At 42.4% G+C, this 50136-nt stretch carries 49 protein-coding genes and 1 rRNA gene (1 of these 50 cut by a window edge); 28 read left to right on the forward strand and 22 right to left on the reverse strand.

Going from position 1 to position 50136, the window contains the following annotated elements; translation table 11 throughout:
- From rfbB to tviB, 13 genes are all read right to left on the reverse strand, one after another.
- Nucleotides 1-587 carry the 5' portion of a dTDP-glucose 4,6-dehydratase gene (rfbB, locus tag B9T36_RS17425; RefSeq protein WP_086210706.1) on the reverse strand. It extends 496 nt beyond the left edge of the window, so only the first 587 of its 1083 coding nucleotides appear in the window; its start codon is at nucleotides 585-587; its stop codon lies beyond the left edge, outside the window.
- A gap of 181 nt (nucleotides 588-768) precedes the next feature.
- Nucleotides 769-2634, reverse strand: coding sequence for a polysaccharide biosynthesis protein (locus B9T36_RS17430; RefSeq protein ID WP_086210707.1), 1866 nt, complete (start codon nucleotides 2632-2634; stop codon nucleotides 769-771).
- 57 nt (nucleotides 2635-2691) lie between these two features.
- Nucleotides 2692-3867 (reverse strand): DegT/DnrJ/EryC1/StrS family aminotransferase, encoded by a 1176-nt coding sequence (locus B9T36_RS17435; RefSeq protein ID WP_086210708.1) that lies wholly within the window; start codon nucleotides 3865-3867, stop codon nucleotides 2692-2694.
- 18 nt (nucleotides 3868-3885) lie between these two features.
- Nucleotides 3886-4542, reverse strand: coding sequence for a NeuD/PglB/VioB family sugar acetyltransferase (locus B9T36_RS17440; protein WP_086210709.1), 657 nt, complete (start codon nucleotides 4540-4542; stop codon nucleotides 3886-3888).
- The gene (locus B9T36_RS17445) at nucleotides 4535-5134 is read right to left on the reverse strand and encodes a sugar transferase (RefSeq protein ID WP_086210710.1); all 600 of its coding nucleotides are present in this window, start codon (nucleotides 5132-5134) and stop codon (nucleotides 4535-4537) included. The genes B9T36_RS17440 and B9T36_RS17445 overlap by 8 nt, the downstream gene beginning before the upstream one ends.
- 2 nt (nucleotides 5135-5136) lie before the next feature.
- On the reverse strand, nucleotides 5137-6273 hold the full coding sequence (locus B9T36_RS17450) for a glycosyltransferase family 4 protein (protein WP_086210711.1): 1137 nt from the start codon (nucleotides 6271-6273) through the stop codon (nucleotides 5137-5139).
- Nucleotides 6273-7364 (reverse strand): glycosyltransferase, encoded by a 1092-nt coding sequence (locus B9T36_RS17455; protein ID WP_086210712.1) that lies wholly within the window; start codon nucleotides 7362-7364, stop codon nucleotides 6273-6275. Before B9T36_RS17455 ends, B9T36_RS17450 begins: the two co-directional genes overlap by 1 nt.
- Nucleotides 7361-8482, reverse strand: a complete 1122-nt coding sequence (locus B9T36_RS17460; protein ID WP_228147028.1) for a glycosyltransferase — start codon at nucleotides 8480-8482, stop codon at nucleotides 7361-7363. Before B9T36_RS17460 ends, B9T36_RS17455 begins: the two co-directional genes overlap by 4 nt.
- 15 nt (nucleotides 8483-8497) lie before the next feature.
- Nucleotides 8498-9049, reverse strand: coding sequence for an acyltransferase (locus tag B9T36_RS17465; RefSeq protein WP_086210714.1), 552 nt, complete (start codon nucleotides 9047-9049; stop codon nucleotides 8498-8500).
- A 106-nt stretch (nucleotides 9050-9155) separates the two neighbouring features.
- Nucleotides 9156-9743, reverse strand: a complete 588-nt coding sequence (locus tag B9T36_RS17470) for an acyltransferase (protein ID WP_086210715.1) — start codon at nucleotides 9741-9743, stop codon at nucleotides 9156-9158.
- Nucleotides 9743-10915 (reverse strand): lipopolysaccharide biosynthesis protein, encoded by a 1173-nt coding sequence (locus B9T36_RS17475; RefSeq protein WP_086210716.1) that lies wholly within the window; start codon nucleotides 10913-10915, stop codon nucleotides 9743-9745. The genes B9T36_RS17470 and B9T36_RS17475 overlap by 1 nt, the downstream gene beginning before the upstream one ends.
- Nucleotides 10916-10925: 10 nt before the next feature.
- Nucleotides 10926-11948, reverse strand: coding sequence for an NAD-dependent epimerase/dehydratase family protein (locus B9T36_RS17480; protein WP_086210717.1), 1023 nt, complete (start codon nucleotides 11946-11948; stop codon nucleotides 10926-10928).
- 28 nt (nucleotides 11949-11976) lie between these two features.
- Complete coding sequence (gene tviB, locus B9T36_RS17485; protein ID WP_086210718.1) at nucleotides 11977-13254, reverse strand: Vi polysaccharide biosynthesis UDP-N-acetylglucosamine C-6 dehydrogenase TviB; 1278 nt, start codon at nucleotides 13252-13254, stop codon at nucleotides 11977-11979.
- Between the two features lie 272 nt (nucleotides 13255-13526).
- Between tviB and B9T36_RS17490 the strand changes: the two genes are divergently transcribed.
- The 5 genes from B9T36_RS17490 (at nucleotide 13527) to B9T36_RS17510 (ending at nucleotide 18931) form a co-directional block, all read left to right on the forward strand.
- Nucleotides 13527-14621 carry a polysaccharide biosynthesis/export family protein gene (locus B9T36_RS17490; protein ID WP_086210719.1) on the forward strand — a complete coding sequence of 365 codons (1095 nt, stop codon included), beginning with the start codon at nucleotides 13527-13529 and terminating at the stop codon, nucleotides 14619-14621.
- A gap of 3 nt (nucleotides 14622-14624) precedes the next feature.
- A complete protein-coding gene (locus B9T36_RS17495; RefSeq protein WP_086210720.1) occupies nucleotides 14625-15053 on the forward strand; it encodes a low molecular weight protein-tyrosine-phosphatase in 429 nt (142 codons plus the stop codon).
- A gap of 19 nt (nucleotides 15054-15072) precedes the next feature.
- Nucleotides 15073-17268, forward strand: coding sequence for a polysaccharide biosynthesis tyrosine autokinase (locus B9T36_RS17500; protein ID WP_086210721.1), 2196 nt, complete (start codon nucleotides 15073-15075; stop codon nucleotides 17266-17268).
- A 212-nt stretch (nucleotides 17269-17480) separates the two neighbouring features.
- Nucleotides 17481-18185, forward strand: coding sequence for an FKBP-type peptidyl-prolyl cis-trans isomerase (locus B9T36_RS17505; protein WP_086210722.1), 705 nt, complete (start codon nucleotides 17481-17483; stop codon nucleotides 18183-18185).
- Between the two features lie 53 nt (nucleotides 18186-18238).
- Entirely contained in the window at nucleotides 18239-18931 is a 693-nt protein-coding gene (locus tag B9T36_RS17510; protein WP_086210723.1) for an FKBP-type peptidyl-prolyl cis-trans isomerase, read from the forward strand.
- Between the two features lie 171 nt (nucleotides 18932-19102).
- Here the strand turns inward: B9T36_RS17510 and murJ are convergent, their stop codons facing one another.
- On the reverse strand, nucleotides 19103-20659 hold the full coding sequence (gene murJ / locus B9T36_RS17515) for a murein biosynthesis integral membrane protein MurJ (protein WP_171264502.1): 1557 nt from the start codon (nucleotides 20657-20659) through the stop codon (nucleotides 19103-19105).
- A 77-nt stretch (nucleotides 20660-20736) separates the two neighbouring features.
- Nucleotides 20737-21309: a 1,6-anhydro-N-acetylmuramyl-L-alanine amidase AmpD gene (ampD, locus tag B9T36_RS17520; RefSeq protein ID WP_086210725.1), complete on the reverse strand. Its 573-nt coding sequence runs from the start codon at nucleotides 21307-21309 to the stop codon at nucleotides 20737-20739.
- Between the two features lie 184 nt (nucleotides 21310-21493).
- Between ampD and nadC the strand changes: the two genes are divergently transcribed.
- The gene (gene nadC / locus B9T36_RS17525) at nucleotides 21494-22339 is read left to right on the forward strand and encodes a carboxylating nicotinate-nucleotide diphosphorylase (protein WP_086210726.1); all 846 of its coding nucleotides are present in this window, start codon (nucleotides 21494-21496) and stop codon (nucleotides 22337-22339) included.
- A 72-nt stretch (nucleotides 22340-22411) separates the two neighbouring features.
- Here nadC and rph read toward each other — a convergent pair whose 3' ends face one another.
- The gene (gene rph / locus B9T36_RS17530) at nucleotides 22412-23128 is read right to left on the reverse strand and encodes a ribonuclease PH (RefSeq protein ID WP_086210727.1); all 717 of its coding nucleotides are present in this window, start codon (nucleotides 23126-23128) and stop codon (nucleotides 22412-22414) included.
- A 160-nt stretch (nucleotides 23129-23288) separates the two neighbouring features.
- On the opposite strand from rph, the gene B9T36_RS17535 reads away from it, so the two are divergent.
- Both B9T36_RS17535 and B9T36_RS17540 read left to right on the forward strand, forming a co-directional pair.
- Complete coding sequence (locus B9T36_RS17535) at nucleotides 23289-23966, forward strand: TetR family transcriptional regulator (protein ID WP_086210728.1); 678 nt, start codon at nucleotides 23289-23291, stop codon at nucleotides 23964-23966.
- 109 nt (nucleotides 23967-24075) lie between these two features.
- Nucleotides 24076-25713: a PglL family O-oligosaccharyltransferase gene (locus B9T36_RS17540; RefSeq protein ID WP_086210729.1), complete on the forward strand. Its 1638-nt coding sequence runs from the start codon at nucleotides 24076-24078 to the stop codon at nucleotides 25711-25713.
- 66 nt (nucleotides 25714-25779) lie between these two features.
- Here B9T36_RS17540 and B9T36_RS17545 read toward each other — a convergent pair whose 3' ends face one another.
- On the reverse strand, nucleotides 25780-26397 hold the full coding sequence (locus tag B9T36_RS17545) for a thiol:disulfide interchange protein DsbA/DsbL (protein WP_086210730.1): 618 nt from the start codon (nucleotides 26395-26397) through the stop codon (nucleotides 25780-25782).
- 180 nt (nucleotides 26398-26577) lie between these two features.
- On the opposite strand from B9T36_RS17545, the gene ubiG reads away from it, so the two are divergent.
- From ubiG to B9T36_RS17610, 14 genes are all read left to right on the forward strand, one after another.
- The gene (ubiG, locus tag B9T36_RS17550) at nucleotides 26578-27294 is read left to right on the forward strand and encodes a bifunctional 2-polyprenyl-6-hydroxyphenol methylase/3-demethylubiquinol 3-O-methyltransferase UbiG (protein ID WP_086210750.1); all 717 of its coding nucleotides are present in this window, start codon (nucleotides 26578-26580) and stop codon (nucleotides 27292-27294) included.
- Nucleotides 27291-27986, forward strand: coding sequence for an HAD family hydrolase (locus B9T36_RS17555; RefSeq protein WP_086210731.1), 696 nt, complete (start codon nucleotides 27291-27293; stop codon nucleotides 27984-27986). Before ubiG ends, B9T36_RS17555 begins: the two co-directional genes overlap by 4 nt.
- A 36-nt stretch (nucleotides 27987-28022) precedes the next feature.
- Entirely contained in the window at nucleotides 28023-28769 is a 747-nt protein-coding gene (locus B9T36_RS17560; protein WP_005401600.1) for a YciK family oxidoreductase, read from the forward strand.
- Between the two features lie 153 nt (nucleotides 28770-28922).
- Nucleotides 28923-29342 carry a hypothetical protein gene (locus B9T36_RS17565; RefSeq protein WP_086210751.1) on the forward strand — a complete coding sequence of 140 codons (420 nt, stop codon included), beginning with the start codon at nucleotides 28923-28925 and terminating at the stop codon, nucleotides 29340-29342.
- Nucleotides 29343-29491: 149 nt separating this feature from the next.
- A complete protein-coding gene (locus tag B9T36_RS19125) occupies nucleotides 29492-29647 on the forward strand; it encodes a hypothetical protein (protein ID WP_162900301.1) in 156 nt (51 codons plus the stop codon).
- Nucleotides 29648-29892: 245 nt separating this feature from the next.
- Nucleotides 29893-30276, forward strand: a complete 384-nt coding sequence (locus tag B9T36_RS17570) for an RcnB family protein (protein WP_086210732.1) — start codon at nucleotides 29893-29895, stop codon at nucleotides 30274-30276.
- Between the two features lie 297 nt (nucleotides 30277-30573).
- Entirely contained in the window at nucleotides 30574-30930 is a 357-nt protein-coding gene (locus B9T36_RS17575) for an RcnB family protein (protein WP_004983817.1), read from the forward strand.
- 124 nt (nucleotides 30931-31054) lie between these two features.
- On the forward strand, nucleotides 31055-32407 hold the full coding sequence (gene argA, locus B9T36_RS17580; RefSeq protein ID WP_086210733.1) for an amino-acid N-acetyltransferase: 1353 nt from the start codon (nucleotides 31055-31057) through the stop codon (nucleotides 32405-32407).
- Nucleotides 32408-32738: 331 nt separating this feature from the next.
- A complete protein-coding gene (locus tag B9T36_RS17585) occupies nucleotides 32739-33704 on the forward strand; it encodes a sulfonate ABC transporter substrate-binding protein (protein ID WP_086210734.1) in 966 nt (321 codons plus the stop codon).
- Nucleotides 33705-33714: 10 nt separating this feature from the next.
- Complete coding sequence (locus B9T36_RS17590) at nucleotides 33715-34710, forward strand: aliphatic sulfonate ABC transporter substrate-binding protein (RefSeq protein WP_086210735.1); 996 nt, start codon at nucleotides 33715-33717, stop codon at nucleotides 34708-34710.
- Nucleotides 34711-34736: 26 nt separating this feature from the next.
- On the forward strand, nucleotides 34737-35912 hold the full coding sequence (gene ssuD / locus B9T36_RS17595; protein WP_086210736.1) for an FMNH2-dependent alkanesulfonate monooxygenase: 1176 nt from the start codon (nucleotides 34737-34739) through the stop codon (nucleotides 35910-35912).
- Nucleotides 35912-36727 carry an aliphatic sulfonate ABC transporter permease SsuC gene (gene ssuC / locus B9T36_RS17600; RefSeq protein WP_063454421.1) on the forward strand — a complete coding sequence of 272 codons (816 nt, stop codon included), beginning with the start codon at nucleotides 35912-35914 and terminating at the stop codon, nucleotides 36725-36727. Before ssuD ends, ssuC begins: the two co-directional genes overlap by 1 nt.
- A gap of 10 nt (nucleotides 36728-36737) precedes the next feature.
- Entirely contained in the window at nucleotides 36738-37538 is an 801-nt protein-coding gene (locus B9T36_RS17605) for an ABC transporter ATP-binding protein (protein ID WP_086210737.1), read from the forward strand.
- A 358-nt stretch (nucleotides 37539-37896) separates the two neighbouring features.
- Nucleotides 37897-38535 carry a TetR/AcrR family transcriptional regulator gene (locus tag B9T36_RS17610; protein ID WP_058868590.1) on the forward strand — a complete coding sequence of 213 codons (639 nt, stop codon included), beginning with the start codon at nucleotides 37897-37899 and terminating at the stop codon, nucleotides 38533-38535.
- A 60-nt stretch (nucleotides 38536-38595) separates the two neighbouring features.
- Here the strand turns inward: B9T36_RS17610 and B9T36_RS17615 are convergent, their stop codons facing one another.
- The gene (locus B9T36_RS17615; protein WP_004684171.1) at nucleotides 38596-39156 is read right to left on the reverse strand and encodes a 5'-nucleosidase; all 561 of its coding nucleotides are present in this window, start codon (nucleotides 39154-39156) and stop codon (nucleotides 38596-38598) included.
- A gap of 132 nt (nucleotides 39157-39288) precedes the next feature.
- The gene (locus B9T36_RS17620) at nucleotides 39289-40425 is read right to left on the reverse strand and encodes a TDT family transporter (protein WP_086210738.1); all 1137 of its coding nucleotides are present in this window, start codon (nucleotides 40423-40425) and stop codon (nucleotides 39289-39291) included.
- A 205-nt stretch (nucleotides 40426-40630) separates the two neighbouring features.
- Between B9T36_RS17620 and ribF the strand changes: the two genes are divergently transcribed.
- The 5 genes from ribF (at nucleotide 40631) to B9T36_RS17645 (ending at nucleotide 46244) form a co-directional block, all read left to right on the forward strand.
- Complete coding sequence (ribF, locus tag B9T36_RS17625) at nucleotides 40631-41632, forward strand: bifunctional riboflavin kinase/FAD synthetase (protein WP_086210739.1); 1002 nt, start codon at nucleotides 40631-40633, stop codon at nucleotides 41630-41632.
- 64 nt (nucleotides 41633-41696) lie between these two features.
- On the forward strand, nucleotides 41697-44540 hold the full coding sequence (gene ileS / locus B9T36_RS17630; protein ID WP_086210740.1) for an isoleucine--tRNA ligase: 2844 nt from the start codon (nucleotides 41697-41699) through the stop codon (nucleotides 44538-44540).
- Nucleotides 44533-45072 (forward strand): signal peptidase II, encoded by a 540-nt coding sequence (gene lspA / locus B9T36_RS17635; RefSeq protein WP_086210741.1) that lies wholly within the window; start codon nucleotides 44533-44535, stop codon nucleotides 45070-45072. The genes ileS and lspA overlap by 8 nt, the downstream gene beginning before the upstream one ends.
- Nucleotides 45065-45547: an FKBP-type peptidyl-prolyl cis-trans isomerase gene (locus B9T36_RS17640; RefSeq protein ID WP_086210742.1), complete on the forward strand. Its 483-nt coding sequence runs from the start codon at nucleotides 45065-45067 to the stop codon at nucleotides 45545-45547. The genes lspA and B9T36_RS17640 overlap by 8 nt, the downstream gene beginning before the upstream one ends.
- 154 nt (nucleotides 45548-45701) lie before the next feature.
- A complete protein-coding gene (locus B9T36_RS17645; protein ID WP_086210743.1) occupies nucleotides 45702-46244 on the forward strand; it encodes an NADPH-dependent FMN reductase in 543 nt (180 codons plus the stop codon).
- 235 nt (nucleotides 46245-46479) lie between these two features.
- On the opposite strand, the gene B9T36_RS17650 is transcribed toward B9T36_RS17645, so the two are convergent.
- Entirely contained in the window at nucleotides 46480-46875 is a 396-nt protein-coding gene (locus B9T36_RS17650) for a tautomerase family protein (protein WP_086210744.1), read from the reverse strand.
- A 226-nt stretch (nucleotides 46876-47101) separates the two neighbouring features.
- Here B9T36_RS17650 and B9T36_RS17655 point away from each other — a divergent pair, with 226 nt between their 5' ends.
- Nucleotides 47102-48142, forward strand: a complete 1041-nt coding sequence (locus B9T36_RS17655; protein ID WP_086210745.1) for a TauD/TfdA family dioxygenase — start codon at nucleotides 47102-47104, stop codon at nucleotides 48140-48142.
- A 34-nt stretch (nucleotides 48143-48176) separates the two neighbouring features.
- On the opposite strand, the gene B9T36_RS17660 is transcribed toward B9T36_RS17655, so the two are convergent.
- The gene (locus B9T36_RS17660; protein ID WP_086210746.1) at nucleotides 48177-49331 is read right to left on the reverse strand and encodes a PQQ-dependent sugar dehydrogenase; all 1155 of its coding nucleotides are present in this window, start codon (nucleotides 49329-49331) and stop codon (nucleotides 48177-48179) included.
- Nucleotides 49332-49974: 643 nt separating this feature from the next.
- Nucleotides 49975-50089 (reverse strand): 5S ribosomal RNA (gene rrf / locus B9T36_RS17665).
- Between the last annotated feature and the right edge of the window lie 47 nt (nucleotides 50090-50136).

The following is a 50136-nucleotide window of genomic DNA, read 5'->3' on the forward strand; positions in this document are numbered from 1 at the left end:
GGGAAATGATAAGGACCATAGTTGTTAGAGCAATTGGTTAAAACGACCGGTAATCCATAGGTTCGGTGCCATGCACGAACCAAATGATCTGAACTAGCCTTACTTGCTGAATATGGTGAACTTGGAGCATACGGTGTTGTCTCAAGGAACAAGTCATCTGTACCTTCTAAGTCACCATAAACCTCATCCGTTGAAATGTGGTGGAAACGAAATGCTTGCTTTTTATCTTCGCTTAAACCGTTCCAATAATGACGAGCAGCCTCCAACAACTGGTATGTTCCAATAATATTGGTTTCAACAAATGCAGCAGGGCCTGTAATTGAGCGGTCAACATGCGATTCAGCAGCCAAATGCATCACAGCATCTGGTTGAAAACTTTCAAATAATTGATCTAATGCAATGCGATCACAAATATCAGTTTGGGAAAATTGATAACGCTCATTATTTTCAACCAATGCCAACGATTCTAAATTACCTGCATAGGTGAGTTTATCGACATTGAGTACCTGATGGGGTGTATTTTGAATAATATGGCGAACGACTGCTGAACCAATAAAACCAGCGCCACCTGTTACCAATAATTTCATATTTTCCTGCTCTTAATTTAAATTGATTGATAGCAAAATAATTTTAGGTTATCTATAGATAAATAAGATGTTTCTTTATTCTAAAACTATTTCAGTATTTTATTCAAAATATGTGAATGAATTGTATAAATAGTTTAATTGAACACGTTAGGCTTTATCAAATTAACATCAATAAAATATATCAATTCTTGTGCAAATCTTTGGTTTTGTAACCCTCTACATAGGTTTGTAAGATATTTTTAATTTTTGCCTGATTATCTCCTTGTTCAGATAAATCAGATAACTGCAAAAATACGCTGTTAATTTGATCAAAAAAATAAAAATGCTCATACGATTTTAAAATTCGTTCATGGTCAGTTTTGCTAACATTTTCAGATTCGATGAGTAGCTCTTCATATAGTTTTTCACCTGGACGCAATCCTGTAAACTGAAGTGCAATATCCCCTAAGCCTTTTTCATCTATAGGTTTAAACCCACTTAGACGAATCATCTGTTTAGCCAAATCAACAATTTTAACGGGTTCACCCATATCCAGTAGAAAAACATCTCCGCCTGTTCCCATTGCCCCCGCCTGAATCACCAACTGCGCAGCCTCAGGAATGGTCATAAAATAACGAGTCACCTCAGGATGCGTTACTGTAACAGGTCCACCTTTTTCAATCTGTTTTTTAAACAAAGGAACGACAGAACCTGATGAACCTAATACATTACCAAAACGAACTATACTGATTTGTGTTTGCGGTTTTGTGGCAGCTAAACCTTGGCAATACAATTCGGCCATCCGTTTCGATGCACCCATGACATTGGTTGGACGTACAGCTTTGTCCGTAGAAATCAAGACAAAGGTTTCTACCCCTTGAGCCACAGCGGCATCAACACTACGGGCCGTACCAATTGAAGTATTATAGATCCCTTCAAACGGGTTGGCCTCAACCAAGGGCACATGCTTATAAGCTGCTGCATGGTAAACCGTTTGCACAGCATGCTGTTGCAATATACGTTCCAATTTTATTTGGTGAGTCACAGAACCTAGTATAGGCACTACTTCTACACCTGCGTTTTGTAATTCGCGATCAATGGAATACAGTGCAAATTCAGACATTTCAAATAAAACAAGGCATTTGGGTTGATGCTTCACGATCTGACGGCAAAGTTCTGAACCAATTGATCCACCTGCACCAGTTACCATCACCACTTTATTTTTAATATTTTTTTCTAAAAGCGCTAACTTTGGTGGTACTGGATCACGCCCTAGTAAGTCAATAATGTCGACTTCTCTGATGTCAGAGACTTGAACGCGGCCACCTACCAGTTGGGTGACACCAGGCAGTTCCATAATTTTGACATTAGACAGTTCAAAAGACTCAATAATTGCTTTTTTACGTGCACGACTTACAGATGGCATAGCCAGTAATATTTCTTCGATGTGAAACTTACGAAATGCTCCGAGCGCCTTTTTCGGTGAAAAGATTTTTAGTCCGCTTAAAGACTGCCCTTGTAGCGAAGCTTTATCATCAATAAAACAGACGGGCAAATAGTCATCCGAGCGATATAACGCGGCCGCAATTTGTTGTCCCGCAAGCCCTGCACCATAAATCGCGACACGTTTACGGTTTTGCTTTTTCACAAAAGTACGCAGTGTGGCATAGCGAATCACAGCGCGACTCCACCACATCCAAGAAAACAGCACAAAGCCGTACATGAGCGGAATGCTCATAGGAATAAAGGCTAAACCAAGTTTCTTAACTGCATATAACCCAACAATTTGAATAAATGTCGCAATCGAGATCCGTAGCAAATAGTCTTCATTGAAGGAGCGTACAATCGCGCTATAAATGCCGAGTAAGGCAAAAATTGCAACACCAAAAACACCTACATACAGATACCAGAAATCTAAGCCTTCCATGACTGGAACATTGGGTTTGGCTAGTCGAATAGCATAAACCAGCCACATCATCAAAGGCAAAGCACAGATATCCATGACCACTAAAACAGCTTGTTTTTGACGGCGCGGCAAAGATGCAATGACTCGGATAATGTCTTTCACGATGGGCTCAATGGTTTAGATAAAGGCAAAAAGTTGCATAACAAATTATACGCTGTTTCACATGGAGATTTGTGAGATCACCTGTTGGATACTATCCACCGTTTTTTGCATGTTGCTGTCGGACAAAGTCGGATGTACCAAGAACATTAAACTGCTTTCTCCCAAGCTTTTGGCATTAACCAGTCGTTGCTCAGGACGCCACGGCGTTCCATCGAAGGCTTTTTCTAAATACACTTCTGAACATGAACCACTAAAGCATGGCACACCCAGTGCATTAATTTCCGCCATAATGCGATCGCGCGACCAACCTTCTGGCAATTGTGCTGTATTCACTTGTACATAAGCCTTATATGCCGCATGAACATAATTCGCAGGTGGCATTGGCACAGTAAAATAAGGGTTATTTTCAAAACTTGCTAAAACGCGACGCATATGCGCATTACGCACTTGCGTCCATTCTGGCATTTTTTGGAGTTGTAAGCGTCCGATGACAGCCTGCATTTCCATCATGCGCCAGTTGGTGCCAAAGCTGTCATGTAACCAACGAAAGCCGGGCGGGTGCTGTTTGTTATAAATGCTGTCAAAGTTTTTACCGTGATCTTTATATGACCACATTTTTTTCCATAAATTTTTATCATTGGTGGTGACCATACCGCCTTCACCACCCGTGGTCATGATCTTGTCTTGGCAAAATGACCATGCGCCAATATGCCCAATTGAACCTGCGGATTGACCTTTATAGAATGCACCATGGGCTTGAGCACAATCTTCGATGACCCAAATCCCTTTTTCCTCAGCCAACTGCATGATCGGGTCCATATCACACATCCAACCTGCCAAATGTACACAAATAATGGCTTTGGTTTTCGGAGTAAGCACAGCTTCAATGGTACGGCGTGAAATATTCTGTGAATCCAGCTCAACATCGGCAAAAACAGGATTGGCACCAGCCGTCACAATTGAACTGGCAGATGCAAGAAATGTCCGTGAAGTGACGATCACATCATCGCCTGTGCCAATGCCAAGGGCTTTTAAGGCCAAATCCAGTGCAACTGTGCCATTCGCTACAGCGACGGCATACTGCGTCTGTGCAAATGCTGCAAATTCTTTTTCAAACTCACGGCACTCTTGTCCTGTCCAATAATTGACTTTATTGGATAAAAGGACCTTTGACACCGCATCTGCTTCAGCTGAGGTGAAACTTGGCCACGGTTCAAATGCAGTGTTTAACATGAGTTTTTCCTAAATTTATCATTTACTGGTCAGTATACGGGCAGGATTTCCCACCACTGTTACGCCCGCAGGCACGCTTTTGGTCACCACAGCGCCCATACCCACCACAGCACCACGACCAATCACCAAAGGTTGTGCAGGTGTGCCTTGTTTAATCACGGCACCTGCACCAATATAAACATGGTCTTCTATATGAATATTACCGTTGCATTTTACGCCCGGTGCAAACGTGACGAAATCACCAATCACACAATCATGCTCGACATAACTATATAAGTTGGCATGAAAACATTTGCCAATTTTAATATTGGATGTAATCGTGACAAAAGGACTCAACGCAGCACCTGCGCCAAGTTCTACCGTATCCATCAGCAGCGTATTATCTGCCTGCACTGACCACAATGGAAGACCATCTTGCTCCAGTGTCAGCGCAATTTTTTCACGGACTTGACTGTTGGCAATTGCAATCAGTACCGCTTTGAAAGATACAGGCTCCGCTTTAAATTGTGGGTAGTTCATGGCACGATGACCATTCACTATGGTAATTTCAGTCAAGGCATCATCAATAAACACAATTTCAGCAGGCTCTTGCTGACGTGCTAATTGTTGACGTGCTACAGGCATCAAACTACGTCCACACCCCGAAGCACCATATACGGCATACAGCTTAGTCATGTTTGCTGCCTGTAAATTTATGCATCGTGACATCACCTTCGGCACTAATATCATCTTTCGCGAGCACTTTTTTGACGGTTTTCAGCATGATTTTAAAGTCGAGCCACAAGGACTGATTGTTGACATACCATGTGTCGAGTTCAAACTTCTTTTCCCATGAAATGGCATTACGTCCATTCACCTGCGCATAGCCCGTGATACCGGGACGTACATCATGGCGTTTGGCTTGCTCGCTATTATATAAAGGCAAATATTCCATCAACAACGGGCGTGGTCCCACGATACTCATGTCCCCTTTAATCACATTCCATAGCTCTGGCATTTCATCCAAACTGGTGGCGCGGAGCATTTTACCAAAGGGCGTTAAACGCTCACTATCGGGTAGTGGGTTGCCTGCTGTATCCAGTGCATCTTTCATGCTACGAAACTTAATCATTTCAAACGGTTGCCCATGTAAACCCGGGCGGGTTTGGCGAAAAAGTACGGGAGAACCCAAATTCTTTTTTACTTTATACGCCACCAGCGCATAGACAGGAGATAACAGCACCAAAGCAGTTGAGGCGATCGCGACATCTAAAATTCGTTTCAGCATGCTTAAACTCCCATCTCGGACATCATGTGGGCATTCACTTGATGGACATCATATTTCTCTAAAGCGATTTCACGCGAACGCTGCCCCATCTGTACCATCAGTTGTGGGTCATCAATAAAAGTTTGCATGGCGTGTACCAACTCTTCAACCGATTTCACCTGAACCAAATACCCGTTCTGACCATGGATCACTGTTTCTCGACAACCTGGGGCATCCGTAGTAATAATGGCACGCCCCATCGCCATAGCCTCAAGTACGGTACGAGGTGTACCCTCACGATAAGATGGCAAGACATAGACCGAACTGGCTGCAATCGCAGGTCGTACATCACTGAGTTTACCCCAATAATTGACGACTTTCTCTGCCACCCAAACATCTAGTTCGGCTTGCGCAATCGCAGCAGGATTTTCATCAATCCAACCCACCAAATGAAACTCGACTTCTGGATGCTTTGCTTTGATGATGCGAGCCGCTTCTGCATATTCTCGCACCCCCTTATCCCCCAATAAACGAGCAATCAGCAAAAAAGAAGCTTTTGCTTGGCCATGTTCATTTTTAGGTAAATCCAGTACTGCAAAATCCTGCACATTCACCCCAGAACCATTCACCACCACCGTCGCTTTTTGAGGTGATAGGAGTTGCATGCTTTGAAATAATTTTAAGTCGTCGGGATTTTGAAAAAAGACTTTGTGTGCATGCTTGAGCGCTTGCGCATACAGACCATGCACCATTTTTTGAAAAATACTGCGTTGACCCGATTCCGCATTTTGAAAGGCATACCCCAAACCCGTAATCAATGCAAAACGATGGGGCACTTTTGCCAAGCTTGCAGCTAATGTGCCATAAATTACCGGTTTGATAGTATAAGACAGCACATAATCAGGCTGAATTTGGCGAATCAACTGATACATCGCTTTTAAGGTTTTGAGGTCTTGGATTGGGTTGGTTCCTGTACGTTGCATGGGCAGCGTATGTACCTGATAACCCAATTGCTGCAGTTTATTCAACTCATCAGGATAGTCGTGTAAATCAGGCGCTAAGACATGTATTTCTAAACCCTGAGCATGAATCGCCTCTAACAATTTACCGCGAAAGTTCAGTACAGACGGTAGATAACTACTGATCATCAAAAATTTCATCAACCTTGTCTCCATACCGTCATGTATTGCTGGCTCACGTGCTGAATACTAAAGTTCTGCTCTACCCGCGCCCGTGTTTGTTGCTTTAAACTGCGCTTATCAGCCTGTGACAATTTTACATAGTTTAAAATCGCCGCTTTCAACCCTGCTACATCGCGTGGCGCAACCACCCAACCTTTCTCTTCTACAATATATTTAGCATCCCCAACATCCGTCGTGATGCAGGGTAAACCTGAGGCCATCGCTTCGACCAAAACATTGGGAAAACCTTCCGTAATCGAAGTCATCAAAAAAGCATCCAACGATTGATAAAAAGCCGGCATATCCGAAACCTGATCGAAGAGCTGTACTTTTTGTGGATCTAACTGATGCTCTGCAAAGGCTTGTTTGATTTCAGGGGTGTCTAAATTGGCACCACTCCCCGCAATTTTAAATACAATCGGCTGATCTTTAAGTTCAGCAATCACTTGCAATAAATATGCATACCCTTTAGCTGTATGGTAGCGCCCTGCAAAACCAATTGTGATCGGTTCATGCAATTGCTCATTTACTAGAAACTGATCTAAGGCAACACCATTGGCAATCACCTGCTGATTTGCATTGTTAAAACCAAACGCTTGATGTTGCTCAAGGGATGAATGCGCACAATACACAATACCTTTCGGTTGCTGAGAGAAAAGCTTGCTGAGGTTTAATGCCACTTTGGTACTCAGCGACTCTTCTTTAGGTGATGCCAGTGAATGATGAACCCCCCAAAAAACAGGTGGTTTTTGTTGCATGCCCAACAGACTTAGACTGGTCATCGCATTGGCATGGTACATCCAACCTTGTACCACATTCGGTTGAATCTGTTGCAGTAGTGTTCTGAGTTTAAGCATGACACTAAAACTGTTTATACCCTTCCAATTTAAACTGTAGTGTGAAGAGCACAGCTTCAAGGTTTCGGCATAAACATTGGATACATGCATTAATGAGATAATAATGTGTTCATACTCTGCCTGCGTTTGCGCAACCAAACGGGACAGCATCATTTCAGCGCCACCCACACCTGCGAAGTTGGTAATCACATGTACAACCACAGGTTTGTTCATACTGCCAACCCCATCATCTGAGCATAGCGTTGCAATACCGTATCTTTATGGAACTGCTGACAGTGCTGTTCAAATTCAACCGCAGTATATTGCACACCGTCTGCACAAAGCGCTTGCTGCATAGCCTCTGCTAATGCAGGTGCATCATCGCAAGGCACCAATAAGCCGAATTTGGCATTATCCAAAATTTCCATCGGGCCACTTGGACAATCGGTACTGACCACTTTAATTTTTGAAGCTAGTGCCTGAATCAGCACACCTGGCAAACCTTCCCAATTTGAACTCAGCACAAACAGTTCAGCATATTTAAAATAAGCATAAGGATTGGCATCAAAACCGGGTAAATCCACAACATCGCGTAGACCCAAGTCAGCACGTAAATGTTCCAGTTCTTGACGCAACTCACCTTCACCCAAAATGATCAAACGGGTATTGGGCTGCTGTTGATGTAACCTAGCAAAGGCACGAATCAAATTGGCAAAGTTCTTTGCTTCTGTTAAACGTCCAACCGCCATGATGACTTTAAGATTAGGCTCAAAAAAACGATGCGTTACAGTTGCTTGAAGTTTAGTAAAATAACTGTCATCAATCACGGGGTTGTAAATGGTGACTAAATTAGACTGTTGATAGCCATAGTATTTGCGAAAATCCTCCAACACCCCATTGGATACACAAACCACTCGGTCCGTCATGGGATAGCTATAGTTCACAAGGCTTTTCAAGACAAACTTGGCAAAACCTTGCAACTTCATATTTTTCGAAGGTGTCGACACTTCACGGAAGATTAATTTGGTTTTGACTCTTGCCAGTTTCTTGGCAAAGGCACAAATAATATTGCTATGGGTTTGGGTGGCAACGACTGCAAGGTACTGCCCTGTTTTTAATTGTTGTTTCAGTGGCATCAAAGCATTCACCACTCGCCCACAGTTCAAATCAAGCAGTTGGATTTTAGGGCTGACCTCAGGACGTAATTTTCCCTTTTCACCCTGTATATTACATACAGCCAAATCCACCTGAATACCTTGCTCAGCAAAGCTATTGGCCAGCTGGATGACGGTTCGTTCAGCCCCTCCACCACCCAGTGTTGGTAAAAAGAACATCACTTTATTCAACATCATAAAATCCACTTAAAGCTAAAGCTGAGATTGTTTTTGTGCTTGAAGCTCAATCGCACGCTGCACACGTTGAGTATAGTCCTGAATCCCTGCAAGCTCAGAGTCACTGGCACAAGTGGTTTTAATTTTGGCTTGAAAGTCATCAAAACTGCTCACCACTTTGGCAGGTACTCCAATTGCTACACTATTATCAGGAATATCTTTAGTCACCACTGAACCTGCGCCAATCACCACATTTGAACCAATCGTGACCCCCGGCATAATAATGCTATTGACCCCAATAAAAACATGAGAACCCACATGAATAGGGGCAAAACGTTGATAACGTTTGCCTTGCGCATCATAAACAAGGCAGGTACTACCATCATGCGTAATAAACTTAACGCCTGAGGTGACTGTAACGTGATTCCCTAGATGAATCAGAAAAGGTTCAGAGCCCCAGCTCTTGATATAAATTCGACAATGCTCACCGATAGTCACCCCTTTTTTACGCGCATAAGCAATACTGCCCTTGAACATAAAATAGGCTAAATCAAACACTGTGTTGAAAATTGACCGAATCAATGCCATGTATCAAAAAGACCCAAGATAAATAGATAAATGTGCAACAAAAGTACTGCAACGGGCTATTTTACTCTCAATTGTGCAACACGGATATGCTCTGTCCAACAGAGTTTTATTTTATTTTTTTTGCAGGTGTTCCTACGTAAACCCCCGCCTCGGGAATGCTTTTACTCACCAATGAACAGGCGCCCACGACCACATTATTGGCAATATTGACGCCATCAAGCACGGTTACTCGAGCACCAAACCAAATATTTTCACCAATTTGAATCCCCTGTTTAGTAATTTGGTCTTTGACCAAAACCTCAGGATCATCAAACTTATGGTTACTGGCGATCATAATACTTTGCGTGCCAATCCGGGTATTATCCCCAATGCTTAGACCACCACAGCCATTGAGAAAAGATTTGGAGTTGATACTGACATTCTGTCCAATTTCAACCTTGCCACCAAAACACTTGATATAACAGCTTTCACCAATAAAACTGTGATCACCAATACAAAGCGTGGCGCCCTTTTCCACAATAATCGTGACATCATCCCCAATATAGACATTTTCCCCGATACTCACGACACCGCTAATATCGAGCTTAGTCCGCTTCCCAAAATATTTAAACCGACTTGAAAAAGCCATGTTATACAGCGCCTTACGGCACTGTGCAGAGAGCCAGTTGAGCAACTTCAAAGTTTTAAAAAACATCACAATTTTGCTCTCCACACCACATATAAAATGGAAAAATTATAAAAAATGAGTGCTACAGGAACAGCCAAAAGCATATAAATTTTATCATTCATCATGACATAGAGCCCAGCAAACAAAATGAACTTTAAAATCAATTCCACAATTTGCAGTCTAAACAAAACTTGGCTGTTTCGTTTCGCAATCAGATAAGCTGAACTGGGCGGATTACAAAAGACCGCCCAATAGCCCAATGCCAAAATTTGGAAATAGGTTGAAATACCGACCCACTCATGGCCAAAAGCCCACAAATAAACACTTTCAGGTAATACAAAAAATACTGCAAAAAATGGCAGCGAAATCAGGCTTAAAATCACACTGCTATGCAAAGCCTGACGATTGGTGTGTGCATGTTTAAATTTGCGAATAAAAAATTGGCGAAGGGTTTGCGACATTAGGTTAATTGGGACACGGAGCGTACGTTCAACAATGGCGTAAAAACCCATTGCCTGCACCCCGACAAAATGCGAAACAACATAATAAGGTAAGTTATGTGAAAAACTATTTAAGAGTGCATGCGGTGTATTGCTATAGATAAAATCTTTATAATGTTTAAATGCTTGCCAACTCACGGTATAGAGCTGATTTTTCAAGATATAAAGCATGACCACAAGCAGCATAATCAGTGAGCTTACTGCATAACTGTTGACCAAGCTGATGCTCACCCATAACGGTAAACTTAACTGCACCACCACCACAATCAGGCTTCTAAAAACATTCAACCCTGCACAAAAATATTCGGCATGTACTGAAAACTTATAGTTATAGAGGCTTTGAATCAAAGTATTGGCAAGTATTCCACTACAAATTGCCCCAACCATTGCTCCATCAAAAAAGCAACTCAAAACACCAGCCGAAAGCAATGAAATAATGGTCGCAAAAACCGCACCTTCGAAAATGAGGCTTTTTTGATGCTGTTGTTCTGCTACCAATTGCGCTTGATCTAAACGCAAATTCGCTACCGTCGATAAAACACTAACGATGGCTAAAGCAATGCCATATTCACCAAAGTCTTGAACTGAGTATAAGCGCGTTAAAAAAGGCAGGGCGATAAATGTCATTATCGCACCCACTAATAAACTTGCGGTGATTAAACCAATCGATTGGTATTTGGCGAATAGGCGCGCAATCATGTCAGCCCGTTCAGGTCAAATTGTTGACATACCAACGCATTGCCAACTGAATACCTTCAGCAATCGGGTATTCAGGCGCATATCCTAAAGCTTGTTGAATTTTGGCAATACTGGCTTGTGAATGGCGCACATCTCCTGCACGAAATTCACGATACACTGCAGATTTTGCATAGTTGATCGAATTTTCAAGCAATGCGACTTGAATTGCAGCATATAAATCATTCAAAGTGGTACGATCACCCACAGCCACATTATAGACTTGGTTTTTCGCCTCGTCAGGGGCTGTGGCTGCCAAAATATTGGCTTGTACCGTATTATCAATAAAACAGAAATCTCGACTGGTTTCCCCATCGCCATTGATGAAGACATCATCCCCTGCAATCATCGATGCCGTCCATTTTGGAATCACCGCTGCATAGGCACCATTTGGATCTTGGCGTTGCCCAAAAACATTAAAATAGCGTAATCCAATGGCTTTAAAACTATAGCTACGGGCAAACACATCTGCATATAGCTCATTCACATATTTAGTTACGGCATAGGGTGAAAGCGGATTCCCAATATTTTCTTCAACTTTAGGTAATCCTGGATGATCACCATAGGTTGAACTGCTTGCCGCATAACTAAAACTTGAAACATGCGCATCACGTGCTGCGGTCAGCATATTCAAAAAGCCACTGATATTGGTGTCATTGGTCGTGATCGGATCAACAATCGAACGTGGTACAGAACCCAAAGCAGCTTGATGCAAAACATAGTCCACACCAGTACAAGCTGTTTGACAGTCTGCAAACTGACGAATATCACCCTCAATGAAATTGAAATTTGACCACTGTGCCTCTGAGACACATCCTTTCACTTCATCAAGATTATGTTGATAGCCTGTCGCAAAATTATCTAACCCGACCACGATCTGATCCAGCTTTAATAATGTTTCAAGCAAATTTGAACCAATAAATCCAGCAACGCCCGTGATTAGCCATGTCTTCGGTGCTTGTTGTAACTGCTCGCAGACCGTTTGATATTGGTTCATCGTAAATTTTCCAAAAACATTCAATAAATTATAGACGTAAATCAGACTCTGATTGATCTAATACATATTTTAAATCATACAAGACATGGCTTTCTTTACCTAAAGCACGAATTGCATCAGCGCCCATCACCTTAAATTGCTGGTGGGCAACCGCAAGAATCACCGCATCATACGTTTGCTGATTTAAAGACTGTACTGGGCTAATCGCATATTCACTTTCAGCCTCAATTGGGCTCACCCACGGGTCATATACATCAACATCAATATGATATTCTTCAAGTTCTTTCACAATGTCGATGATACGGGTATTACGAATATCAGGACAGTTTTCCTTAAAACTGAGCCCCAAGACTAAAACTTTTGCGCCTTCAACCTGAATCTTCTTTTTCACCATACTTTTAACAAGTTGGGTGACGACATAAGCACCCATGCCATCGTTCAGACGACGACCTGCCAAGATAATTTCAGGATGATAACCCATCGACTGTGCTTTATGAGTTAAGTAATACGGGTCAACCCCGATACAGTGCCCACCCACTAAACCTGGACGGAATGGTAAAAAGTTCCATTTTGTTCCTGCGGCTGTGAGTACATCTTCTGTATCAATGCCCATTTTATTGAAGATCAAAGCAAGTTCATTAATTAAAGCAATATTTACATCACGTTGTGTGTTTTCAATCACTTTTGCTGCTTCTGCAACTTTGATACTTGGCGCTTTGTGCGTGCCCGCTTCAATAATAAGATTATATACTTCATCGACAAAATCAGCGACTTCGGGTGTAGAACCTGAGGTGATTTTTAGAATATTCGTAACCCGATGGAGCTTATCCCCTGGATTAATCCGTTCGGGGCTATAGCCCGCAAAAAAATCTTGATTGAATGTTAAACCTGATACTTTTTCTAAGACAGGAATACAGGCTTCTTCTGTTGCACCGGGGTAAACGGTCGATTCATAGACAACGATATCACCCGCAGATAATACCTGACCAATACTTTGTGATGCTTTGATTAATGGAGTGAGATCGGGTTGTTTAAATTCATCAATCGGTGTTGGAACGGTCACAATATAAAAGTTACAACTTTTTAGATCTTCTAAATCTGCGCTATAACTCAACTGAGTTGCTTGCATCAACTCATCTGGAGACACTTCCAAGGTATGGTCTTGACCAGACTTTAACTCATCAATTCGCTTCTGATGAATATCGAAACCCAGCACAGAAACTTTTTTACCAAACTCTACAGCCAGAGGTAAACCAACATAACCTAATCCGATGATGGCAATTTTTAGATCAGCGAGTTGTAGCATGGTACAGCCTTGTGCAATTTGAATAGGATAGGAGCAGAGATCTCAACGTTGCACAATATAGCAGAAATTTGATTTCTTTTAATGACTAAATTATGTTACTTAGTCCTCAAAAAATTATTCGATTAATTATAGAAACAGTACGTTTCACCAACATCTTAGGCTATGTTAAAGATATTAATTGGTATAAAATCTAACTGTTTTATATAAATTCTTCGGGTTGTCATAGCCCTGATCCATTATTCAAATTATTTATAAATAGGGTTTATTTTCGAGTGAGTTACTACCGCTATAGCATATTGTTAGCACTCAGTTTAAGCATAACTGGTTGTGCCGTAACATCAGGACTTCAAACTTATGATCTTCCTGAACAAGGCTCCTATAAAACAAATCAAGGTGCTGAACTTAATGTTGTACAGTTAACACAAGAGAATATCTCTAATATAGCGCAAGCACCTGTCAACAATTTTTCAGATATTCGAACTTTGTTTAATAAAAAACAAGGTATTTATCGCTTGAACTATGGTGATGTCCTATCTATCCAACTTTGGGCATATCCAGAAATTACTCCGCCTATTCAAGATGCGACCAGTGTACGAACTGTAGGCTACCCGATTGATCCAAACGGGAATGTCCAACTTCCTTTAATTGGTTCTGTCAAAATTGCTGGAAAAACGCTTGCTGAAGCACATACATTCTTGCGTAGCCAATTTAGCAAGTATCTCAAGAATCCTGACGTGATTGTCCGCGTTCTGTCTTTTGAAGCAAAACGCTACTATGTCAACGGGCAAGTGCTTAAAAGTGGACAATACACCATCAATGATCTTCCAATCAGTCTCTATACTGCCCTAGGTCAAGCGGGCGGGATCGACACCAAGACTGGAGATACGACCAATATTCAACTCATCCGAAATGGTCAAACATATAATCTCAATACCATTCAGTTAGAAAAACAAGGCTTATCACTCCATAACCTACTGATCCAACCTGACGACACCATTTTCGTTAACACCAAACAAGACCAAAAACTATATGTCATGGGTGAGTCGAGTAAAAGCCAAGCAATTAGCTTAAGAGATCAAGGCATGTCTTTAAGTGATGTATTGGGTGAAAGTGAAGGTATTAATCCATATTCTGCAAGTGCAGCACGAATTTATGTAATGCGCACAGACTTAAAGTCCAAACAATCAACCATTTATCATTTAAACTTGAGTAGTCTGGGTAATTTGGCCTTAGCCAATCAATTCGACATGAAAAAGAACGATATTGTCTATATTGATGCAACAGGTTTAACGCGTTGGCAGCGTGTGATGAATCAAATTGTTCCGTTCTCAAGTGCTTTATATAGTTTTGATCAACTTGGAAAATAAGTCATGGGGATACAAAATATTTTAGTGGTTTGTGTTGGAAACATTTGTAGAAGTCCAATGGCGGAATATTTCCTCAAACAGGAAAATCCACAGCTCAATATTGACTCTGCAGGTCTATCCGCCATGGTGGGACATGGTGCCGATGACAAGGCTATTCATTGTATGGATCAATTTAAGATTGATATGCGTCAGCATGTCGCAAAACAGATCAATGCCAGCCTCATTAAAGCTGCCGATTTGATTTTGGTGATGAGTAACAACCAAGCTCAACATATAGAAAAACAGTGGCCTTTTGCTAAAGGTAAAGTCTTTCGCCTAGGTCATTGGCAAAAACAAAATGTTGCTGACCCCTACCAGCATAATCAAGCTTTTTTTGATATAACCTGTAGCAATATTCAACGCTTTGTTGCTGATTGGAAATCACATTTTTAAATTATTACGATATTAAATTATGAATCAAAACTCTAGCACTAGCGAAGATACAATCGACTTAAAAGAGTTATTTTTTTCTCTGATTGCTCAGTGGAAACTCATTGCTCTTTGTATTATTTTCAGTTTAATTTGTGCATTACTTTATTTAAGAGTCACTCAACCCATTTATGCTACAGATGCGATGGTTCTCGTTGAAGACAGCAAAAGTGCTGCCTCAGCAGCACTATTAGGCGAGTTAAGCCAACTCTCAGGAGCGATGGGGCAAAAATCACCAGCCGATGCAGAAATTGAAGTTCTAAGATCTCGCATGGTTTTGGGACAAGTGATTCGAGATCTCAACCTTGATATTGAAATCAAGGCCCCAGAAGACTCCGCATTTAATCGTTTGATTTCAGAGAAAAAGTCAACAGTTGATTACACTCCAACTGAAGTGGTTTATCAAAATAAATCATCCGTAGTTCAAATTAAACAATTGAATGTCCCTGATTTCTATCTAGATGAACCCCTTCAACTAAAATTCAACGAATCAAACACATTTCAACTACTACATAAAGATGAAGTTGTTTTTGAAGGCAAAACCAACGTCAAGAATCAAGTGCCTAGTCCGTATGGCTTGTGGCAAGTGTATATTGTAAAAAATAACAATCTAGCCCCAGAACTTAAAATCACAAAATACGCTCTACCAACAGCAATGAAAAACCTAATGTTGAATTATGGTGTTGCTGAACGTGGAAAAATGACAGGTGTAGTCGGTTTAAGTTACCAAGGCACTGATAAAGCACACATTACCAAAGTTCTGAATCATATTCTGAGTGTCTATCACAAACAAAATATTGAAAGAAAGTCCCTAGAATCAACGCAAACACTTGCTTTCTTAGATAAACAATTACCTTTACTTAAGCAGCAACTCGAAGATTCTGAGATTAAGTTCAATAGATTCCGTGAAAAATACAACACCATTGATGTGACCCAAGAATCTGAACTGTTGCTGAAACAAAATATTGAGCTTGAACGCTTAATGATTGAGCTCAAGCAAAAACAAGCTGAACTTTCTGCAAAATATACCAATGATCACCCTTTAATGGCAGAAATTAATGCTCAGTTGAAAGAGTTGACTGGTAAAAAAGAACAGTTAAATCAAGCTTTGAAACAACTTCCAGAAACCCAGCGCTTATATTTACAGCTTTATCGCGATGTTAAAGTCAATGCAGAACAATACACTGCTCTGCTAAACAACTATCAACAGTTGAAAATTGCAAATGCAGGTGAGATTGGTAATGTACGTATTGTCGATACAGCCGTTAAGCCTTTTGAAAAAGTTAAGCCAAAGACACTTATCGTTCTAATTTTATCGCTCTTTGTCGGTGGTTTCCTTGGTACGCTGTTAGCATTATTACGCAATATGATGCGCTCAGGCATTAAAGACTCCGCTCAAATTGAAAATGAGCTGGATCTACCTGTGTATGCAACAGTCCCTCGTTCACCCGTGCAAGAAAGTCGCATCAATATTTTGAAGAAGAAAAAGAATATTCCTATTTTGGCTGTTAAAAACAGTGATGATATTGCGATTGAAAGCTTACGTAGTATGCGTACCGCCATTCATTTTGCTTTAAGTTCTGCAAAAAATAACCTGATTATGATTTCAGGCCCAGCACCAGAAGTCGGGAAATCTTTTATTTCGACCAACTTAGCCACAATTTTGGCGCAAAGCGATAAACGTGTTTTGATTGTAGATGCTGACTTACGTCGTGGATATTTACATAAGTACTTTAACTACGACACTCAACCAGGTCTCACTGAATTACTCAATGGCCAACACAGCTTAGAGACAGTGATTCGAAATACTGAAGTACCTGGCTTAAGCGTCATCTCCAGAGGTAAAAGTCCAGCCAATCCATCTGAACTCTTAAGCTCGGCTCAGTTTAAGAACGTCTTGGCACAACTGTCTGAAAAGTTCGATCATGTGATCATCGACACACCACCAGTACTGGCTGTAACGGATGGGATTATTATTTCTCAATATACAGGCGTTAATTTAGTGATTGCGCGTTATGCGAAAACACAAATGAAAGAGCTTGAGTTAACCATCAATCGCTTTGAACAAGCAGGTGTTAAAGTCAATGGCTTCATTCTGAATGACATTCAACGTACAGCTGGTTCAGGTTATGGCTACAATTATGCTTATGCTTATAAAGCCAATAAAGAATCAGACTAAAGACAGCTATTAGCCGATAAAAAGCCAGAATGACAGTTCTGGCTTTTTATTTTGTATGACAAACGTTTATATATTCAAATCCTTATAGTTTTTTTAAGGACTTCGGCATATATTAATTTGGAAATGTACTCTAGGTACAAAACACGTGATTCATGAAGTCTGCTAAGATGCTGAAAACTTTTTGAATGTAATAGAATTAGGAAAAATTTCACATGAGTAAAGCCTTACCGATTGCTGTAGCTGTTCTCCTAGGCGGTGCTGCACTTGTTCCCGTTTATTATGCATCTCAACACCCTGCTTCGGCTGAAGCGCAAGTTTCAAAAAATGCATCTGCCGTAGAAAAAATTAGCTATGCACTAGGCTATGAAGTTGCTCATCAAACCCCACCAGAACTCGACATTAACAGTTTTGTCACTGGTGTTCGCGCAGGTCATGCCCGTAGCCAACCCGCGTATACAGAAGAAGAATTAAAACAAGCCTATGAACAGTTCCAACAAGAAATGCAACAAAAACAGGCTAATGTTGCTCAACAAGCACAGACCACTAGCGATAATTTCTTAACTGAAAATGCAAAAAAACCTGGGGTGAAAACTACAGCTTCGGGCTTACAGTACAAAATCACGCAAGAAGGTACAGGTAAGCAACCCACTGCCAGCTCTGTCGTGACCGTACATTACAAAGGCCAACTGGTCGACGGTAAAGTCTTTGACAGCTCAATTGAGCGTGGCGAGCCAATTGAGTTCCCATTGAATCAAGTCATTCCAGGTTGGACTGAAGGTTTACAACTGATGAAAGAAGGTGGCAAAGCGACCCTCTATATCCCGTCCAACTTAGGTTATGGTCCACAAGGGGTACCCGGTATGATCCCAGCCAACAGTACACTTATTTTTGATGTAGAACTGATCAAAGTAAAATAACAATGCCAACTCAAGGAGAGCTTTTGCTCTCCTGTTTTTATTGAGAACAATTTATGAAAATTCAAACAACATTACTCTGTGGCTTGTTCCTTTCAACCCCTCTTTTCGCGGCACCTATCACCAATAAAAGTAGTGCTCATCAACAGGTCGGTTATAGCTTTGGTTATTTGATGGGTCGCAGTAATGCAGAGTCTATTCAAGATTTAGATATAGATGCTTTTGTCCAAGGGTTACGAGAAGCATCTAAAGGCCAAACTGCCTCATTAAGTGATGAAGATATGGCGCGTGTACTCACCCAATATAAGCGTCAAGCCGAAGCGAAACAATTATTAGAAGTCAAACAATTGGCAGACAAAAATGCCAAAATTGGCGCAGCATTTTTAGCTGAGAATGCAAAAAAACCTGAGGTGAAAACTACAGCTTCAGGCCTGCAATATATGGTTTTACAACAAGGTCAAGGCAAGTCACCCAAGGCCAACAGTCGAGTCAAAGTCCATTATGAAGGACGTTTGATTGATCAAACGGTTTTTGACAGTTCGATTGCACGCCAACAGCCTGCAGAATTCCAAGTCAGCCAAGTCATTCAAGGTTGGACTGAAGGTTTGCAACTGATGAAAGAAGGAGCGAAATACCGTTTCTTTATTCCATCTAAACTGGGTTATGGTCAAATTGGTTCAGGTGATGTGATTGAACCGAACAGCACGCTGATTTTTGATGTGGAACTGATTGCAGTATTGCCAAACTAAGGCAGTTAGGCAAAATAATTCTAGAGATAAAATAAAAAGCCTGACATGTGATCAGGCTTTTTATTGATTACGCTTTTTATGAATTACAATCTATTCTCAAATCAAGCCATGCTTTTTTAAGCTACGCGCTTCACTGGTCTTGCAGCATAAAATCAAGTAGTGCTTTTTGTTTTATGCTTCATGCTTTAAATGGCGTGGTCTAAAACCCGTCATGAATAAACCAATGGCATAAGCCACTGCACCGACCACACACAGCCCAACCACTTCAGCAACGCGAATCCACTGTGACATTTCGCCATTATACCAAGTCAGTCCGTACCACAATGCCGCAATCATCACGGCGTTAGAAATACCAAACTGAATAAACAGTTTTTTCCAGTGAGCACCAAAACGGAAAATATCACGCTTATGTAGGTAGAAATACAACATTCCTGCATTTACAAGTGCAGACCCAGAAGACGCTAAAGCCAGTGCCATATGCTCTGCATGCCAGTCAATCAATTTAAAGAAACCAATAAACACTACGTTTAAAATCGCATTCGCAGCAACGGCCATTAGCCCCACACGGACAGGAGTCTTGGTGTCTTGTTGTGCATAAAACCCAGGTGCAAAGACTTTAATCAACATGAATGAAATCACCCCGGCGCTCATACACTGCAACGCTAAAGCCGTCATTTGAGTATCTTCAAGGGTAAATTGTCCGCGTTGGAATAGGGCCTGAATAATAGGGGTCGATAACATAAACAGTGCAATACTGGCAGGCACGCCAACCAAAACAATCACCTTCGCAGCCCAATCCATCATGCCACGAAACTTCGACATATCTTGCTCTGCATGACGGGTCGACAATGCCGGTAAAATTACCGTACCAATCGCCACCCCAATCAACCCCAAAGGCAATTCAGTCATACGCTCTGCACTATATAACCAAGACACAGAACCATCTTGCATAAACGAAGCCCAAATGGTGTTTAGAAGTAAGTTAATTTGCGTAACAGAAACACCAAATAGTGCAGGCAACATCAATTTCATGATGCGATCTACACCCTCATGTTTAAAATCGACTTTCGGCGGAATCAGTAATTTTTTATGCCAAAGTTCAGGAATTTGGATCGCTAATTGCAATACACCCGCAGCAATCACTGCCCAACCGAGTGCCATAATCGGCTCCGCCATATACGGCGTCAACCACCATGCTCCTGCAATCATCGCAACATTCAGCAATACTGGTGAAAATGCGGGTGAAGCAAAGGAACCATAACTATTTAGAATACTGCTGGCAAAGGCTGTCAGCGACATAAACAATAAATAAGGAATAGTGAGGCGGAACATCGAAACTGCAAGATCAAACTTCTCAGGGTCAGCATGGAAGCCCGGTGCATAAATATACAATACGGCAGGCGCCGCGACCATAGCCAAGAAAGTTAGAGCTGTCATGATCGTCATCAAACAACCAAAGACACGGCTAATCAGGATTTGAACTTCCGCATGGGTACGCCCAGTTTTATATTCGGTCAGTACTGGAATAAACGCCTGAGAGAATGCCCCCTCAGCAAACAGCCGACGAAAGAAGTTCGGTATACGAAAGGCCACCACAAAAGTATCGAAATCTTTACCCGCACCAAAGACATTCAGCAAAACAATGTCTCGTACCAAACCCAAGACCCGAGAAAGCATGGTCATTGCACTTACAATTACGGTTGACCGCCACAGCGCCATCGTATCCACCTAGTTTTTCATTTGCCGCTATTGTAATGAAACTTCAGCGAATATTTGATTGTTTAATGTTGTTGTCTGCACTCAATTTATTGACTTTTTAACTGCTGCAAACGGCTTCTATATTTGTACCAATCGAAAAATGGGCCAGGATCCGTTTTTCGACCTGGCGCAATATCGGAATGCCCCGCCAAATGCTGTTGAATTTGAGGATAGGTTTGCTGTAAGCAGGCAGTCACATGTACCAATGCTTCATATTGGGCATCTTCAAAAGGCATGTCATCACTGCCCTCAAGCTCAATGCCAATCGAATAATCATTGCACTCTTTTTTGCCCAAATAACTCGAACGCCCTGCATGCCATGCACGGTCATGAAAGTTAACAAATTGTAAGACTTCCCCGCCTCTTAAAATCAGTAAATGTGCTGAGACTTGCATGCCTTGAATAGTTTGAAAATATGGATGTACTGACCAATCCAATTGATTTTGAAAAAATTGTTCAATATAGCCACCACCAAACTGTGAGGGGGGCAAACTGATATTATGAATGACAATCAGTTGAATATCAGCATCTGCAGGACGTGCGTTAAAATTAGGCGATGGGATTTGTCTCGCTCCCTGCAATTGACCAGCTTGCACTTGAAACGATGGAATGCCTTGCATATTTTTATTCCTTAAACCCATTGCGCCCTTCGGGCAATATTTTTGCTTTGTTGTCCATGCTAAATCTTTCCCTATCATTTCACAAATCTATGGTGTTTCGTTTTAGAAATTTTTACGCCTTTTCAGGAAAAATGCTAATATATTGCGCAATTTTCATGGCTTCTATAAAGATACGGACAATCGGATGAGCATATCGCAGCAACTGCTTGAACAATCTATTCAACTGAATATTCAACAGGCATTACAAGAAGACATCGGTGATGGCGACATTACGGCACTTTTGACGCCTGAAGATGAGCAAGCAACTGCGACCATTATTAGCCGTGAAGACATGATTCTTGCAGGTCAACCTTGGGTCAATGCATTAATTGCAGCTTTTGATTCGAGTGTACAAATCACGTGGCTAAAAAACGATGGCGATCTGGTTCGTGCCAATGAAACCCTTTTTAAACTGGCGGGTTCAGCACGCAGCTTACTTACGGTTGAACGCCCTGCGCTCAACTTTGTACAAACCCTGTCTGCAGTAGCAACTAAAACGGCTGAATATGTCAAACAGTTAGACGGCTTAAATACAAAGTTGCTAGATACCCGTAAAACACTACCGGGTCTGCGCATTGCACAAAAATATGCAGTCGCGATCGGCGGGGGGCAAAACCATCGTTTAGGCTTATTCGATGCTTTTTTAATAAAAGAAAATCACATCATGGCAGCTGGTGGCATTGCTCAGGCGATTGCCAAAGCGCATCAAATTGCCCCGGGCAAACCTGTCGAAGTCGAAGTCGAAACATGGGCTGAATTAGACCAAGCATTAGAAGCCCAAGCGGATATCGTGATGTTAGACAACTTTAGCCAGCAACAAATGATTGATGCTGTCAAGCATGTCGCAGGACGTTGTAAATTGGAAGCGTCAGGCAACATCACCATTGACAACTTACGTGAAGTGGCAACCACAGGCGTGGATTATATTTCGATGGGTGTGTTGACCAAAGATGTCAAAGCCGTCGATCTTTCCATGCGTTTTAATGCTTAATTTGAAAAGATTGCATTCAGTCAACACGCCATAAAAAAACGCACTAGATAGTGCGTTTTTTTGCGTGAAAACTTACCAGCCCAGTGCTTGCTGTTGTTTTTTCACCAATTCTTGAATGCCCTTTTCGGCCATTTCTAACATGGCATTGCACTGTACACGGGTAAATGGTTTATCTTCCGCTGTACCTTGAATCTCAATAAACTCACCTGCTTGGGTCATCACCACGTTTAAATCTGTTTGGCAGTTTGAGTCTTCTTCATAACATAAGTCTAAAAGCACTTCGTCTTGGAAAATACCGACTGAAATGGCAGCAACCAAACCTTTGAGTGGATCCTGCTTAATTTTCTTTTTCTCAAGCAGCGTATTCATCGCATCAATAAGGGCCACCGCAGCACCAGTGATTGCAGCAGTCCGCGTACCACCATCTGCTTGAATCACATCACAGTCAATGGTAATCGTATTTTCACCGAGTTTCTTTAAATCCACCATGGCACGTAAACTACGACCAATCAAACGTTGAATTTCTTGAGTACGACCACTTTGCTTACCACGTGCCGCCTCACGGTCACTACGGGTATGGGTTGAACGTGGCAACATGCCATATTCTGCTGTTACCCAACCTTGACCTTTACCTTTTAAAAAACGCGGAACTGAGTTATCAATGCTCGCCGTACAAAGAACTTTGGTATGACCAAACTCAACCAATACCGAACCTTCTGCATAACGTGTATAGTTACGCGTAATAGTAACATCACGTAATTGATCTAATGCTCGTTGGTCGATACGCATAATACGTCCTTCATCTGACTAAGTTGATTGGCGCATAGTATAGCAGAAGCAAAGCCAAAGCATTTGCTCCACAAGCTCGCTTTTGTAATTGATCGCCAACCTCACTTTAGATCTTGATTCTTTGTTAAACTAAAAGACAAATGAGCTTGAGGCCACATCTATGTCGATTCGTGAAGAGCGCAAACAACAAAGTCGCCAAGCATTGCTCAATGCAGCCTTACAGCTCAGCACCTCTGGTCGTTCCTTTAGTCAGATCAGTCTCCGTGAAGTTACCCGTCAAGTCGGTTTAGTGCCAACCGCCTTTTATCGACACTTTAGTGATTTGGATGAACTAGGGCTTGAACTGGTCGACCAAGCTGCCTTACATATCAAAAATGTGCTGACCCAATTAGGTCAAAGCTATGTTTACCGCCCACATGCAACCATTGAGCACAGCCTCGATTTATTCTTTGATGCCGTTGAGCAACACCCCGAACAATGGATCTTTCTCATCGGCGAGCGTTGGGGAGGCTCAACATTGGTTCGTAAAGCCATCGAACGAGAGATCACGTTTTTAATCGACGACTTTGCCTATGCTCTCACCCGTATTGAAAGTATGCAGCATATCCGCGATTCAAAAGACCTTAACGTTTTAGCCAATATTCTAATGAATGCCTCTTTTAACTGGGCCATGCGTTGGATTGGTTTTAGCCGAGATCTACCATCAGTACAATTACAACAGCAACAACATGACTTTAAAATGCAAACAGTGGTACAGATTCAACTCATGTTTCGTGGTATTTCCAATTGGCATCGACCAACAATACAAACAGAACAAGCCAACCCGACACTGCATTAAACTCCAGCTAGAATGATGTTTTAATACATTACAAATTTTTTAACACTGTTTGCTCAAACTTAGACGCTTTTTCACTATCATAGAGCCAGTTTTTTCATCTGTACCTCTTATGCGTTTTTTTCTTTTTTTAGCTGCCAGTGTATGTATGGCCTTAGCATGGCTTTTGCCCATTCATTATCGACCATGGGTCACTTATACAGGTGAGCTGTTTGCCTTTTTGTCATTATTTACGCTTTCTGCACTGTTTCTAAAAGAAAAAATTTTATTCCCCAAGATCACACTACCTCTATTGCTCTTAAGCCTTGTACCCTTTATACAGTACGGCTTTGGTGAGCTGTTCTTTTTCAGCAAAGCGTTGATGTGCGGCCTATACATTTTTGCCTTTTGGCTCAGTATTGTTTTAGGTTTTAACCTCAGTCAAAGACCGCTCGCGCGTGAACAATTGTTTGCTGGTTTAAGTACGGTTTTTTGGTTGGTTGGTGTGGTCACTGCTCTGATTGCCATCTGCCAATGGCTCAATATTGAACAGAAAATACCGGGGATGACCATATTAAAAGGTGACCGCCCGTATGCCAACTTCGCTCAGCCGAATAATATGGCAAGCTTCTTAATTCTGTCCTTACTGGGTACTCTTTACTTATTTGAGAAGAAAAAATTCAATACTCTTCTTCTCTGCAGCAGTGCCGTACTGATGTTGTTTGCTGTCGCACTGAGTCAATCTCGCACATCATGGGTCGCGAGTATTTGTGTACTACTGTATTTACTCTATCAACAATACAAAGGCACACTACAACTCAAATGGTATAGTGCTCTTGCATGGTTTGTGCTCTTTGTTTCTTTAATTGTGTTAACTCCTCAGCTCAACCAGTTGTTGGCTCAACTTTCTAATGTTGATGTCACACAAACTCGCGATGTCGTTGCTCGAGCAACCAAGGGGGATATGTCACGTCTTGCCATTTGGCAGCAAATGCTACATGCAATCGCAGAACGCCCTTGGTTTGGCTATGGTTGGCATCAAACCAGTGTCGCTTACACATTGATTAGTGATCAGTTCCAAGGTCCAGTTTGGGTGAAAAGTGCGCACAACTTCATTCTCGACTTCATTTTATGGAATGGTCTACTGATTGCAGTTCCATTTTTTGCTTACATAAGCTATTGGGGTTATCAACTACAAAAGCATGCAACTTCATCCGAATCTGTGGTGGGTTTGCTCATGGTAGGGGCTGTACTCATTCATGCGATGCTCGAATTTCCTTTATTCTATGCCTATTTCTTGTTGCCGCTCGGCTTTATTCTCGGGATTATTCAAGCCCAGCAAAAAGTAAAAACATGGACCGTAGCAAGTTATGTTATGCCAGTGGTATTTACAGCCTGTGTGATCTTGGTCGGACTCATTATCCGTGATTATGAACTGATGGTGCCGAAGCTGAATCAAGCCTCTCGCTATGAAAAAACACCTGAAAAATTCACCAATCACGATCAAATTTTACTGCTGTCTGAGTTTAACCGTCGTATCGAATGGATTCAGTTAAATCCGTATAGTAAAGTCAGCCCTAAGCAAATTCGGGACTATGAGGAAATGGTGTTGAACTACCCGATTCCTTATGATTTAACCAAGTTTGCTAAACTCTTGGCTTTCAATGGCTATGAGGCTGAGGCTCGTCACCAACTTTGGCGCTTAAAAACTTTAAGAAAAATTGATCTGCGTTATGAGGATTTATTACAGCCTGCATCAAGTGTGCAATAAATTTTGGCGCCCCATAAAAAAAGCCTGCATCAGCAGGCTTTTTTTATGGGGCGAGCTATACGCTCATTATTTTGCCGCACGTTCTTTTTCGATGAGATATTCTACAACTTGCACAACTTTCTCATTTTCGCCCTGAACAATGTACTTACCATTGACTGTGACCGCAGGGACACCACTCAGTTGATAACGTTTCGCTAAGTCTTGCGCTTGAGCAATTTTTGAAGTGATCGCAAAAGACTTATACGTACTATTAAATTTCGCTTCAGGAATACCAAATTGAGTATAGAACTTAGCTAAAGCAGGTTGTTCTAAAATTGGTTGGTTTTGATCATGAATCGCATGGAATAACATAAGGTGTGTCTTCTTGCGCACACCTAAAGCTTCAGACACATAATAAGCTCGAGCACCCTGCTCCCAAAGTGGATTCATCGCTGCTGGTGTACGTACAAAACGTACATCTTTAGGTAATTTCTTTAACCAAGTCTGCATATGCGGTTCAAGTTTAAAGCAGTGTGGGCAGCCATACCAGAAGAACTCACGCACTTCAATTTTTCCAGGTACTTCGACCTGTACTGGCGTTGGTACCACAGTATAGTCCTGACCTGCTACAAAGTTTGCAGCCAAAGCACTACCAGAAATAGCGAAAACAGCGGTTGCTAGTCCACTCAAAAGGAGTTTTTTCATTGAACTTATTGTCCTCAAAATCATTATGATAAGTTTATGCAAATACTATAAATCAAATATGCCAAATTCGTTTTCATTCTGTGAACTTTTTTCAGGCTTTTATCGCTTTTTCCAGAATAAACGCTACACTAAGCCCTATTGAATTTTTTTAAATATTACAACCTGATTGAGGTGACGATGATGTCGCAACTGAATGTTGATCCACAAGAAATTGCCAAATTTGAAGCATTTGCTGCCATATGGTGGGATCAGCACTCGGAGTTCCGTCCTTTACATATGATCAATCCATTACGCTTAAACTGGATTGATGAGCATGCTGGTGGACTCAGTGGGAAAAAAGTCCTTGATGTCGGCTGTGGTGGCGGCATTTTGGCTGAAAGTATGGCACGTCGTGGTGCAGATGTTCTTGGTATTGATATGGGCGAAGCCCCACTGAATGTGGCGCGTTTACATGCAGAGCAAGAAGGTGTTAAGCATATCGAGTATCGCCAAGTTCCAGTTGAACAGCTCGCAGAAGAACACGCGGGACAATACGATGTCGTGACCTGCATGGAAATGCTGGAACACGTACCTAATCCAGCTTCAATCATTGAAGCCTGCCATAAACTGGTTAAACCAGGTGGTCATGTGTTCTTTTCAACCATCAACCGTAATCCCAAAGCCTATCTGTTTGCCATTATTGGTGCTGAATATGTACTGCGTATGTTAGCGAGAGGCACCCACGATTATCAAAAATTCATTAAACCATCAGAGCTTGCACATGATATTCGCGGTGCTGGACTCAAACTGAAAGACATGACGGGTTTACATTACAATCCATTGACCAAACGCTATTGGTTAGCGCCAAATGTCGATGTCAATTACATGGTCTATACCGTAAAAGAAGGTGCTGCATGAAAGCCGTCTTATTCGACCTTGACGGCACACTGATCGACACTGCCGCCGACTTTATTCGCATTATTCAAGACATGTGCCGTGAAAAAGGCGTCGCTGTGGTCGATGCAGACCTGATCCGTAGCCAAGTCTCTGAAGGTGCACGGGCGATGGTGAAATTGGTTTATCCAGAACTGGAAGTCGAAGACCCGGTTTTTCTGGCACATCGTCAGCGTTTTTTAGATATCTACGGTGCCGATATCGCAGTAGATACTGACCTGTTTTCGGGCATGTATCCGCTACTTGAAAAACTTGAAAACCAAGAGATTCCTTGGGGCATAGTCACCAATAAACCGCGCTGGCTCAGTGAAGCATTATTAGATGCGCTGAATTTGACAGAGCGCTGTGCGGTTTTAGTTTGCCCAGAAGATGTCTCTCAGACCAAGCCTGATCCTGAGCCGATGTATTTGGCTGCCAAGCACATCGCGATTGCGCCTGAAGGCTGTATCTATGTCGGCGATCATCCACGTGACATCGATGCAGGTCGTAACGCGCAGATGTATACCATTTTGGCAGCTTATGGTTATTTACCATTCGCGCACAAAGATGACTTAACAGCGTGGCAGGCAGATTGTATAGTGAAGAGTGTGGCTGAATTGGACGATGTTATTCAGTCTCTTGTGAGTCAAACTACACCGTCCACTTCACTGACTTGATCACAATTAAAAAATCAAAATAACGAGGAGGTAATGATGAAATATTCAGAATATCAACCTCGCCCCGATCTGCTCAAGGATCGCATCATCTTAATTACAGGTGCGGGCGATGGTATTGGTCGTGCTGCTGCATTAAGTTATGCCCTACACGGCGCAACTGTGGTGCTGCATGGGCGTACCTTAAATAAGCTCGAAGTCATTTATGATGAAATTGAAGGCTTAGGTGCGCCGCAACCTGCAATTTTACCCTTGCAGCTGTCGAGCGCCTCTCCTCGTGACTATGAATTACTGGTCGACACCTTAGAGCGCCAATTTGGGCGCCTAGATGGCATTTTGCATAATGCGGGCATCTTGGGTGAGCGCACAGAACTGGAAAATTATCCTGTCGATGTCTGGGATGATGTCATGGCCGTCAACTTGCGTGCGCCATTCGTTATGACTCAAGAGTTAATGCCACTCCTGAAAAAATCTGAGCATGCCTCCGTGGTTTTTGCCAGCTCAGGTGTCGGGCGTGAAACGCGTGAACGTTGGGGCGCATATTCGGTGTCTAAGATCGCGATTGAAGCGGTCAGCCAACTGTTTGCTAAAGAAAATACCTCACCGAATATCCGCTTTAACTGTATCAATCCGGGGGCGACCCGCACTGCAATGCGTGCAAAAGCCTATCCCGATGAAGATCCAAAAACATTGCCAACGCCTGAAAATATCATGCCTGCCTATCTGTACCTGATGGGCGATGATAGTTTACATATGAATGGTCAAAGTATTGATGCACAAGACTAAAATGTGTCACTCAAGAGGAAGCTTCGGCTTCCTTTTTTTATACAATCAAACAGAGGCTTAGTCATCTGAAACATGATCTCAAGTTCAGAAAAGGTTGTCTTTTTTCAATTTTTGCGGATACTGATGCCCAACTCCATTTTTGAAGCATATGCCATGACGGACTTGAGCAACATCACTGTACAACCCACTGAAGATGGTATGGTTAGCCTGTTGATTGACCAACAGCCGATTTCAGAAAAATATGGAATGAAGTTTGAAGCCAGTATTGTCAAAGAACTGCAAGCACTGGAAAATGGTGCGACTCTGAAACTCTTTGATCAGTTTGTTTTTTCTCATACCGACTTAAACTTTGAACATAGCTACCACTATGTCACCGTGATTGCAAAAAACGACGACCAATATCAAACGAAGAAAAATTTTGTTTATAGGATTAAAATTGAAGGTCAGCCCGACATTGAGCATGCCATTCGTAAAAATGGGGAAGCAATGACCGCAGCCGATGTACATGAATTTATCCAAGCCCATGTGCAGAAATCATTAAGCGATTATACCGACCTCAACTACGCTTATTAGACCGAATCAGCCAAGTTGAAACATCAGCTTGGCTAACTGGGTATTAAAATCGTATTTTTAAATCATTTTAATAAAAATATTCGGTTTTATAGATGAACATTTCATGCTTATCATTCTGATTCATCAAGAACTTAAAATCAGGGCTCAACATGACTGATGTACAACGTAAACATGACACCATTCGTCATATCCACAATTTACAACTGCCTGAAAGCTTAATTTCGGCTTTGGAGGATGCTGTTCAAGCCGAATCCGTTGTAAACGCGATTTTTTCATTGCAAAATCTGACCAAGCAATGGTATTAAATAATCGCCTTTGCTTTCTTCAGCAAGGCCAAGCGATGCAATACCACAATGCAGAAAAACAGAAATATTTGACCGATTGCTTTCGACTTTGAATCAATTGGTGATTTAATTAACGGTCAAAATTAGGCATAATCTTCTTAATATCTCTGCATTTGTTAATAAATGCCCAATTTATCTTCACAGTTTCTCTGCATTTTTTTCGTACATTATAGGAAAGAGTGAAATTACCCTAATGAGGATTCAACATGAAAAAGATTTTGACAGTATTGGCAATCTCTTTCAGTGCTTTGATGGCAAGCAGTCTCAGTACTGCTGCCCCTCAGTTTGACCACGATCATCCACGCTATGGCAATGAGCCACGCGGACGTGACTTTCGCGATTCAGATGATGACGATCAGCAAGATCGTCGACGGATGCGCGAAGAGCGCGGTGTCAAACGTTTACAACAGCATAAATGGCAACAAGGTTATGTCATGCCACAGCATTACCGTGGTAACGGCTATAAAGTCGAATACAAAGAGCATAATCTTCCAAAGCCAAACCGAAATCAGCAGTGGTACAAAATCAACAATGACTACATCTTAGTCGATGCAGACAGCAACAATATTCTGCGGATTATGGGGCTTTAATCTGCGCTTCATCTTGTATAACGCAGCGACATTATTGAAACCTGAATCAACACCTGTTCACTCGCACTAGCATGACTGCATACATTCCTCAGGAGACCGCAGTCAGGCACAGCATGGAAGGCGTTGTTTCAGGTTTTTTTATGCGCCAAAGCTTTTGTTTGCAAGCATTGCAGAAAAACAACAATCTCCTCAGTCTCTTCATACATTTCACAATTCACCTAAATAGCCCTCACGCTTTCTCTAGAGTTATTCGCTAATTTTGAATCATCGAAACAAGACTAATACTGGACGAAAGCAATGAAAAAAATTCTGACTGCAATCACACTCTCTTTAGGCGCGCTCATGGCCACATCTGCAATGGCAGCACCGCAGTACTATGACCGCTCGCATGATCATGACTCTCGTTGGGATCATCGCGATGACCGTCGTTGGGACAATGACAACCGCTACCAAAACAAACGTGTTAACCCAAGCCGTGATTGGCGCTCAGGTCAAACTTTGCCACGCAGCTATGACTCATCGCGTTATCATGTCAGTGACCGCGAAGCACGTCGCCTACCCAACACTGGACGCTACCAACAATGGTATAAGGTCAATGGTGACTATGTTTTAGTCAATGAACGTAATAACCGTATCCTGCGTATTATCGGTTAATTCTGGCTGGTGGCGCAAAACCAATGAAACACCTGAACGTTGCTTCAGGTGTTTTTCTATTTAAGACTTCCTCTTCTGCATTTTTTGATTAAAATCATGCTAAGCAGTTCATTTTGAGACAGGCATGCACGCAAATTCGATCGAAACACATCACAGTACAACTTTGCAGTATGTGCATTGGTTTCGACATTCTGCGCCTTATATCAATGCTCACCGCAATAAAACCTTTGTAATCATGTTCGATGGTGAAGCCGTTCAGCATGATAACTTTCAACATATTATTCACGACATTGCCCTGCTGCATTCACTCGGGATTCGCCTGATCTTGGTGCATGGGGCACGTCCGCAAATCAACCACAACTTAAAACAAAGCCAACTACAAACGCCGTTTCATCAGTATCGTCGTGTCACCACCCGAGAGTCTTTGGGCTGTGTGATGAATGCAGTGGGCTCGATTCGTTTGCAAATTGAAGCCTTACTGTCGATGGGACTGGCCAACTCACCGATGTATGGCGCACGCATTGATGTGGTTTCAGGGAATTTTGTTACAGCTAAGCCCTATGGCATTCGCGATGGGGTCGATTTTCAGTTAACCGGCGAAGTCCGTACGGTCGATACCGACGCCATTCAACGTCATTTGGATAACCACAATATTGTGCTACTCGGGCCAACTGGCTATTCCACCACAGGCGAAGTATTCAATCTGCTGGCTGAAGAAGTGGCGACCCGCACGGCGATTCATCTTAAAGCGGACAAATTGATTTTCTTGGGCAAACAACATGGTCTCCTCAATGAACATGGTCAGTTGCAACGCGAAATTTCGCCACACAAGCTCGATGCACAAATTGAGAAATACCAAGATTCGAATCCAGACATTGCGGTACATTTACGCGGTGCCAAAAAGGCCTCGACGCATGGCGTCCATCGTGTCCATCTGATTTCCTATGCTTATGATGGTGCCTTGGTTGAGGAGCTCTTCACGCGTGATGGTTCGGGCACTATGATTACCGATGCCCATTATGAAGAAGTCCGTATGGCCAACATTCAAGATGTCGGCGGGCTGATTAACCTATTACGCCCACTTGAAGAAGAAGGCATTTTGGTTTATCGCTCACGTGAACGTCTCGAAAACGAAATTGGCCAATTTGCGGTGATTGAACGTGATGGCATGATCTTGGCCTGTGCGGCACTCTACCCACTGCCAGCGGCAGAGGGTGAAATCCGCAGCGCTGAAATTGCCTGTGTCGCAGTCGATCCGAGCTATCGAAAATCTAATCGTGGCAGCCAAATTTTGCATTATCTCGAAGGTAAAGCCCGCAGTATGGGCATTCAACAGTTGTTTGTACTGACCACACGTACTGCACATTGGTTCTTAGAACATGGCTTTGAAACGGCCAATGTCGATGAACTTCCCAATGCACGCCAAGCCTTATACAACTATCAGCGCAACTCACTGGTCTTTAAAAAGCCACTTTAAGTGGCTTTTGCAGGATTATGGATATCTTTATTTCTCATATCTTTATCGAGAAAACACTGCAAAAATCGCTCAACTCTATATTGCGTGAAAGACTAAGCTTATTCCAAAAATAAAAATGCGTTTTAAATAATAAATATCAATCAGTTAAACTCGATAAGTTTTATATTTTATGTTTTTTATATTGCTGTTTTTTACATAAGTTTTGCACTTTTGCTTTTATCTTTTTTTTTCATGTCTAAAGCCCGATTTCTTATTTTTTCTGAAAAGAAATGCCCATTAGCGTATGTGTTCACCAACTCACTCACCTTATTTATTTGGAGTTATGAAACACATGAGCACTTCTCGAGCACAGTTCTGGATCAAAACAAGCGTTCTTTCTGCAGCAGTCGTGAGTGCCATGATGTTATCTGGATGTGGGAAAAAAGAAGCTGAGACCGTCACACTCAATATTGGCTTTCAAAAATATGGCATTTTGCCCATCGTCAAAGAGCGTGGCACTTTAGAAACGGTGCTTAAAGCACAAAATGTCCAAGTCAAATGGGTCGAGTTTCCTGCAGGTCCACAGCTCCTCGAAGGTTTAAATGTCGGCAGTGTAGTCTTTGGGGAAGCGGGGGAAGCGCCTCCGATTTTTGCACAAGCTGCAAATTCGAACTTGGTTTACATTGCCAACCAACCTGCTGCACCTAAAGCAGAAGCACTGATCGTACAAAAAGACTCAAAGATTCAGAGCATTCAAGATTTAAAAGGCAAACGGATTGCACTCAACAAAGGTTCAAATGTGCATTACCTGCTACTCAAAGTGTTAGAAGCGAATAACCTGAAACTTTCTGATATTGAAGCGGTGTATCTTCCGCCATCGGATGCACGTGCCGCATTTGAACGTGGTGCAGTTGACGCTTGGGTCATTTGGGATCCCTTCTTTGCTGCCGCTGAACACCAAATCTCAGCACGTGTGATTGCTACCGGAGAAAACTTGGTGAGTAATCATCAGTTCTATTTGGCCGATCGTAAGTTTGCCGAAACCTATCCAGAAGTTTTAAAAACAGTCGTCAATGAACTCAACACCACCACACAGTGGGTCGAACAAAATCAACAACAAGCAGCCAAATTGTTAGAAAAACCGACAGGCTTGTCTTTAGACATTTTACAAACCTCGATTGGTCGTATGGGCTTTGGCGTTCAACCTATTTCAGCCGAAGTCGCAAAAAAACAGCAGTACGTTGCGGATGCTTTCTATCAACAAAAACTCATTCCGAACCAGCTGAATATTGACGCTGCCATTATTAAACAAAAATAACGAGATCATTATGAAAACACTTAAAATAGTTTCCAGTATTGGCATCGTCACCTTGAGTCTGGGACTCGGGGCATGCCAAAAGCAAGACACGGCAGCAACAAATACTTCTGAAAAGCAGGCAGCAGATCCAGTTAAAACCCTGTCGATTGGCTATCAAAAGTCGTCTTTGAACCTGTTGGTCGCACGTGAGCAAAAATTATTTGAGCAACAATTTCCTCAAGCCAAAATTGAATGGAAAGAATTCCCCGCTGGGCCACAAATGCTAGAAGCCTTGGCCGTCGGTGCAGTTGATTTTGGCTCAGTGGGCAATACCCCACCAATCTTTGCCCAAGCTGCTGACAAAGAACTCAGTTATGTCGGTTATGAACAAGTTCCAGCCAATGCTCAAGCGCTGTTGATTGCTAAAAATAGTTCCATTGATTCAATTCAAGACCTAAAAGGCAAGCGGATTGCGGTACAACGCGGCTCAAGCGCGCGTGAGTTACTGGCGAAAGTTCTACAAAAAGCAGGACTCAGCTGGCAGGACATTCAACCAATTTGGCTGCCCCCTGCGGATGCACGTGCCGCGTTTGATAAACAATCCATCGATGCATGGGCCATTTGGGAACCCTACCTCAGTGCAGCAGAGCAGGATGCACAGGCCAAAGTCTTGATTGATGGCACAGCATTTCCGCAAACCTATTCTTTTTATATTGGCAACCCGAAATTCATTCAGACCTACCCTGAAGCCACCGCTCAGTTCATTCATGGGCTGAATCAGGCCGATCAATGGGTACTAAAAAACCAAGCACAAGCACTTTTGGTCTATACCCAAAGTACGGGTTTACAGCCTTCTATTGCTCAACGGGTCATCGACAAACGTCTGAAGCCTTCACCGATTCAAACCCTGACGCCTGAAGTGGTGCAAGCACAACAACAAATTGCGGACTTGTTCCAACAGGTCCAGCTCATTCCGAAACACATTCAAGTTCAAAGTACCGTTTGGGTTGCACCGAGCAAACCTTAAACGACTCTATCTAAGGATTTTTTAAAATGAAAATTTTCTGGTTTATCCCAACTCACGGTGACAGTCGCTACTTAGGTACCAGCAAAGGTGCTCGTCAAGTGGACCATGCCTATATGAAACAGATTGCGGTTGCCGTGGATAATTTGGGCTATGAAGGTGTGCTGATTCCAACAGGTCGTTCATGTGAAGACCCATGGTTGACCGCAGCCAGCCTGATTGATGCCACGAAAAAATTAAAATTCCTAGTTGCACTGCGTCCAGGCGTGACCACTCCGGCACTGGCTGCACGGATGGCAGCCACCTTTGACCGTCTCTCCAATGGTCGGGTTTTATTGAACTTGGTGACAGGTGGCGATGAAAAAGAACTGCAAGGCGATGGCGTTTATGAAGACCACTCCACTCGCTATAAAACTGCCAATGAATACGTCAAAATTTGGCGTGAGATTTTAACCCGCTCCCATACAGGTGAAAGCTTTACCTTTCATGGCGAACGCCTAAACGTAGATAATGCAAAACTGCTATATCCACCTGTGCAACAACCCTACCCTCCACTTTGGTTTGGCGGCTCATCGGATGATGCCATCGAGTTAGCCACTGATCAGGTTGACACTTATCTGACATGGGGCGAACCTCCTGCTGCTGTTAAAGACAAAATTGACACTGTCCGTGCCAAAGCCGAAGCTAAAGGCCGTACGCTCAACTATGGCATACGTCTGCATGTGATTGTGCGTGAAACCAATGAACAAGCATGGCAAGCGGCGGAAGAGCTCATCCAGTATGTCGATGATGCCACCATTGCTGCAGCACAGGCCAAATTTAAGAGCATGGACTCGGTCGGTCAACGTCGCATGGCTGAACTACACAATGGTGACCGCAGCAAACTTGAAGTGTCTCCCAACCTTTGGGCAGGCGTAGGTCTGGTTCGTGGGGGTGCAGGTACGGCATTGGTTGGCGACCCTGAAACGGTTGCAGCCCGTATTCAAGAATATGCCGACTTGGGCATCAGCACCTTTATTTTCTCAGGCTATCCACATCTTGAAGAGTCGATTCGTTTTGCCGAGTTGGTGTTTCCACTCCTGCCGCTCGAAACTCAAGCAAAGTTAGCACAACCAAATTTAACAGGCCCCTTTGGTGAGATTGTGGCAAACAACTACACACCCGATGAAAACAAAAAAACCAAAGTGATTCAGGAGCCTGCCTAATGTCCAAAATCGTTTCAGTGCAAACCCTCCAGCAGGAAAAGGTTTCACGTGGAACTCAGTTGGGGCAGCTATTGCTGCCTTGGCTCTTTCCTATCGGCTTGATTGTGCTTTGGCAAATTGCCTCCAGCACAGGACTTTTAGAAAGTCGGATTTTACCTGCACCAACGGCAGTAGTTACTGCTTTTTGGCACCTGCTACTGAGTGGTGAACTATGGAAGCATGTGCAAGTCAGTGCAGGCCGTGCCTTACTCGGCCTGTTGGTGGGTGGGGGTTTAGGGCTCTTTCTGGGTTTGTTAAATGGTTCATCGAAAACGGCGTCAACCCTGCTCGACACCACCCTACAAATGATCCGAAACATTCCTGCACTGGCACTTATTCCGTTGGTGATCTTATGGTTCGGGATTGATGAAACCGCCAAGCTGTTCTTGGTTGCGGTCGGGGTCTTTTTCCCCATTTACATTAACACCTATCACGGTATACGTTCGGTAGATCCACAACTGATTGAAATGGGGAAAAGCTATGGTTTGACCCGTTGGCAACTGTATAAAGAAATTATTTTACCGGGTGCGATGCCCTCTATTTTGGTCGGACTGCGCTTTTCACTGGGTTTAGTGTGGGTTCTGCTGATCGTTGCCGAAACCATTTCAGCCCAAGCCGGCATCGGTTATATGACCATGAATGCACGTGAATTTTTACAGACTGACATCGTTTTGGTGGGGATTTTACTGTATGCCCTACTTGGAAAATTGGCTGATGTACTGGCCGTCACATTAGAAAAATACCTGCTGCGCTGGCATGCAGGATACCAAAAATAAGGAGTCTGAGATGACTGATTTAAGCCTTGGTCGCCATGCCAATATTCCGTCGCCGCCAAATCACAATCAAGACATTAACCCTCAAGCGGTGCTTGGGGCCGAAATTATTATCGAACAACTGCATAAGTTTTATGGTTCAGTTAAAGTCCTTGAAGACTTAGATCTGCATATTCAGCCGGGTGAGTTTTTAGCCATTGTCGGACGCAGTGGTTGTGGTAAAAGTACCCTCCTGCGCCTGATTGCCAACTTAGAACAACAAAGCTACGGCGAAATTAAGTTTAAGTCCGCACGACACCTCCGCGAAGGGATTACCACAGACGATATACGGGTCATGTTCCAAGATCCACGACTGCTGCCATGGCGCTCCATTGAACAAAACGTACAACTGGGGTTGCCGAAACAACAACATGCCACTGCCTCGGGTTTGCTTGAAAAAGTCGGACTCAAAGAAAAAGCGGGACTTTGGCCTTCACAGCTCTCTGGGGGACAGCGTCAACGGACCGCTTTGGCACGGGCTTTATCGCATAAACCACGGATTTTATTGCTCGATGAACCTTTGGGAGCACTCGATGCCTTAACCCGCTTAGACATGCAGAATTTGATTGAAAAATTATGGACGGAACAAGGCTTTACCGCCATATTAGTCACCCATGATGTTAGTGAGGCTGTTCAACTGGCCGATCGAATCATTTTGCTGGACCGTGGCCATATTGCCAAAGAGTTTCAAGTCGACCTGCCTCGCCCTCGCATCAAAGATATGCAGTTCAACATCCTTGAACAGCAGGTGTTAAATGCGGTTTTAGCCACATAAGTAGACTAAAAAATCCTTAGTTTGGGGCGCTAAGGATTTTTTATGCTGAATTTCAGTAAAAAAACACAAGACCATCATATGAATTGAGCATACTTTATTTTAAATAATGTAATAAATTTCACGTTATTTTTATCAAAACATGCCACTTCACATTGAATCATTTCATATAGTTTAGACAAAATAGTTTTTATATAATTATATTTTATTGGACAACTTTTAGAATTTATCGCAATTTAAGAGCCAATCTACAGAATAAATGATCATTATTCAAAAAATTAAATTTCCACTTTGTGCACAAATCTGATGATTTGCCGTACAATTTGTCCTTCCCCCTTTTTATTGTTTTTTAAATTAGAGAATGGAACAGAAAAAGAGTACTCAAAAACGCCACCAGCTGCTGAATGCTGCATTAGATGTCTTCTCGCTCTATGGATTTAATGGAGCAAGCTTAGATGAAATCGCACAGATTGCTGAAATGCACAAATCGAATATTTTCTATTACTATGAAAATAAAGAAGCTTTGTACGTTGAAGTTTTAACGACGGTTTTACAAAAATGGTTAGCCCCACTACAAATGTTAGAAGCTGACTTAGAGCCGGAAGAAGCGATCACCAACTACTTATTGCAAAAGATTGAGGTTTCTCGGACTCAACCGAAAGCGTCTCGCTTGTTTGCGTTAGAAGTGATCCAAGGAGCTCCGCATATTTTGGAAATCCTTAAAGGGCCTTTAAAGAAGTTGGTCAAACGTAAAGCCAAAGTCATTAGCAATTGGCAAGAGCAAGGTAAAATTTCAACTGAAATAGACCCTGAGCTGTTAATCCTCAACATTTGGGCATTAACACAAAACTATGCTGATTTTGCCACGCAAATGGAAATGGTAACAGGTAAAACCCTACGTAACCGCAGTATGCAACAACGAGTCATTCAACATACCGTGCATATGATGCTGTATGGCGTGATCCCGCGAACACCGTCTGCATTATTCAAAGCTGAGTAATTTTGGCATACGACCATAGCACTCTATGGTCGCCGAATTGAAAAAGACAGAATCAAAGCCTCAGATACTTTCAAATAATGCTAATAATTTCTGAGCTCCCAATAACAAATTGTCTTCCCAGTCCAAATGCGCGGTGTCGTTGGCACCATCTGAAATATATTTGACCGAAATTAGGCGAACACCCTGTTTTTTACAGACCTTTGCCAGCGCATATCCTTCCATATCAACCAAATGACACGGTACTTTGGGTTCACCCGTTTCAAAGCTATCCCCTGTTCCACAGATGCCAGTGCGGAGTTGTTGGAAAAACGGTTCTAAATGAATTTCCGCAGGATGCATGGTGTCAAATGGGGTAAAACCGACAGCGAAACCCAGTGGAGAGACATCCATGTCGCGTTGTACAAATTGAGAAACTTCAACCAATTCATGCTTATCAAAATAAGTACTGCCTGCTGTACCTAAATTAATCAGGGTTTTACAGCCTGTTTTTTGAATCACTTCAAATGCTTTATAGGCCGCGTTGACTTTACCAATACCGCTGTAATGGACTTCAATCCCTGCTTGCTCAAACAATCCTTTAGACTCATTCGGCAAAGCCATGATTAGTGCAACATCCGACATAAAATACTCAATTAACAGACTTCATGCGTGCCATTAGAAAACAAATCGATCCGAAAGAAAAGCGCCTGTGGTCTCTGCTCAAACAACCTACATAAGATCAGATGGCGCTTTAAACTGAAAGGATTGTAGACCTCATTTATACTGCTGTTCTAAATAGGTTTTTAAGCACGGCGAAAAGAACAAATCCCCTTGATAAAAACCTTGTGCCGTCTTGGTTGCAACCAAACTCCATAACAACATCAGTATGGCTGCAAAAGCATAGCCAACAGCATACAGGAAGGCCAAATTGAGTTGTTGGGCTAGAGTTAAGATTGCCAGTGTATATACGCCCAATGGGAAGGTCAGTCCCCACCAACCCAAATTAAATGGTAAGTCCTGTTTGGCATGGTGCAAAGTCGTCAGTACCGCAATTCCCAACCACCACAGCCCAAAACCCAGCAGAATTAAACTGGCCAAAATTCCCGCCTGCTGAAATAACTGACCCAGTTGTGCTAAGCCCAAACTCGCCATCAGCATCGGTGCCTGATGCCCCAAAACCAATAACGCCAAAGCAGCAGTCCCTATCGGTCCCAAAGCCAACCAACTGCTGACCGCCAACTCTTTTTCAGGCAATTTATGTAAGACCAAACGCAACATTAAAATCGTTAAAATTGCAAAGGCAGGTAATACTGAAACACCCCACAACACATAACTACCCAATAAAATCGCAACAGCATGAGTATCAGCTGCCAAATGCCCCAGCAATAAACCACCACTGCTGGCTGCAACTTCACAGGCCACGATCGGCAATAACCACACCGCAGTCATCTGCTGTAAAGCATGCTCCTGATGTCTATACATGGCAAAAGGAACTGCCCACGCCACCAAGAGCGCCAAGACCACATCGGCATACCAGAGCGTTTGGGCAATCTGTACAGCTGTGTCGCCATAAATAGGCTGACCATACTTTAAAAAGCCATTGAGGATGGTAGCCAGCGCCATCGGGATCGTCCCTAAAAATAGACTCATGCTTGGATGTTGAAAAATCTGTTTGGCTTCGTGCGGATAAAATGCCCAACGTAAGCCATATAGCACACTAAAAAGTACGAACAGTAAAATATTGAAATACCACAGCCCTGTGCCGAATTGCCATGTGAATGCCTTTAACATCGGAAACTCTGATACAATTAATGCCACAACACCTGTTCCCATACTGACAGTGAACCAGTTGGGGGTGAATTGACGGATCAGATTTTGCCGCTGTCCAAGTTGTGTAAATGGTTTTTGCATGAGTTGGTCCTCATTAGAAACTACATTTATACTAACCAAAACTATAAATAAGAAAAATTGATTAATTTACATTAAATAAATCAATTAAAATGATATATGTGAACTTTCTACGAAATTTTGCATTGTCAAAAAACAACCACAAGACGAATGCCCAAGAATATGGCAATATATAAGCCGTTATTTATTCTAAGCACTTGATTTGCCCATGAAGCTGCTCCGTCTACATGCTTTGCCCTCACACTCTGAATTAGAAAAAACCGTTGTCACCATCGGTAATTTTGACGGGGTGCATTTGGGTCATCAAGCCATGATTCATCAGCTCAAAGCCGTTGCAAAACAACACAACCTAAAAACAGTGGTGATGATTTTTGAGCCTCAACCACTTGAATTCTTTAAAGGTTATGATGCTCCACCGCGTATTTCATCATTACGTGAAAAAGTCGAATATTTAACTGAGCTGGGTGTGGACTATATTGCGGTCGCGAAATTTGACAACAGCTTCCGCAGTTTAAGTGCAGAACAATTTGCCGATATTTTAAAAGAAAAACTCAATGCCCAAAGTTTGGTTTTAGGCGATGACTTTCACTTTGGTAAAAACCGCCAAGGCAACAGCGAATTTCTAGAAAACTATGGTTTTCAAGTCCACAATCTAGAAACCATCCTCTCAGCAGGTGAACGCGTCAGTTCAACTCGGATTCGCCAAACACTGGCCGCAGGGGACTTGGCGCTGGCTGCTCAGTTATTAGGGCGCCCTTATAGCATTACGGGTCGGGTACAATATGGCGACCAAATTGGCCGAACCCTTGATTTTCCAACTATTAATGTACGTTTAAACCGACATAAACCCTGTTTAAACGGCATTTATGGTGTAGATGTGATGTGTGAAACCACGTCTTTACGCGACAAAGTGAAAGCAGACCACCCTGATCGATTAGGGGTTGCAGGATATGACCATTCAGCGCTTTTTGGTGCGGGTCATGTCGGAACACGTCCAGCCATTCAACAAGCACAGCCAGAATGGCGATTAGAAGTACATTTCCCTGATGTTTCTGCTAATCTGTATGGCTTGTTAATGCGGGTCACTTTCTTGAACTACTTACATGGTGAAAAGAACTACCCTTCGCTGGAAGCACTAAAAGCGGGAATTGATGATGATGTGGTGAAACTGCTTGAGTTCCGCCAAAACACCCCCACATTTCCCTTTTAAATACCAATCAATTTTATGTAAAACGCGTCAGCCGAGCCGCTGATTAAACTGGAAGACATCTTGCATGAGCGATAAGCAAACTACTGAAAATGCAGTGGATTATAAAGCCACACTCAACCTCCCAGGTACCGAATTTGCTATGAAAGCAAACCTTGCGGTGCGTGAAGCAAAATGGTTAGAAGAGTGGTATGCCGACAACATTTATCAGCAGATTCGTGCGTCGCGTATTGGTAAGAAAAAATATGTTCTGCATGATGGCCCTCCTTATGCAAATGGCCAAATTCACTTGGGTCATGCGGTCAATAAAGTTTTAAAAGATATCATTATTAAAAGTCGTATTCTCGACGGCTTCGATGCCCCTTATGTACCGGGTTGGGACTGTCACGGCCTTCCAATTGAACTGAAAGTAGAAGAGAAAGTCGGTAAAGTGGGCGTGAAGGTGGATGCTTCTACTTTCCGTAAAGCCTGCCGTGAATATGCTTACACCCAAGTTGAACTGCAAAAGAAAGACTTTGTACGTATGGGCGTGTTTGGTGACTGGGACAATCCTTACCTGACCATGAACTTCAAGCAGGAAGCGGACATTGTGCGCTCTGTTGGCGCGATTGCAAAAGCAGGCCATATCGAACCAGGTCTTAAACCTGTGAATTGGTGTTTAGACTGTGGTTCAGCTTTGGCTGAAGCCGAAGTGGAATATGAAGATAAAAAATCTGACGCGATTGACGTTGGCTTTACGGTTGTCGACTTAAAAGACTTAAGCGCACGTTTAAATATCAACGTAGACGCTGCAACAGATATCGTAATTTGGACCACCACGCCTTGGACTTTGCCTGCAAACCAAGCGGTTGCCGTCCATGCTGAAATTGACTATCAACTTGTTCAAGTTAGCACCGACCGTGGCGTGCAAAACTTTATTTTAGCTAAAGACTTGGTTGAGTCGGCAGTTGAGCGTTATAAGCTTGAAAACCCTATCGTTTTAGCTGATTTCACGGGTTCGGCTATCGAAAACTTATTATTACAACATCCTTTGATTACAGACCGTCAAGTGCCTGTGATTTTGGGTGAACATGTCATTGCAACCAGCGGTACAGGGGCGGTACATACTGCACCTGGCCATGGTGTAGATGACTATAAAGTTGGCTTACAGTACAACTTAAAAGTTGAAAACCCAGTGGGTGGTAATGGTGTGTATTTACCAACTTCACCGATTTTTGCAGGCGAGCACATCTACAAAGCCAATCCAAAAATCATTGAAGCATTGGATGCAGTTGGTCGCTTATGGGCACATCAACCGATCAAACATAGCTACCCACACTGCTGGCGCCATAAAACACCGATTATCTTCCGTGCGACCCCACAGTGGTTTATCAGCATGGATGCACAAGGTCTGCGTCAAAACGCTTTAAATGCGATCGAAAACGAGATCAGCTTTGTGCCTGATTGGGGTAAAAATCGTATTCAAGCCATGATCGAAGGTCGTCCAGACTGGTGTATTTCACGTCAACGTACGTGGGGCGTGCCAATCCCATTCTTCGTGCATAAAGACACCAACGAACTCCATCCGCGCACAGCAGAGTTGATCGAAGAAGTCGCGAAATTGATCGAACAAGAAGGGATTGACGCTTGGTATAACCGTGAAGCGAAAGACTTTATCGGGGATGAAGCGGAACAGTACAACTGTGTACGTGACACTTTAGACGTGTGGTTCGACTCAGGCACAACGCACTATGCCGTGCTGCGTGAACGCGAAGAACTCACCGATCCAGCCGATTTATACCTTGAAGGTTCAGACCAACATCGTGGTTGGTTCCAGTCTTCATTGCTCACTTCGATTGCGATCAATGAACGTGCACCGTACAAAGGCTTACTGACCCATGGCTTCGTGGTGGATGAAAAAGGCCGTAAGATGTCAAAATCTTTGGGCAACATCATCACCCCACAAGACATCATTAAAGATATGGGTGCAGACGGCTTACGTTTCTGGATTGCATCGGCCGATTACCGTTATGAAATGACCGCTGGTAAAGAAATCTTTAACCGTGCATCAGACGGCTACCGTCGTATTCGTAATACTTTGCGTTTCTTATTGGCAAACTTGAATGGTTTCAAACCATCGACGGATGCACTTCCTGTAGATCAATTGATCGCACTTGATCAATACATTTTGCAACGTGCAGCGGACGTACAGAAAACTGTTCAGCAAGCCTATGAAGATATGAACTTCCATATCGTGGCAAATGCACTGACCAACTTCTGTATCAATGACTTGGGTGGTTTCTACCTCGACATCATCAAAGACCGTCAGTACACCACCAAAGCAGATTCACAAGCGCGCCATTCAGCTCAAACTGCGCTGTATCATTTGGTGCAAGCCTTTGTACGTTGGATGTCACCAATCTTAAGCTTTACCGCTCAAGAAGCATGGCCACTGATTCCAGAACAAACTGAGAAATATGTGTTCACTGCGGAATGGTATGACATTCCTGTGGCTTCAAAAGCAAACTTGTTGTCTGAAGCCGATTGGCAAACGCTGATTGCAGTGAAGTCTGCGGTGAACAAGTTCATCGAAACTGCGCGTACCGCGAAAATCGTAGGTTCAAATCTCTCTGCCAAAGTTGAACTGTGGGCAGATGCAGAACTCAAAGACGTACTGGATCGTCTAGATGATGAACTTCGCTTTGTTATGATCACTTCACAAGTCTTGGTTAATGCATTCGATGCAACTCAAGGTGAAGCCTCTGATCTGGCAGGTCTGAATGTTCAAGTCTCAGCTGCTGATGGTGAAAAATGTGTACGCTGCTGGCATGTTCTACCAGATGTGAATACACATGTTACACATCCAGGTTTATGTGGACGTTGTATTATCAACCTTCCTACAGGCCAAGGCGAAGAGAGAAAATATGCCTAACCCTCAACAGAAAAAGGGCTTATTCCAATTCTATACGCACAATTTAGTGTGGGTAGGCTTGGCTATTCTAGCCATTGTCTTAGATCAATGGACCAAATGGATTGCCAGTACCCATCTGAATTATGCAGATCCAGTACCAGTTCTGCCCTTTTTAAATTGGACCTTATTGCATAACTATGGCGCAGCCTTTAGTTTCTTGTCCGATGCTGGTGGGTGGCAACGCTATTTCTTTACCTCTCTTGCTGGTATTGTGTCTGTCATTTTCCTGTTCTGGCTGATGCGTATGCCAAAAACAGTAAAAGTACTGCCCATTGCAATTGCGCTTATTCTAGGTGGTGCTATAGGCAATTTAATCGACCGTATTAGCTTAGGCTATGTGGTTGATTTCATTCATGTGTACTATCAAAACAGCCACTTCCCTGCGTTTAATATTGCTGACAGCTCAATTACGCTTGGAACTATCCTTTTGTTGATCGATACCTTTTTTCTCGAAAAAAATCGTATCCAACGTACCGAAGTAAAAAATGACTGATTTTATTAATCCTAATGAAGAAACTCGCGTAAGCGAAGGCTCAAAAGTTGAGTTACATTTTTCTGTTTCCATTGAAAATGGCGTGGAAATTGACAATACGCGTAGCCGTGAAGAACCTGTGAGTCTCGTGATGGGTGATGGTAGCCTATTGCCCGGTTTTGAAAAGGCGCTGTTTGGTTTACGAGCTGGTGACCGCCGTACCGTAAGCCTACCACCAGAAGATGCTTTTGGTCCTTGGAACCCTGAGAATGTACAAAAGTTTGATACGGTTAAATTTGAACAGCGACCAATCGAAGGTCACATGATTGAGTTTGAAGACAAAGCCAAACAAAGTCTTTATGGTGTGGTTAAAACTGTAGGTGATGACATCACCGAAGTAGATTTTAATCATCCATTGGCAGGTAAAGATATTACCTTTGAAGTTGAAATCTTCAAAGTGACCCCTGCCGGACAACAAGGCATCAAAATTATGTAAAGCCACAGATCGACCGTCTGTGTGTCATTCAAAGCTCCTTCGGGGGCTTTTTTAATGCCTCAAACATTTATCCATCAGATACATATTCAATCTATGCAAAGCTTAATTTTCATACTACCGTAACGTGATCACATTTATTTTCCAAGGATTTTGCATGAAAATTCAAGTCATTATTGGCAGTGTCCGCGAAGGGCGTACTGCCATTAAAGTTGCGCGATGGGTGCAAAAAGGCTTTGAACAACTTGGGCTCAATACGGTCCAACTCGAATTGGTCGACTTAAAAGAGTGGGATTTGCCAATTTTTGCAGGTGCCAACCCACCTATGACAGGCATTTATGATCAACCTAAACAACAAGCATGGGCCGATCACATTGTCCAAGGCGATGCCTTTATTTTTATTAGTCCTGAATATAATCACGGCTATAGTCCAGCACTCAAAAATGCATTGGACTATTTAGGCAAAGAGTGGCAAGGCAAACCTGCAGCTTATATTAGTTATGGTGGCACCAACGGCTCACGCTCCATCGACCAAATTCGCCAAGTCGGTACTCAACTCGGCCTAGTCGATACCAATGCCGTGATTGAAATTCGGGATATTTTTTCACGCAATAAAACCGAAGATTTTGAACCGAATCCTTTTGATGAGAAAAATCTAAAAGCAGCAATTGATAAACTGATTAAATATGTCAGCGCATAAAGATGAGATTCTTATGTACGCGATTGCTTACAGTAACTTGAGTATTTGTCGGCTTTTCAATCAACAGTATCGACGCTATAGTTAAATCATACAGAGACAGGAAGTCTCAATTAAAAACAAAAATAATAAAATATACAGCAGGATGCTGATCGGTAGGACAGGAGTTATACCGTTTGAAAGAATTTAAAAAGCCCCCGACAGGATGTTGGGGGCTTTTTAATTCTAGTTTGATATTTTAAATATTCACATCAAATCCTAAATTAACATCAGATGCGGCTTGACCACCTCGTATCCCCCAATTCTCTAAGTTAGACTCACGAATTAAAATAGAAATATGGTCTTGTGGAATACCTAACTCTGCTAAATGCTGAACTAGGAGTTGATACAGTCTTCGTTTAGTCTCTAGCGATCTTCCAACAAAGCAATCAACTTCAATCCAAGTAAAAGAAGCGGGTTGTGTTAAATAAAGTGGATACGCAAAATGCTCAGGTGCATGCTCAACTAAACGAATATTGCGATCATATTGGGGGAGTTGAAACACAGTAGATAATGCCGTATGGACTGCTTCAATTATCGCTCGCGCTTCATCCTGACTATAGTTTTTACGAACATGAATTTGGGTACTTGGCATCACACATCCTCTATTCTTTTATTATTAAAGTTTTTCATTTTTTGATATTCGTAACCACAGTGCGATTAAGCTGACCGTTTATCGTTATATCAGGCATAGCAACCAAATATTACATCAATATAATGCACTACGTTCTATACTTTTGCCCATCTGAACGTCGGGCAGTTTTGCGCAAAACGTTTTTATATAAAATAAATTAAAAACAAGAAGAACAGAGAACATCCTCATGCAACTGAGTACTACATATTTAACTGATTATTGCAAAATCTATGTCGCAGACCCTGAATATACGCAGGCAGATGCTTTAGCAGCCTATTGTAGAGTTCATCGTACTGAAATCATGCAACAACTCCATCAGCATGGGATTTTATTATTCCGCGGTTTCAAGATAGAACGCAGCTATGAATTCTACGAACTTATTGAACAACATTTACAACTTGAACCAAGGAATAGTATTACTCCGAATACGCAGGGCTGGTTTGCCACACTTATGCGTAAGCACAGTGAAAAACTTTTCGGTATAAATAATGAGAAGCTGTACCACAATCACAATATCGTACAATTGAAACCTCGTGAGAATGCCATTCAAAACTTACATATCCAAGGAAGTATGCATTCAACCCGATCACGTTATGTTGCACTGTTTTGCCAACAGACTTCCACTCATCTGGCGGAAACAGGTTTTAATGACTTAGAAAAAATTTGGAACCAGTTTCCAACCAGTATTCAAAAAAAATATTTAGGCGCGTGGAGCCATTTTTCTTATATTTCAATCCGTAAACTCAATATATTAGACCGTTTACTATTAAAGAACAGCCCATTTTATTTAAGCAAGCTAACCAATAAAAGAGCCAAACTCACCTTAAAACGCTCTCCCTTCGTCATCACCCATCCTGATACTCAAAGACTAGCGATCCAACCGTGGGTCTTTGCTAATAATACCCATACCTTTGCACACCACACGACACAAACTATATGTAAGCATCGCGGATCACTTCAATCAGGTTTTACAGCGAATCACATGCAATTGTCTTGGGAACTCTTCACATACACAGGTGAAAAAATTGAGTGGACGCATCAGGAAAAACAGCAATACTTTGATGCACTCTATCGTGATGCACTTTTAGTTCAATGGCAACAAGGAGATATCGCCTTAGTCGATAATATTAAAATTGCACATTGGCGTATCAATAATGGAAATGAAAACCATAACTTGCTTCAAATTCAAGCCAATGTTTTCCATGCCGATCTACACTCTGCTATTTAAAATTCATCGCTTAGTCATATTTCTTTTAATATGACTAAAGTTTGACCAGTTGAATTAAATCAGCATGCTTCCCATCCTCAATCACCCAAATACTGCCATCTTTCGCTTGTTGTAAACCACGGATACGTTGTTTCATATCTATCCGTTGAATTTCTTTTGCTAGCTGTGCTGTGGTGTCTACAATAATCAACGCTTCAGATGAAAGCCCGCCAATGATGGCTTTACCCTGCCACTTGGGAAACATCTGTCCCGTATAAAAAATCAAACTCGATGGAGAAATCACAGGGGTCCAGTCCAATTTCGGTGCTTCAAACTCAGGTCGCGTAACATGGTCAGGGATATTCAAACCACTATAATGATCACCATTGGAAACCACTGGATAACCATAGTTTTTCCCTTTCTGGATCAAATTAAGCTCATCACCACCTTTCGGACCCATTTCAACCACCCAAAGTTGACCTTGTTCATCAAAAGCCATACCTAAAGGATTACGATGCCCGAAACTCCAGACTTGTTTCGCTACTTCACCTTGCGACTGAAAAGGATTATCCACTATCACTGAGCCATCATCATTAATCCGAATGATTTTCCCAAGATTCGATGTCAAGTCTTGGGCAGGATCAAATTTCTGTCTCTCACCAGAGCTAATCCATAGTTTTCCAAAACCATCAAACAGTACACGATGTGCATAATGCCCTTGCCCACGAACCTTAGGTACCTGTTTCCAAATGGTTGTTATATTATCTAATTGTGGCTGTGCTTGATCTAAATTCAAATCTGCACGAATCACCACTGCACCATAGCCACCTTGCCCTGCTTCTGCATAGCTGAGATAAATTTGATGGTTTTGTGCAAACTTAGGATGTAAAACAATGTCCCCGAATCCACCCTGACCACCATAAGCCACTTTAGGTAGGTTTTTAATAAAAGTCTTTTTCTGATCTCTAGGATTAAATAAAATCAATTGCCCCGACTTTTCAGTAATCAATAAACGCCCGTCAGCTAACACAGCCAATGCCCATGGTTCATTAAACTCAGCGATACGTTTCATCTGTATAGATGTTACTGCAACAACTGAACTAGGCTGATTTTCTTTCGACTGAGTTTCTGATGGAGTTTGCGCATGGCATGCCGTTAGAACAGACAGCACACTCAATGTAATCAGTCTATGAAAGGCTTTAATATTCATCCTTGTCTCATTTCTTCTATCACACTACTTACAATCCATTGTAGAAGAGAAATAAATGCTTGCAGTATAAGCTTTAGTAACAAGATGAATCCTTGTAAGTGAATGCTTACAACTACTGAAGAAAGTAATCACTAGCTTTAAAATAAGCGAAAACGTATATTTAAAATATCAGGAGACAGGACGTTTCCCAAACGAAAAACAACAATAATCAGTTTGAGCATCAGGATGTGAGATATGACAGGAGTTGTATCTAAGCACTGAAATACAAAGAAACCTCGACAGGATGTCGGGGTTTCTTTTTTGGAAAAGAATTTTATTTCTTCTTCTCATATTGCCGAATAATCTTTATGGCAATTCTATGCCCCTTTATATTCTGAGCATCATGTAAAATTTGATCAAAGTTCTGCCAAATTCATGTTCTTTTACTATAGGTACTTAGACGTTTACGGTGCGTGATTAAACGATTTCATCAACCTGCTTCAATGAAAAGCTGAGCTCTATTTTTTGAATGAGGTTGATCCAAACCAAAAACCAGATACTGATAAGACATCAGCATTAATCAATGACAATAAATTCACTATTTCGCTAACCGCATAATAAAAAAAGCCCCCTAACTTAATCGTTAGGGGGCTTTTGAATAATGAGCTGGCGATGACTTACTCTCACATGGCAAACGCCACACTACCATCAGCGCTAAGAGGTTTCACTTCTGAGTTCGGGAAGGGATCAGGTGGTTCACTCTTGCTATTGTCGCCAGCACAACTGTTATGGACTTGTTCGGGTCTTATTTCAACTGTACTTACAG

The organism is Acinetobacter sp. ANC 4204 (assembly GCF_002135205.1).
Taxonomy (GTDB): Bacteria; Pseudomonadota; Gammaproteobacteria; order Pseudomonadales; family Moraxellaceae; genus Acinetobacter.

Excerpts from the sequence above, each read along its gene's own strand:
- B9T36_RS17435 (WP_086210708.1), bottom strand. The coding sequence starts at position 3,867 with ATGTTAAACACTGCATTTGAACCGTGGCCAAGTTTCACCTCAGCTGAA.
- B9T36_RS17440 (WP_086210709.1), bottom strand. The coding sequence starts at position 4,542 with ATGACTAAGCTGTATGCCGTATATGGTGCTTCGGGGTGTGGACGTAGT.
- B9T36_RS17445 (WP_086210710.1), bottom strand. The coding sequence starts at position 5,134 with ATGCTGAAACGAATTTTAGATGTCGCGATCGCCTCAACTGCTTTGGTG.
- B9T36_RS17450 (WP_086210711.1), bottom strand. The coding sequence starts at position 6,273 with ATGAAATTTTTGATGATCAGTAGTTATCTACCGTCTGTACTGAACTTT.
- B9T36_RS17455 (WP_086210712.1), bottom strand. The coding sequence starts at position 7,364 with ATGAACAAACCTGTGGTTGTACATGTGATTACCAACTTCGCAGGTGTG.
- B9T36_RS17460 (WP_228147028.1), bottom strand. The coding sequence starts at position 8,482 with ATGATGTTGAATAAAGTGATGTTCTTTTTACCAACACTGGGTGGTGGA.
- B9T36_RS17465 (WP_086210714.1), bottom strand. The coding sequence starts at position 9,049 with ATGGCATTGATTCGGTCAATTTTCAACACAGTGTTTGATTTAGCCTAT.
- B9T36_RS17470 (WP_086210715.1), bottom strand. The coding sequence starts at position 9,743 with ATGTTTTTTAAAACTTTGAAGTTGCTCAACTGGCTCTCTGCACAGTGC.
- B9T36_RS17475 (WP_086210716.1), bottom strand. The coding sequence starts at position 10,915 with ATGATTGCGCGCCTATTCGCCAAATACCAATCGATTGGTTTAATCACC.
- B9T36_RS17480 (WP_086210717.1), bottom strand. The coding sequence starts at position 11,948 with ATGAACCAATATCAAACGGTCTGCGAGCAGTTACAACAAGCACCGAAG.
- tviB (WP_086210718.1), bottom strand. The coding sequence starts at position 13,254 with ATGCTACAACTCGCTGATCTAAAAATTGCCATCATCGGATTAGGTTAT.
- B9T36_RS17495 (WP_086210720.1), top strand. The coding sequence starts at position 14,625 with ATGGGGATACAAAATATTTTAGTGGTTTGTGTTGGAAACATTTGTAGA.
- B9T36_RS17500 (WP_086210721.1), top strand. The coding sequence starts at position 15,073 with ATGAATCAAAACTCTAGCACTAGCGAAGATACAATCGACTTAAAAGAG.
- B9T36_RS17505 (WP_086210722.1), top strand. The coding sequence starts at position 17,481 with ATGAGTAAAGCCTTACCGATTGCTGTAGCTGTTCTCCTAGGCGGTGCT.
- B9T36_RS17510 (WP_086210723.1), top strand. The coding sequence starts at position 18,239 with ATGAAAATTCAAACAACATTACTCTGTGGCTTGTTCCTTTCAACCCCT.
- ampD (WP_086210725.1), bottom strand. The coding sequence starts at position 21,309 with ATGCAAGGCATTCCATCGTTTCAAGTGCAAGCTGGTCAATTGCAGGGA.
- nadC (WP_086210726.1), top strand. The coding sequence starts at position 21,494 with ATGAGCATATCGCAGCAACTGCTTGAACAATCTATTCAACTGAATATT.
- rph (WP_086210727.1), bottom strand. The coding sequence starts at position 23,128 with ATGCGTATCGACCAACGAGCATTAGATCAATTACGTGATGTTACTATT.
- B9T36_RS17535 (WP_086210728.1), top strand. The coding sequence starts at position 23,289 with ATGTCGATTCGTGAAGAGCGCAAACAACAAAGTCGCCAAGCATTGCTC.
- B9T36_RS17540 (WP_086210729.1), top strand. The coding sequence starts at position 24,076 with ATGCGTTTTTTTCTTTTTTTAGCTGCCAGTGTATGTATGGCCTTAGCA.
- B9T36_RS17545 (WP_086210730.1), bottom strand. The coding sequence starts at position 26,397 with ATGAAAAAACTCCTTTTGAGTGGACTAGCAACCGCTGTTTTCGCTATT.
- ubiG (WP_086210750.1), top strand. The coding sequence starts at position 26,578 with ATGTCGCAACTGAATGTTGATCCACAAGAAATTGCCAAATTTGAAGCA.
- B9T36_RS17555 (WP_086210731.1), top strand. The coding sequence starts at position 27,291 with ATGAAAGCCGTCTTATTCGACCTTGACGGCACACTGATCGACACTGCC.
- B9T36_RS17560 (WP_005401600.1), top strand. The coding sequence starts at position 28,023 with ATGAAATATTCAGAATATCAACCTCGCCCCGATCTGCTCAAGGATCGC.
- B9T36_RS17565 (WP_086210751.1), top strand. The coding sequence starts at position 28,923 with ATGACGGACTTGAGCAACATCACTGTACAACCCACTGAAGATGGTATG.
- B9T36_RS19125 (WP_162900301.1), top strand. The coding sequence starts at position 29,492 with ATGACTGATGTACAACGTAAACATGACACCATTCGTCATATCCACAAT.
- B9T36_RS17570 (WP_086210732.1), top strand. The coding sequence starts at position 29,893 with ATGAAAAAGATTTTGACAGTATTGGCAATCTCTTTCAGTGCTTTGATG.
- B9T36_RS17575 (WP_004983817.1), top strand. The coding sequence starts at position 30,574 with ATGAAAAAAATTCTGACTGCAATCACACTCTCTTTAGGCGCGCTCATG.
- argA (WP_086210733.1), top strand. The coding sequence starts at position 31,055 with ATGCACGCAAATTCGATCGAAACACATCACAGTACAACTTTGCAGTAT.
- B9T36_RS17585 (WP_086210734.1), top strand. The coding sequence starts at position 32,739 with ATGAGCACTTCTCGAGCACAGTTCTGGATCAAAACAAGCGTTCTTTCT.
- B9T36_RS17590 (WP_086210735.1), top strand. The coding sequence starts at position 33,715 with ATGAAAACACTTAAAATAGTTTCCAGTATTGGCATCGTCACCTTGAGT.
- ssuD (WP_086210736.1), top strand. The coding sequence starts at position 34,737 with ATGAAAATTTTCTGGTTTATCCCAACTCACGGTGACAGTCGCTACTTA.
- ssuC (WP_063454421.1), top strand. The coding sequence starts at position 35,912 with ATGTCCAAAATCGTTTCAGTGCAAACCCTCCAGCAGGAAAAGGTTTCA.
- B9T36_RS17605 (WP_086210737.1), top strand. The coding sequence starts at position 36,738 with ATGACTGATTTAAGCCTTGGTCGCCATGCCAATATTCCGTCGCCGCCA.
- B9T36_RS17610 (WP_058868590.1), top strand. The coding sequence starts at position 37,897 with ATGGAACAGAAAAAGAGTACTCAAAAACGCCACCAGCTGCTGAATGCT.
- B9T36_RS17615 (WP_004684171.1), bottom strand. The coding sequence starts at position 39,156 with ATGTCGGATGTTGCACTAATCATGGCTTTGCCGAATGAGTCTAAAGGA.
- B9T36_RS17620 (WP_086210738.1), bottom strand. The coding sequence starts at position 40,425 with ATGCAAAAACCATTTACACAACTTGGACAGCGGCAAAATCTGATCCGT.
- ribF (WP_086210739.1), top strand. The coding sequence starts at position 40,631 with ATGAAGCTGCTCCGTCTACATGCTTTGCCCTCACACTCTGAATTAGAA.
- ileS (WP_086210740.1), top strand. The coding sequence starts at position 41,697 with ATGAGCGATAAGCAAACTACTGAAAATGCAGTGGATTATAAAGCCACA.
- lspA (WP_086210741.1), top strand. The coding sequence starts at position 44,533 with ATGCCTAACCCTCAACAGAAAAAGGGCTTATTCCAATTCTATACGCAC.
- B9T36_RS17640 (WP_086210742.1), top strand. The coding sequence starts at position 45,065 with ATGACTGATTTTATTAATCCTAATGAAGAAACTCGCGTAAGCGAAGGC.
- B9T36_RS17645 (WP_086210743.1), top strand. The coding sequence starts at position 45,702 with ATGAAAATTCAAGTCATTATTGGCAGTGTCCGCGAAGGGCGTACTGCC.
- B9T36_RS17650 (WP_086210744.1), bottom strand. The coding sequence starts at position 46,875 with ATGCCAAGTACCCAAATTCATGTTCGTAAAAACTATAGTCAGGATGAA.
- B9T36_RS17655 (WP_086210745.1), top strand. The coding sequence starts at position 47,102 with ATGCAACTGAGTACTACATATTTAACTGATTATTGCAAAATCTATGTC.
- B9T36_RS17660 (WP_086210746.1), bottom strand. The coding sequence starts at position 49,331 with ATGAATATTAAAGCCTTTCATAGACTGATTACATTGAGTGTGCTGTCT.